The organism is Deinococcus metalli, assembly GCF_014201805.1.
Classification (GTDB): domain Bacteria; phylum Deinococcota; class Deinococci; order Deinococcales; family Deinococcaceae; genus Deinococcus; species Deinococcus metalli.
Genome location: NZ_JACHFK010000005.1, coordinates 1 through 45000, shown reverse-complemented (window position 1 = coordinate 45000; position 45000 = coordinate 1). Strand labels below are relative to the sequence as shown.

Below are 45000 nucleotides of genomic sequence, written 5' to 3'. Positions count from 1 at the left end.
GCTGCCCACGTGTGGATGCTGGGCCGGGAAGCGGGCCGGGTGGCCAGCCAGCTCGCCCTGGGGGCCCTGGTGCTGGCACTGCTGGTGGCGGGCGCGCTCCACCCCGCGCTGATCACCTCGGCGACGGGCAACGTGGTCCTGCAGGTGCTGCTGGCGGCTGTGGTGGCCCTCGGCGGGCAGCGTTCGGGCCTGCTGCGGCTGCGCCGTGAGGCACGCGAGCAGCGGCTGGGCGCCAACCTGACCGGGCTGGGCGACAGCCTGACCGGCCTGCCGGACGGGCGCGCCACCCGGCGCTGGCTGCGGCAGGCCACGCCGCGCCGCCTGGAGGGCCTGGCGGTGGCCGTGATCACGGTGGATCAGCACCGGCAGCTGGAGACCACGCACGGCGAGGCCTTCGCCACCTGCGTGATGGCGCACGTGGCCCGCGCGCTGGAGGGCGCCCTGCGCGACGAGGACGCCCTGACCCGCCTGGGTCCCACAGAGTTTGTGGCGCTGCTCCGCGTCTCGGATGACCGGGCCGCGCGCGCCGCGTGCGAGAGGCTACGCCTGCGCGTGGCGTCCCGGCCGCTGGAAGGCGTGAACGTGACCGTCAGCGTGGGGGTCGCCCTGCATGCGGGCGAGGGGGACGGTCTGGCGCTGCTGGCGAGCGCGCAGGACGCCCTGGACGACGTGCGGACGGAGGGCGGCAACCGCGCCCGTCTGGCCGGTGCCCGCCGCACCCTCATCGAGCGCCCGGAGACGGACCAGCACCCGGTCTGAACGCCACGTCGGGGACACCACCCGGCCGCCGGGACCCGGGCACTTCGGCGGCGCCGCGCGGTCCGGCCGTTCAGTCCGCCAGGAGCTGCACGCCCTTCCAGAAGGCCACACGCCCGGCGATCTGCTGCGCGGCGTCCTTAGGGTGCGGGTAATACCACGCGGCGTCGCGGTTTTCCTGGCCGTCCACGCTGAGGGTGTGGTAACTGGCCACGCCCTTCCACGGGCAGGTGGTGTGCGTGGCGCTGGGGCTCAGGTACTCGGCCTTCACGCTGTCTGCGGGAAAGTAGTGGTTGCCCTCGACCACCACGGTGTCGTCGGACTGGGCGATGATCTGGCCGTTCCAGATGGCTTTCATGCCGCAGGCTAGGGCGCATGGGCAGGGCAGACCGTCGGCGGGCGTACACGCGGCGGCGCAGCGTGCATACTGGGAGCGCCCGACAATTCGACCGGCCCCACGGCCCCTGAAGGAGTCCCCAGGAATGAAGCGTTTCCATATAGCTGCCCGCAGCGTCCTGCTGCCCGCCCTGACCCTCTCCCTGGCCGCGTGCAGCCTGGTCAAGCCGCCGGCCACGACCGCCCACGACTGGCGCGACGACACCATCTACTTCGCCCTGACCGACCGCTTCGCCAACGGCAACACGGCGAACGACAACGGCCCGAACCGGAACGCTGGGGACGTAGCGGACAGAACCAACCCGCTCGCGTGGCACGGCGGGGACTTCGCGGGCCTGAAGGCGAAGATCGACGAGGGCTACTTCAAACGCATGGGCTTCACGGCCATCTGGATCAGCCCGGTGGTGCTTCAGGTGCCGGCCATCGCGGGACCGACCAGCGGGCCGAACGCAGGCAAGCTGTTCGCCGGCTACCACGGCTACTGGGCCGAGGACTTCTTCCAGGTCGATCCGCACTTCGGCACGCTGGCCGAGTACAAGGCCCTGATCCAGGACGCCCACAGGAACGGCATCCGGATTCTTCAGGACGTGGTGGTGAACCATGCCGGATACGGCGCGACCCTGACGAAGACGCATCCGAGCTGGTTCCACACCGACGCCGAGTGCGCCGCAAGCACCAACCAGACCACCGACTGTCCGCTGGCCGGACTACCGGACTTCAAGCAGGACATTCCGGAGGTCACCACTTACCTGAACGACTTCATCAAATACTGGCGCGACACGACCGGCATCGACGGTCTGCGCATCGACACCATGAAGCACGTGCCGGACGCGTACTGGAAACAGTTCTTCGCGGCGGGCGGCGCGGGCGATCCCAGCAGGCTGTGGTCAGTCGGTGAGGTGTTCGACACGAATCCCGCGTACACGGCGCGGTTCATGAACGATCTGGGCGCGCCCAGCGTGTTCGACTTCGCGCTGTACTCCGCCTTCAGGGACCAGATGAGCAGTGCGGGCGGCAACCTTGACCGCATGGCGGACGTGTTCGCGCAGGACGGCGTGTACAAGGACGCCACGCGGCTCACGACCTTCGTGGACAACCACGACGTGCGCCGCTTCGTGAACGAGGTGACCTCGCGCGGCGGCACCTCCGCGCAGGCGGCCGAGCGGCTGGACCTGGCGCTGTCCACCCAGTATTTCTCGCGCGGCACGCCCAGCGTGTACCAGGGCACCGAATATGCCCAGGTGGGTGAGGGCGATCCGTACACCTATCCCACCGGCCAGGGCAACCGCGAGGACATGGACTTCAGCAAGCTTGCCACGGGCACGCTGGACGAGCGGCTGGGCACGCTGGCGCAGGCCCGGCGCAGCTACACGGCCCTGACGCGCGGCGCCCAGCAGGAACTGTGGCGACCGAACGGCGGCGCGCCCGTGTTGTCGTACCGCCGGGTGATCAGCGGCGTGAAGGGCACGGCCGGGCAGCCGGTGGTGTTCGTGGTGAACAACGGCGACACCGCCGTGGATCTGTCCACCCTGAGCGGCGGCGGCATTCCGCTGCTGGGCACCTTCACCAGCAGCGCGCTGACCGAGATCACCGGGCGCAGCAGCGACCTGAGCGTCAGCGGCGGCAAGCTGGTCGGGACCGTTCCAGCCCGCACCGCGCTGGCCGTGACCGCTCCGGCCGGCAGCGGCGCGAGCGGCACCGTCAACCCCGCCCTGCCGGAGGTCACGAATCTCGCGGCGACGCCCGGTGACAGCGCCGTAAACCTCACGTGGACGCCCAGCGCCGACGCGGCCGTGAGCGGTTACCGCATCTACGCCAAGACCGGCACGGGCGCCGAGCGGCTGCTGAACTTCGCGCCGCTGCCGGCCACCCAGAGCGCGTACCTCGCGCGCGGCGTCACGAACGACGTCGCCACGACTTTCCGCGTGGTCACGGTGGACGCCAGCGGTGCCGAGAGCAGGGGCGCGTCCGTCACGGCCACGCCCAGCGCCTCGAACACGGCGAAGGTGACGTTCACGGTGGACGCGCGCAGCCAGGGCAACGGCCCCATCGAACTGCGGCGCTTCGACACGGGCAGTCAGGTCGTGTACCCCATGACCCAGGGTGCGCGCGGCATCTGGAAGACCCAGATCGACCTGCCGCTGTTCCGCGAGGTGAAATTCAAGTTCGGCAGCAAAGGCAATGGGGCAAAAAACAGCGGCTACGAGGGCGACGGCCAGGGCGACCGCGCCTACGTGGTCGGCACGAACGGCAACGCGTACAGCGGCACCTACGACTTCATCGACGTGCCCGCCCCGAGCACCGTCATCGAGGGCAAGGTGACGGGCGGCGGCAACCCGCTCGCGGGCGCGCTGGTCGAGGCGACGACCGCCAACCCCAAGCAGAACTACGCCCTGACCTTCAGCGACGGCACATACACCCTGTTCGCGCCGGCCGGCGCGCAGACGCTCCGGGCCAGCGCGGACGGCCACGACGCCGCCACCCGCAGCGCGACCTCGCCGCAGACGGGCGCGGACTTCGCCCTGAGCGCCCAGACGGGCACCGTGGTCGGCAAGTACCGCATCGACGGCCAGCTGGGCGACTGGACAGCCCCCAAGGTGAACGTGCAGAGCCCGGCCGCGGGCGGCTTCGGTGCCGACAACAACTGGCTGACCCTCCAGGCCGACAGCGACGCGCAGTACCTGTATCTGGCGTACACGTACCGCGTGGGCGGCAACTCGGCCATCGTGTACCTGGATACCAGGGCGGGCGGGGCGACCAAAACGGACGGCCTGGACGCGTGGGCGAAACTGGCGACCTTCAGCGGCGGAATGGGCGGCGTGGACGCCTTCGTCGCCCGTTACGACAACCAGAATCCAGAACTGCGACTGGTCACGAGTGACACTGTCACGTCGCTCGTCAGCAGCGGCGCGTACACCGCGGTCAGCACCGGCACCCTGCCTGACCAGACGGTCGAGATGGCGATTCCGTGGACGGAGCTGGGCCTGACCGGCGCGCCCACGAATGGCATCAACCTCGTGGCCGGCATCTTCGGGGGCGACGGCTATGGCGCAGGCGACATCATCCCCGACGCCGGCAGCACCCCGAGCGGCGCGAACTCGCGGGACTGCAACGACAAGTGCCGCGCCCTGTTCACCGCGCCGCTGAACGTGAAGTAGGCCCGGCGCAGCGTTTACACTGAGTTTGCACGCGGGAGGTTCGGTTCCGGGCCTCCCGCGACGTTCTGCCCACCCCACATGACGTTTCCATGACGTTTGGGCGGAATATCAGGAGGACTGTCATGGTGCTGTCAAAATTCATGCCCAGCAACCCGAAATTCGCCGCCAAGTTCGCGGAGGCGGCCCGCAATGCTCACGTGACCGCCCAGGCCCTGGTCGAGTTGCTTGAGAACTACACCGACGTGGAGGCCAAGGTGCGGCGCGTGCGTGACCTGGAACACGAGGGCGACCGCATCTCGCGCGAGGTCACGAACCTGCTGGCCGAGTCGTTCATCGTGCCCTTTGACCGCGAGGACATCATCGCGCTGAACGACGAGTTGGACGACCTCGTGGACGACATGGAGGACGCCGCACGCAAGCTGAGCCTCTACGGCGTGGAGACCCCCCTGCCGCAGATGGCGCAGCTCGCCCGCGTGGTCGAGCAGCAGTGCGCGCTGCTGGCGCGCGGCATGCCCATGATCGAGGACGCCGGGAAGGTGCGCGAACTGGCCGAGATCGCCGTGCAGATCCGCGCGCTGGAAGACGAGGGCGACACCATCAGCGACGAGGTGCAGCGCACCCTGTACCACGGCGTGAGTGACGTGCCGGGCATGATCCGTGCCATGCGCGGCGGCGAGATCGCCAACCTGATCGAGGACGCCAGCGACCAGGCGCAGCGCGTCGCCAAGACCGTCGAGAGCATCCTGCTCAAGAACGCGTAGGGCCAGCATGGACACTGCGCTGATCGCCCTCATCGTCATCGTCGCGCTGGCGCTGACCTTCGACTTCATCAACGGCTTTCACGACACCGCCAACGCCATTGCCACGTCGGTCGCCACGCGGGTGCTCACGCCCGCACAGGCCATCGCCATGAGCGCGGTGCTGAACGTGGTGGGCGCCCTGACCGGCACGGCCGTCGCCAAGACCATCTCCAAGGACATCCTGCCGCAGGAGTACGCGACCCTGGAGGTCGTGGGGGCCACGCTGGTCAGCGCCATCGCGTGGAACCTGTTCACGTGGTGGCGCGGCCTGCCCAGCAGCAGCAGCCACGCGCTGGTGTTCAGCCTGGTCGGGTCGGGGGTGGCGGCCGGCGGCTGGGGCATCATCATCCCCAAGGGCGTGCAGAAGACCCTGATGGGTCTGGTGTACTCGCCGGTCCTGGGCTTCCTGATTCCCATCTTGCTGATGTTCCTGCTGTCGTGGCTGGTGCTGCGCCGCATGCGGCCCCGGCTGGTCACGCGCAACTTCCGCGCGTTGCAGATCTTCAGCGCCGCCTTCATGGCCTTTTCGCACGGCGGGAACGACGCGCAGAAGACCATGGGCATCATCACCTTCGCGCTGGCCGGCTACCTGGGCACCAAGATCGACACCGTGCCCCTGTGGGTGATCCTGTCGGCGGCGGGCGCGATGGGCCTGGGCACCGCCGTGGGCGGGTGGCGGATCATCAAGACCATGGGCTTCAAGGTGGTGGACCTGAAACCCGTGGACGGCTTCGTGGCCGAGACCAGCGCCGCCCTGATCATCGAGGGCGCGAGCCGTCTGGGCATCCCGGTCAGCACCACGCACACGATCTCCACGGCGATCATGGGCGTGGGCACCACCAAGGGCTTCCGCAAGGTCAAGTGGCAGGTCGCCGGGCGCATCGTGCAGGCGTGGATCTTCACCATCCCCACGTGCATCGCGCTGGGATGGCTGATGTACCGAGTGGTCATGCTGCTGGGGCTGTAGGCGCACGAGAACGCGCAGGCGGGACGGGTCGGGAGGCCTGCCCGCCTGTTGGCGTTGCCGCGCTCCATCTCCCCTATCCTGGGCGGCATGCGAATCATGGCGGTGTTTGCCCATCCGGACGACGAGATCGGTTGCATTGGCACGCTGGCGAAGCACGCGGCGCGCGGGGACGAGGTGATGCTGGTGTGGACGACGCTGGGCGAACTCGCCAGCCAGTTCGGCGACGCCTCGCACGAGGAGGTCACGCGCGTGCGCCGCGAGCACGGCGCGTGGGTGGCCCAGACAATCGGCGCGCAGTACCACTTCTTCGACATGGGCGACAGCCGCATGACCGGCGGCCGCGCCGAGGCGCTGCAACTCGCGCGGCTGTACGCCACCTTCCGCCCGAATGCGGTTATCACGTGGAGTGACGACCACCCGCACCCGGACCACCGCATGACCGCGAAGATCGCCTTCGACGCGATCACGCTGGCGCGCATTCCCAAGATCGTGAACGAGCAGGGCGGCGGCCAGGCCATGCCGCCCGCGCCGGACCTGGGCAGCGCCGAGGGCATCGAGAGCGGCGAGGACGTGCGCCGGCTGGACGCGCTGCGCGAGCCGGTGCGCTTCTACCAGTACTACGCCCCGGCCAGCCCCTACCCGGAGGTGATCGTGGACGTGTCGGAGACCATCGAGGCGGGCGCGGAGGTCATGGGGTACTACCACGACTTCTACAAGTGGACGTGGACGAAAGACCAGTACCGCGAGGGCCGCGCGGCGATCGGCCGGATGGCCGGGCCGGGCGTGAAGTACGCCGAGCACTTCACGCTGCGTGTGTCTCACCTGCCCGCGCGGGCGTACCTGGACTGAGGCGGCGGTGAGCGCGCGCTAGATTGAGCGCAGGATGTCCGAGTCGATACAGCTCAAGCAGAACATCGTGGTTCGTGCCCGCCCGGACGTGCTGTACCGCCTGGCACTGGAGCCCAGGCGCCGCGTGAAGTGGGACAAGAACTTCGTGTCTGCCGAGTACGAGGGCGGGGACGGGCGGCTGGCGAACAACGTCCTGGTGCGCTTCAAGTTCCCGCGCCGGCTGCTGGGCCTGGCCTTCACCGCCAAGTACGGCCAGCTCCAGGCCCCGCAGCGCGGCGGGTGGGAAAGCGTGCGGCACGTCGGACCGCTGGAGAAACTCACGCAGGCGTGGTCGTTCAAGCCCATGCCCGGCGGCACCGAGGTCACGCTGAGCATGAACGCCCGCGTGCGCTACAAGTGGATCCGGGCGCCCATCGAGCGGGTGCTGAACAACATGCTGGTCAGCACCCTGATCGAACTCCAGCGCACCGTGGACGCCCAGGGCGCGCAGCTCATGGAGGACATGGGCAAGGAGATCGCCGAGAAGCAGAAGGCGGAACAGAAGGCCGCCAAGGAAGCCGCCCGGGCCGCGAAGAAAAAGCGCTGACCTATAGCCTCAACGCTTCCAGCGCGGCCCGTAAGGCGTCGGGCAGGGCCGTGGGGCGCCGGGTCGCACGGTCCACGTACACGTGCACGAAATATCCCTGCGCGCAGGCCGCCTCGTCTGCGCCACGGAATACAGCCAGTTCGTAGCGCACGGAACTCGTGCCCACGCGCGCCACGCGCACGCCCACACTGAGCGCGTCCGGGAACGCGGCGGGCGCGAAGTACGCACAGCCCGTCTCCACCACCAGCCCGATCACGCTCCCCGCGTGGAGGTCCAGGGCGCCGCGCGCCGCCAGATAGGCGTTCACGGCCGTGTCGAAGTACGCGTAGTACGTCACGTTGTTCACGTGCCCGTACACGTCGTTGTCCGCCCAGCGGGTCGGTGTGGGGTGGTGGTACGGGTAGTCAGCGCGGACATGCGGCGTGGGCCGGGTCATGCAGGCACTGTAGCGGTAGGGCAGGGCCACGCCGCAGCGGGTCTCAGGACTCGTCTGCCACCAGCATCAGCACCGTCCCCTCGCGCGTGTCGAAGGGAATCCACGCTTCACCAGCCTTCACGCGGTATCCCTCACCGGGCCGCAGGCGCACGAAGTTGCTGAGCGGCAGGTCGATCACGGCCTCGCCGCTTAGGCACACCACCCAGCCGTCCACACCGGGTTGCGGGGCCTTGCCGTTCAGGTGCAGCACGCGCACGTCGCCGCCGGGGAGCCTCACCCACTCGCCGGGCGTGCCCTGCGCCAGCCGGGTCAGGTGGAGGGCCTGGGGGACGTCGGGGCGGGCCCTGGACACGCCCTTACTCTCCGCGCGCCGCCTGATTCAGCTTCTTGCTGGCCTGGAGGGCCATGCCCTTGGCCTTCTTGATGTCGAGGCCGAGCGCCGGGGCAACGTCCTCGACCTTGCGGCCCTGTTCGCGGGTGGCGGTCACGAGCTGGCGCTCCTCGCTGCTCAGGATCCCCAGGTGCGGCTGGAGCTGCGCCCACGTCAGCGGAGTCTTGGCGGGCGACTTGGCCGGAGCCTTCGCCTTGGCAGGCGCCTTGCGCGTGGTCCCGGGCTTGGCGGCGGCGCGGGCCGGGGCCTTGCGGGTTCCGGTGCTGGCCTTCGCCGCGCCGGTCTTCGCTCCACCCGCCTTTTTCGTGGCCGGACTTGCGGCGGCCTTGCGGGGCGCCTTGCCGGGTTTCTTCTTGGGCTCCTTGCCGCGCTCCTCCAGGATTTCCAGGGCGCGTTCGGCGCTCAGTGTGCCCTCGTCCTCGCCCTTGCGCAGGGTGGCGTTGCGCTCGCCGTCGGTGAGATACGGGCCGAAGCGGCCGGACTTCAGGACGATGGGCGCTCGGCCCTCGTACTCGAAGGAGCGCAGGGGGGGCGCAGCGGCGGCGCGGCCCTTGCCGAAGCGGGGCTGCATGAACAGCGCCTCGGCCTCATGGATGCCGACCTCGAACAGCTGCTCGTGGGTGGTCAGGGAACGGCTGTCGCTGCCGCGCTTGAGGTACGGGCCGTACTTGCCGTTCAGCGCCCACACCTCCTCGCCCTCGCTGGTGCCCACCAGACGCGGCAGGCTCAGGAGTTTCAGGGCGCGCGGCAGGGTCAGGGTGGTCAGGTCGTCACTCGGGAACAGGCTCGCGGAGCGCACGGGTGGGTTGGTGTCGCCCAGCGTCACGTAGGGGCCGTAGCGGCCGGCGCGGGCGACCACCGGCAGGCCGGTCGCGTCGTCGGTGCCGAGCACGCGGTCGCCGCTGGGCCGCGCCAGCAGTTCCTCGGCCTTCTCGGTCGTCAGTTCGTCGGGGCTCAGGTCCTCGGGGAGGTTCGCCTTCTGCTCGCCGCGCTCCATGTACGGGCCGTAGCGGCCGACCCGCACCTCGATGCCGCTGCCCTCCAGCTTGGGCACGGCGATGGTGGCGATCCCGCGCGCGTCGATCTCGCCCATCTTCGAGTCGATGAGGGGCCGCAGGGCCATGCCCTGTCCGCGGTCGCCCAGGTAGAAGCGCCGCAGGTACGGCACGCGCTGGGCACGGCCCCCGGCGATGTCGTCCAGGTCCTCTTCCATCTTGGCGGTGAAATCGTAGTCCACCAGCGACCCGAAATGCCCCTCCAGCAGCGCGGAGGTGGCGAAGGCCGTCCACGACGGCACCAGCGCCTGCCCCTTCTTGGCGGCGTACCCACGGTCCTGAATGGTGCCGAGGATGCTCGCATAGGTGCTGGGACGCCCGATGCCCGCAGATTCCAGCGCCTGCACCAGCGACGCCTCGGTGTAGCGGGCGGGCGGCTGCGTCTCGTGGCCCTCGGGCTTCACGCTCTCGGCGGTGACGCGCTCGCCCTCCTTCAGCGGCGGCAGAGGCGTCTCGCGGTCTTCCAGGGCGGCGCTGGGGTCATCGCTGCCCTCGACGTAGGCGCGCAGGAAACCGGGAAAGTCGATGGTGCGGCCCGACGCGCTGAGCTGCACGTCTTCCCCACTCCTGGCTTTTCCGGCCAGCCGCACGCGCAGGCTGCGGCCGCGCGCGTCGGCCATCTGGCACGCCACAGTGCGTTTCCAGATCAGGTCGTACAGGCGCCACTCGTCGCCCGAGAGTTCGCTCCGCAGCGAGTCCGGCGTGCGGAAACTGCTCCCGGCGGGGCGGATCGCCTCGTGCGCTTCCTGGGCATTCTTGGCCTTCTTGGCGTACACGCGCGGCTGCGGCGACAGGTAGGCCTGCCCGTACATCTGCGCGACCTGCGTGCGGGCGGCGGTCACGGCCTCGGTGCTCAGGTTGGTGGAGTCCGTGCGCATGTACGTGATGTACCCCTGCTCGTACAGGCGCTGCGCGGCGCGCATGGTGCGGGTGGCCGCGAAGCCCAGCTTGCGGCTGCCCTCCTGTTGCAGGGTGGACGTGATGAAGGGCGGGTACGGGCGCTGCGTGAAGGGCTTTTCCTCGGCGCTCGTGACCGTCAGGGGCTGGCCGGTCAGGGCCTCGGCCAGCGACCGCGCCTCGGCCTCGGACAACAGCCGCACGTTGGCATCCGGCTTGAGCTTCCCGGTCAGCGGATCGAAGTCCCGGCCCAGCGCGAGTTTGTGCCCGCCCACGTCGGTCAGGCGGGCAGGAAACCTCTGGGCGTCGGCCGTAGTGGCACTCACCAGCAGGTCCCACCACGTGGCGCTGACAAAGCGCATGCGCTCGCGCTCGCGCTCGACCAGCATGCGGGTTGCCACGCTCTGCACGCGGCCCGCCGAGAGCTTGGGCGCGACCTTCTTCCACAGCACCGGGCTGACCTCGTAGCCGTACAGGCGGTCGAGCGCGCGCCGGGCTTCCTGCGCCTCGACCAGGTTCGTGTCGATCTGCCGGGGGCTGGCGATGGCCGCCTGGATGGCCTCCTTGGTGATCTCGTGGAACACCATGCGCTTGACCGGCACGCGGGGCCGCAGTTCCTGGTACAGGTGCCACGCGATGCTCTCGCCCTCGCGGTCGTCGTCGGTCGCCAGGATGATCTCGTCGGCGTCCTGTGCCATCTTGCGCAGCTTGGCGACGTGCTGGCGTTTTTCCGGGGCCACCACGTACAGCGGGCTGAAGTCGTGCTCGATGTCCAGGCCCAGGCGAGCCCACGCCTGACCCTTGTATTTCTCGGGGATGTCGGCAGCGCTTTTAGGCAGATCGCGGATGTGCCCGATGCTGGACTCCACCGTGTACCCCTTGCCGAGGTACTTCTCGATGGTGCGGGCCTTCGCGGGCGATTCGACGATCACAAGGGTGTTGGGCATAAGGACTTCAGCTCCCGGCTGGACGAGTACGGGTGAGCGTAGCACGCGCCTACAGCAGCATCCGGAACATGATCGCCACTCACGGCGTGCGGCCTTACCGTGTGAAGAAACCGTCAGGGACGACAAGAACCCTCAGAATTATGGTTTTCTTTATGTTACGCTCGTGTCATGCGCGCGCGCGGCTCCACGCCCACCCTGCTGCCCCTGGCCGTCGTGGCCCTGCTGGCGGCCGGGTTCCTGGCGCTGCCGAACCTGCGGGTGCCGAACACCCCCACGCCGCACGCCACGCTGCTGGTCCTGGGCGCCGCGCAGTACGCCGGGCGGCCCAGCCCCGCGTTCCAGCGCCGCCTGGATCACGCCCTGAACCTGTACCGGCACGGCGGCGTCCGCACCATCGTGGTGACCGGCGGCCGCCGCCAGGGCGATCCCTACACCGAGGGCGGCGTGGGCACGGCGTACCTCGCGCGCCATGGCGTGCCGCAGGCCACGCTGATCGCGGAGACGCGCAGCCGCACCACCATCGAGAACCTCACGGGCGCCCGCGTGGTCCTGCGGCCCGGCACGCCCGTCACGCTGGTCACGGACGAGGCGCATGCGCCTCGCGCCCTGGCCCTGGCCCGCGCACTGGGCATGGACGCGGACGTGAGCGCCAGCCCGCTCGCCGTGGGCACCAGCCGCAGCTACCTGCTGCGCGAGAAGCTGGCGCTGCTGGGCTACGCCCTGATCGGCATCCGCCTGTAGCCGGCCTCTGTAAGACGCGTGTAGGCGCGCTCTTCCTACCCTGAGGGCATGACCCCGGCTGCCCCGCGCCTGAGCCTGCGTCCCGGCCAGCCCGGCGACCTGCCCTTCCTGCAGTCGCTCGCGCCGCGGCTGGTGGCGTCGGCCCCCGCGTGGCGCGACCGGGCGGCCATGCTCGCGGAGTATGACGAGCTGTTCACGGCGGCGCTCACCGACCCGGAGCCGGGAAGCGCCGTGCTGGTCGCGCTGCTGGACGGCCAGAGCGCCGGCTTCACGCTGCTGTACTGGCACCCGCACGACCAGGGCGTGTTCATCAAGGACCTCGCCGTGAGCGCGGACGCCGAGGGCCAGGGCGTGGGCCGCTTCCTGCTGACGGCCATCGAGGAGTGGGGCCGGCAGCAGGGCGCGCAGGAGATCATGCTCAAGACCTCGTGGTTCAACGCGCGTGCCCGTGAGTTCTACGCGGCTGTGGGCTTCCGCGAGGACCACGTGGCGCTGGTGCTGCGCCTCGACGGGTAGGCCTCCGGTGGCCGGGGACACGGCCGGGACCGGGCGCTCTACCCTGCGGCATGGGTTTCCATCCCGCCTACCGCCGCGCCGCCCTGGACCCGGACTACGCCTACGCGCGGGCGCACCTGCAGCCCCTCTTCCTGGACGCGCTGCGGGCCCACGCCCTGGACCTGGAGATGAGCGGCACGCCGCACGCCGGGCAGGCCCTCGCCGCCCTGCGGACCCTGCGGGACTACTCGCCGGGCGACGTCGATCCGGCCGTCCCCGATCTGTTCTTCACCCTCGACCGCGAGATCGCGCGCCTGAGTCCCGAGGGCGCGGGAGCGCTGCGCACCGCCCTGTCGCGCAACGACCTGGACATGACCGTGTACCGCCTGTCTGCGCGGGCCGAGCTGATGAAGGCCATGCACGCCGTGCTGGCGCTGCGGACCACCCTGCTGGCGCTGGCCGGGCGCGAGCGGGACACCGTGATCACCGCGTTCACGCACCACCAGCCCGCGCAGCCCACCACCCTTGGGCACTACCTGGCCGCGGTGGAGAACGCCGTGGCCCGCGACAGCGCGCGGCTGGAAGGCGCGCTGGGCCGCGTGAACCGCAGTCCGCTGGGCGCGGTGGCGCTGGCCGGCAGCAGCCACCCCCTGAACCGCGAGGAGACGGCCACGCTGCTGGGCTTCGACGGACCGGTCGAGAACACCCTGGACGCCGTCGCGGCCGGCGACTGGCAGGTCGAGATCGCGGGCGCGCTCAGCACCTGCGCTGCCACACTGTCGCGGGTGGTGTATGACCTGCTGGACTGGGCCGCACGCGGCCTGATCACCCTGCAGGGCGGCCTGGTGCAGGGCAGCAGCGTGATGCCCCAGAAACGCAACCCGGTCACGCTGGAACACGCCCGCACCCGCCTGAGCCGCACGCTGGGCGCCGCGCAGACGCTGGTGTACGCCGCCCACAACATTCCCTTCGGCGACGTGAACGACGTCGGCACCGACATGCAGGAACCGCTGTGGACGCTGTGGCACACCTTCGGGCAGGCGCTGGAGCTGCTGGACGCCTCGCTGGACGGCCTGGACGTGAACCGCGCGGCGTGGCGCGCGCAGGCCGACGCCAGCGAGAGCACCCTGACCGAGCTGGCCGACGTGCTCGCGCGGCGCACCGGGGACTTCCGCGAGGCGCACCGGATCGCCAGGGCCCTGCTGGACGCCGTGCACGCGCAGGGCCGCGCGCTGCACCACGCCACCGACGCCGACCTGCGCGCCCTGGCTCCGGCGCTGGAGATTCCCGATGGGCTGGTCGCGGCAGCGCTGGACACGGCGGCCTTCGTGGCCCGCCGCACCACCCTGGGCGGCCCCGCCCCCGCGCCCATGGCCGAGTATCTGGGCATGGCGCAGGCCCGGCTGGAGGCCGACCGGGCCACGCTGGCGGCGCGGCACGCGCAGTTCGCGGCGGCCCGCGACACGCTGTGGGCGCAGGAGTGACCGCGGTGTTCCGTTCCGCCTGCGGGCCAACGGCACGCCCTCACCTCCACGTCCAACCGCTGTCTTGTTCCGCCCGGTACAGAGTCACCGAGGAATCCCCTCAACGACTCCGACTTCTGCTCTGAGCATCAACAAAAACCCCCGGCATCGCTGCTGGGGGTTCTGTGGTGCCGAGGATGGGATTTGAACCCACACACCTCGCGGCGCTAGTCCCTGAAACTAGTGCGTCTACCAATTCCGCCACCTCGGCACGCTTGTCTGGTGGGGCCGCCCCGTGGGGGGCGCGTTTCAGGCTCGCTTACTTTAACGGCGAAGTTGGGGGCTGTCAACCGGTGTGCGCCCCGGACAGCCGCGCTTCCAGAAACGCCCAGATGTCCGCCGCCTCCGCGATCACCAGCGACGTGGGTTTGCCCGCGCCGTGCCCGCCGCGCGTCTCGATGCGGATCAGCGCGGGCGCGTTCCCGGCCTGCACGCGTTGCAGTTCGGCCGCGAACTTGTACGAGTGGGCGGGCACCACGCGGTCGTCGTGGTCGCCGGTGGTGACCAGCGTGGCGGGGTAGGCCACGCCCTCCCGGAGGCGGTGCAGCGGCGAGTAGCCCAGCAGCGTGCGGAACATGGCCGGGTCGTCGCTGCGGCCGTAGTCGCTGGCCCATGCCCAGCCGATGGTGAAGTGCTGGTAGCGCAGCATGTCCATCACGCCCACCTGGGCGATCACCGCGCCCACCAGCTCCGGGCGCTGGGTCATGACCGCGCCGACCAGCAGGCCGCCGTTGCTGCCGCCCTGGATGCCCAGGTGCGCGCTGGACGTGACGCCCGTGGCGATCACATGCTCGGCGCACGCGATGAAGTCGTCGAAGACGTTCTGCTTGCGGGTCAGTGTGCCGGCCAGGTGCCACTCCTCGCCGTATTCGGCGCCGCCGCGCAGGTTCGCCATGACATACACGCCGCCCCGCTCCAGCCACGCCAGCCGCCCGACGCTGAACGACGGCGTGAGGCTGATGCTGAAGCCTCCGTAGCCGTACAGCAGGGTGGGGTTCGTGCCGTCCCGCACGAGGCCCCGGCGCGCCACGATGAACATGGGCACGCGCGTACCGTCCTTGCTGGTGGCGAACTCCTGCGTGACCTCGTAGGCGCTGGCGTCGAAGTCCACGGCCGGCGCTGCGAGCGCCTCCAATCGACCGTCCGGCCGCAGCTGGTACGGCGTGCCCGGCGTCAGGAAGGACGTGAAGCCGAAATAGACCTGCGGGTCGTCCTGACGGGTGTTCAGGTCCGTGACCGTGCCCAGGCCCGGCAGCGCGATGTCATGCACCGGCCCGCCCGCGCGGCCGTGCCGCGTCAGGCGGTGGTTGGCGTCGTGCAGCGTCACCGTGAGGATGCCGTCCGGCACCAGCGCCGCCTGCTCCAGCGCATCTGGACCTTCAGGGATCACTTCCTGGCGTTCGCCGGTCTCCACGTTCCACGCGAGCACCCGCCCGCGCGGGGCGTCCTCGTCGGTGCGGATGTACAGCAGCGGGCCGTCGTTGCCGATCACGTCGTACGCCGCGCGGAACTCCGGCACAACTTCCGTGAACGGCCCGTCCGAGCCCAGCGGCCGCACCCACAGCAGGTTCTTGGGCTCGGTGCCGCGCATCACGACCACCAGCAGGTACGCGCCGTCCTCGGTGACGCCCGCCGAGTAGCGCCAGTGCGGCTCGTCCGGCCGGACGATGACGACGTGATCCTGCGACTGCGGCGTGCCCACGCGGTGGAACATCAGCCGGGAGTCGCGGTTCGTACCGGTCAGGGCCGCGCCCTCCTGCGGAGCGTCGTACGCGCCGTAGTAGAAGCCCTGGCCGTCCGGCGTCCACGCCGCGCCGCTGAACTTGCTCCACCGTGCGGCGTGCGGGTCGTCCTCGCCGGAGGTCACGTCCCGCACGTGCCACGTGATCCAGTCGCTGCCGCCCTGCTGCACGCCGTACGCGACCCGCCCGCCATCCCGGCTGACCGACGCGCTCAGCAGCGACGCCGTGCCGTCCTCGCTCAGCGTGTTCGGATCGAGCAGGGTGCGCCACGGGCCGCGCGCCGAATCCGCGACCTCCAGCACCGGCTGGTTCAGCAGGCCCGGATTGAAGAAGCGGAAAAAGTGCCCGCCGCGCGTCCACGGCACGCCCTCACGCGGGTAGTCCCACAGGGCGCTCAGGCGCTCGCGGTACGCCGCCCGGGCCGGCAGGGTGTCCAGGAAGGCGTCCGTCACGGCGTTCTGCGCCCGCACCCACGCGCGCGTCTGCGGTGAATCCGGCTCCTCCAGCCAGCGGTACGGATCGGGCACCGCCACTCGCTGGCCGTGCTCATCGGTGTAGTGGTCCACGTGATCCCCACGCGGCGACTCCGGGTACCGGCTCCTTACTCCTTCTGGGCTCACCCGCCCACTCTGCCACGCGCGCCCACGCGGCGGCCCGCTGGGCGGGACACGGCAAGGGGGCGGCGCCCGCAGGCCCGCCCCCAGGATCACACCCGCGGTTACTTCACCAGGCCGAGCTTGCGAACCTCGTCGCGCTCCTCAATGAGTTCCTGCGCGGTGGCGCCCATCTTGCCCCGGCTGAAATCCGACACCGGCAGGTTCTGCACGATGGAGTACGTCCCGTCCTTCACCGTCACGGGGAAGCCGTAGATCAGACCCTCCGGCACGCCATAGCTGCCGTCCGACGGAATGCCCATGCTGACCCACTCGCCCTCCGGCGTGCCCAGCGCCCAGTCGCGCATGTGGTCGATGGCCGCGCTCGCCGCGCTGGCGGCCGAGCTGGACCCCCGCGCCTCGATGATCGCCGCGCCGCGCTTGGCGACCGTCGAGATGTACGAGTTCTCGTACCACTCGCGGTCCACCTGGTCCAGCGCCGGCTGGCCGTCCACCGTCGCCTGGCTCAGGTCCGGGTACTGCGTGCTGGAGTGGTTGCCCCAGATCGTCACGTTCTTGATGCTGCTCACGGGCTTGCCGGTCTTCTCGGCCAGCTGCGAGATCGCGCGGTTGTGGTCCAGGCGCACCATCGCCGTGAACTGCTGCGGCTTCAGGTCCGGCGCGTTCTGCTGGGCGATGAGCGCGTTCGTGTTCGCGGGATTGCCCACCACGAGCACCTTCACGTCCCGGCTCGCCACCGCGTTCAGCGCCTCGCCCTGCGGCTTGAAGATGCCGCCGTTGGCGCCCAGCAGGTCGCCGCGTTCCATGCCCGCCTTGCGCGGCATCGCTCCGACCAGCAGGGCGTACTCCGCGTCCTTGAACGCCACCATCGGATCATCGCTGGTGATCACGTCTACCAGCAGCGGGAACGCGCCGTCACGCAGCTCCATCACCACGCCGTTCAGCGCCTTGAGGGCCGGAGTGACTTCCAGCAGTTGCAGGATCACCGGCTGATCCTTGCCGAGCATGTCGCCGGCGGCGATGCGGAAGAGCAGGCTGTAACCGATCTGGCCGGCAGCGCCGGTCACGGCGACACGGACGGGTTGCTTCATGGTCATGGGTCGTCCTCCTAGAGTTTGACGGCTCACAATAACGCGCAGCGTGTGGGCAGGGACGGGCGTTCCCCGAGAGGGGACAGGCTCAGTCCATCACCTAAACACCCGTGAGTTAACAGCTGAACTGTTCAATCAGCGCCGATTGCATCCGCTCAGACCACTGTCGATCCTCATCCGAACGTGCCTTTTCCGGTCGCAGATATTCTAGGTCGAAGTCGGCTGGATCGAGGTGAAACTGCGGCATTAACCAAGCTCCATCCGTAGACACCACGACTCCCCGCGTCAGTTCTGCCAGTGCCGAGCCCAGAAAGCCGTAAAGCGCCACCACGACTGCTGGCTGCCCAGCGGAGCGACGAACGTACCAGTGCGTTCCCAGCGTGATTGTCGGAAGCAGAACGCGTGTGCGAGTTTTCATGCCAAGCTCTTCCAAATTCTCTGCCAGCTCAGCCGGTTCCCAATTCTCGCAGTAAACGCCCGTGCCACCCTCGACGCCATCAACAGTGAACCAGAGGTAGCCATCGTGCCAGATAAATTTCGCGTCAGGATCAACTGGCGTCGGCTCTTGAGTCAGGATATTCCAGAAAGTGACCGACACAGCAGGAAGCGAATCTAGACCCAAACTCGCCAGGTAGGAGTGCAGTTTTCCAACGCCCAGCCGCCTGACCTGCTGAATCGTCGGAGGCTGGCTGATTCCTGGAAAAACATCGAAGGTCGTGGCCATTTCGTCACCTCGTCACTGACTGTCGTTCGTTATGCTTCACTACCGCTCAGATCGGCGCGTCCTCCTCGAACTGCGGCTCGCGTTTCTCGCGCAGGCTGGCGAGGCCTTCTTTGACGTCGGGGCCGGTAAAGCCGAGGAATTCCAGCGCCAGGGACGTGTCGAAGATGGGGCCGGCCTGCCGCAGCCAGTTGTTCAGGGCGTATTTCGTCCAGCGGATCGCGGTGGGGCTGCCCTGGGCGAGTTTGCGCGCCACCGTCCACGCCCGGTCCAGCAGTTCAGCGTCCGGCACGCTGAGGCTGACGAGGCCGATGCGTTCGGCCTCCTCGCCGGACACGCTTTCGCCGGTCAGCAGGTGGTACTTGGCGCGGTTCAGGCCGCACAGCAGGGGCCAGATGATGGCGGCGTGGTCGCCCGCCGCCACGCCCAGGCGGACGTGCCCGTCGAGCAGGCGGGCACTTTTCGCGGCGATACTCACGTCGGCGAGCAGGGCGACGGCGAGCCCGGCACCCACGCAGGGGCCGTGGATGGCGCTGACGATGGGTTTGCCGCAGTTCACGACGTTGTACACGAGGTCGCGGGCTTCCTTCCACACGCGGGCGAGGGCGGTGAAGTCTCCGGCCATCTCCTCGATCAGCGTGTAGTCCCCCCCGGAGGAAAAGCCGCGTCCCTCGCCGCGGATCAGGACGCAGCGGATGCCGGGCGTGTCATCAATGTCGCGCCACACGCGGGTCAGGGCGCGGTGGGCGTCGGCGTTCACGGCATTCAGTGTCTTCTCGCTGCGGATGACAATTTCGAGGATGCCGCCATCGTGCAGCGTGAGCTGGAGGCCGGGGTACGCGCCCCCGTCGGTGAGGTGGGAGGTCATGCCCGAGGCTAACACTGCCTCCGTCTACGTCCGCTTCCACCCGAGGACGCCCACGACGCCCGCCAGCGCCATGCTCAGCACGACCAGCGGCACGACGCCGGGCCAGCCGCCCGCCTCGAAGACGTGGCCGGCGACCACGCTGGCGACGGCCGCGCCGCCGTAGTACGAGGCGTGGTACAGGCCCGAGGCGAGGCTGCGGGCCTGCGTGACGGCGCGCTGCACGGCGGCCAGGGCGGCGGACTGCGCCAGGAACACGCCGCATGCCCCGGCGGCGACGCCCGCGACGATCAGCGGCAGGGCCGGCGTGAGCGTGAGCAGCAGACCGGTCACGCTGGCGCCCACGGCGGTCAGCAGGGCGAAGCGGGGGCCGCGCGTGGCGAGGAGCGGCCCGGCGACGGGCGTGATGACCACGCCGAGCAGGTACACCGCGAAGATGGCGCCGGTCTGCGCGGAGTTCAGGTCGTAGGGCGGGGCGGCCAGGCGCAGGGTGAGGGTGTTGAAGGTGCCGACCAGCGTGAACAGGATCAGGCAGCCGACCGCGCAGGTGGCGAGCAGCGCGGGGGTGTGCAGGTGCGTGACGAGACCGGCCAGGACGGCGCGCGGGTCGCGGCTGGGCCGGAACGCGCGCTCCCGCGGCAGGCCCGTGAGGGCCAGGAGAAAGCCCACCACCGCGCAGCCCGCCAGGCCCCAGAAGGCGGCGTGCCACCCGAAGCGGGCGTCGATCACGCCGGCCAGGAAGCGGCCCAGGAAACCGCCCAGTACGGTGCCGGTCACGTACATGGTCATGGCGCGGGCGCGCGCGGCGGCGGGGATCTCCTCGCCGATGTACGCGGTCAGGGCGACCATCACGCCGGGGATCAGCAGGCCCTGCGCGAAGCGGGCGGCGTTCAGGGCGTCCAGGGTGGGGGCGTGCGCGGCCAGCAGCGCGGGCACGGCCAGCAGCGCGAAGGCGCCCACGACCGTGCGCCGCCGGCCCAGCGCGTCCGCGAGCACCCCCACCAGCGGCGAGGCGAGCGCCATGGCGAGCATGGTGGCCCCCACGACCACGCCTACCTGCGCGGCGCCCGCGTGGAATTCGCGGGCCAGCACGGGCAGCAGGCTCTGCGGGGCGTAGACGTTCAGGAACACCAGGGTGCCGAGCGCGCCCAGCAGCCACCCGGACGGCGGGCGGGGAGCGGCGCTCAAGGCAGGCCGACCAGACCGAGCGGACTGACCAGCGCGACCTCCACGCCGAGCACCGCGGCGCGTTCCGCGTCCGGCCAGCCGGGCGGGCCGGGGATGATCAGGGTGGGCCGGGCCTCCAGCGCCACGCTGCCGGTGTCGTCCAGGCGCGACAGGACGGCGTCGAAGGCCCAGTCCTGCGCCCATAGGCGTTTCACGGCGTGCAGGGCAGTGGTGCCGGGCGGAATGACCAGGGCGGATTCGGCGCTCAGGGTCCCGGGGCGCCGGACGTGCAACTCGCCCCGGTCGAGCCCGGCGGCAGCCAGCGCGCGGTAGAAGACCTGCACAGCGTCGTCGAGCAGGTACGTGGTGCGGATCAGGGCCTGCGCCCGCGCCACGAGGGGCTCCAGGGCGTCCTCGTCGATGCGGGCGGGATTGACGGCGGCAAACACGCGGCGCAGCTGCTCGGGCAGGTTGCCGTCGCGGTAGAAGGCCTCCTCGAAGGCGGGCGGGACGACCACGCCAGGCACGCCCCGCGCGGCGAGACGCTGCGTCTCGGGGCCGGTCTCGGCGGCGCTCCGTGCGGCGGCCTCGGCGATCGTGAACATGCGTGCAGGGTAGAGCACCCGCGCGGGCCGGTGGTCAGTGCGCGGCCGGGCGTGGCGCGGCGTCGGCCCAGCGCTGCCGCACCCAGCCCTTCACGCCGCTCGCGGCGGGCGTGTCGCGCACCAGCACCGCCAGCAGTTCGCCCGGCCGGAAGCACGCGACCAGCACCCGGTCACCGAACTCCAGCTGCGCGGCGCGCACGTCCGCCTGCGCGTCCACGTGCGTGCCCAGCGTCTGCGCGGTGGTCGCCAGGAACCGCAGGTACGCCCCCACCTGGAAGCCCATGCCGCCGTGCACGCCCAGCAGCGTGCCGTCCTCCGCGAACAGCGCGGCGCTGATCACGCCGGGCATCAGCGCCAGGGGCCGCAGCAGCGCCTGGGCGGCCACGCCGGGATCGGCCGGCGCGGCGCGCCCGGTGGAGGCTCCCAGCACCGGCCGGACCGGGCCGCTGGTCACGCTGCCGGGCGCCACGGTCAGGTCCAGGTCTGGGTACTGGGGCGCCAGCCAGTCCTTCAGGGCGGGCAGCAGCGTGTCGGGCCGCAGGGGTTTGCGTAGCACGTCCAGCGCGCCCAGTTCGCGGCCGCGGCTGCGCAGGCCGTCCTCGACCACGCCGGTCATCAGCACCACCGGCAGGCTGGGCCGGCCCTGGTGCAGCGCGCGGGCGAGTTCCAGGCCGTCCATGCCGGGCATACGGATGTCCGCGAGCACCAGCGCGGTGTCGGGCGTGATGGCGCGCAGCGCGGCGGTGGCGCTGTCGGCCACCTGCACCGGCAGGTGCGGCGAGAGCAGCCGCTCCATGGCGGTCAGCACACCGGGGCTGTCGTCCACGATCAGGACGGCGGGTCGCCGGGGCAGGGAGCCGGTCATGACTCCACGGTAGGCGCGGCGTGCTCACCCCTGCCTTACGGCCCCGCGCCACTTCGTGAGGTTTCCGGCCCGCCGGCCCCCGACCGGCTGCCCCCGGCTGGCATACTCCGGGCATGACCGGCTCCGCGACCACGTTCCCGATCGGCGGCATCGCGCCCCTGCCCACCCGTGACCGCGCCGCGCTGCGGGACGTGAGCGAGCGCATGACCATGGCGGGCGCGCAGTGGCGCACGCTGCTCGCCTCCCTGGACGCTCCCGGCCTCGCCCGGCGGTCCCGGCCGGGCGCGTGGAGCGTGGCGCAGCTCGCACACCACACGGCCGACGCGCACCTGCACGGCCTGAACCGCCTGCGCTCCGCCCTGACCACCCCGGGCTACGTGATCCAGCCCTTCGATCAGGACGCGTGGCTGACCCTGCCCGACGCGACCCTGCCCGTGGACGTGGCGCTGACCCTGATGGGCGCCGCGACCGCCCACTGGACCGCGCTGCTGCTGGGCGTGGACGTGGAGGCCTTCGACACGCGCATCCTGCATCCGCAGGAGGATGAGCAGGATCTGTGGCAGCTGGTCGCCAAGCACGACTGGCACCTGCGCCACCACCTCGCCCAGGCCCGGCAGGCGCTGGAGGCGGGGGCGTGACCCTGGAGGAACTCCTGGCCCAGGACCCGCGGCTGCCCGCCGTGTGGGCGTGGGTGCACGCGCACATGCAGGGCGACGCCGCCCACGACGACGCGCACCTGCTGCGGGTGGCCCGCTGGACGCGCCGCTGCGCGCCGGACCTGCCCGCCGGGGTCGCCATCGCCGCGGCGTTCACGCACGACGTGGTGAACCTCCCGAAGAACCACCCGCAGCGCGCGCAGGCCAGCGAACTCAGCGCGCAGGCGGTCCTGGACACCCTGCCCGGCCTGGGCTTCACGCCGGCCGAGGCGCAGGGGGTGGCGCTGGCCGTGCGCGACCACTCGTACTCGCGCGGCGCGGTGCCGGCCACCGAACTCGGCGCGGCCCTACAGGACGCCGACCGGCTGGACGCTCTGGGGGCGCTGGGCGTGCTGCGGGTGGCCGGCGTGGGCGGGCAGCTGGGCCGCGCGCTGCTGCACCCGACCGATCCGTGGGCACAGGACCGGGAGCCGGACGACCTCGCGTACACCGTGGATCACTTCTTCACGAAGCTGCTGCGGCTCGACGGCACGTTCCACACACCCACCGGGCAGGCCGAGGCGCGCCGGCGCACGCTGACCATGCGCGCCTTCCTGGCGGAACTCGCCAGCGAACTGGACGTCGCGCCGCCCGACTGACGCCCGGGCAGAGGTCACAGCGGTTGGAGTGAAGTTGAGGGGCGCTGTTGGCCCCTCGACGGAACGGAACACCGCTGTCAGTCCTCCAGGTGGGCGTGGTCGTTGTACGTGACCAGCGTCCAGCGGCCGTCGCGGCGCTCCAGGCGGGTCAGGCTGGTGTGGGCCAGCACGTACGGAAACGGCAGGACGTAGCCGGGCACCGGCAGCGTCGGCCAGCCGAACAGCACGCACAGCAGCGCCCGGATGGCCGCTCCGTGCGAGAACGCGATCACCCGGCCGTCCGGCAGCTCCTGCGCCCACGTGTGCAGGCGGGCGCCGACCTCGGCCATGCTCTCCCCGCCGCCGGGCGCGGGCAGGTTCCACGGATCGCGCTGCCAGTCGTGGTACTCCGGGTCGTGCAGGACATCATTCGTCCCGGCGCCCTCGTACTTGCCGAAGCGCAGTTCCCGCAGGCGGGCGTCGGTCGTGATCGGCGCGCCCGGCACGCTCAGCTCCGCCGTCCGCACCGCGCGGATCAGGTCGCTGCTGACCACACGGTCGTAGGACCAGGACGCCAGCCGGGCGGCCAGCCGCCGCGCCTGTTCCTCGCCGTGCGCGCCCAGCGGCGTGTCGGTCCAGCCCTGCCAGCGCCCCGCGCCGTTCCAGTCGGTGGCGCCGTGGCGCACCAGGGTGAGGTGCAGGGTCACGGCTGCGCTCCGGGCGCAGTGCCCTCCGGCAGCGGCGGCACGGGCCGGGGCGCGCCGTGCTCGTCCAGCGCCACGAACACGAAGGTGCCGCTGGTCGCGAGTTCCTGCTCGCCGGATGCCATGTGCTCGCGGTACACGTCCACCCGGATGGTCATGCTGGTGCGGCCCACCCGCACCACCTGCGCGTCCAGCGCCACCGCGTCGCCCACCCGGATCGGCACGTGGAAATCGATGCCGTCCATGCGCGCCGTGACGACGTTCCCGCCGGCACGGCGCACGGCGGCAATGCTGGCCGCCTTGTCCATCAGCGACAGCACCCACCCGCCGAAGGCCGTGCCGTGGTAATTGGTGTCCTTCGGAAACACCAGCTCGAGCATCTTCGCGCCCTGCTGGCGCACGGTCTTCTTGCCTTCGCTCATCATTCGCACGCCTCGCTGACACCTACGGGGTCGTTCAGGCCCTGGAATCAGGTCCGGCAACGCTCCCGCGTGAGGGCGACTTCGCGCACCTCGGCACGGCCGTGAGTGTACAGGGGCAGCGTCAGGCGACCCGCAGGGAGCAGGCGTGTTGTCCACCATGGGCCGGTGACTGGCCCATGAGGGAGCGGGGCCAGCGGTCCCGGTGAGACTATTCCTGGCCCGCATCTGGACGGGCCGGCATTGAGCGTCTTCTCACCTAGGACTCCGTGCCAGACACCATTCGCTCATATGGATTCACCCGGCATTGAGCGTCGTCCCGGCTGTGGCATTTCTACCGAAACCCGAGCGGTCGGTCCGTCATAACTGGGGTATGACCTCCCCCGTCGTGACTGCAACAGCCCTGGAGATCATCCACGACCTGCCGAGCGGCACGGAGCTGTCTGCGTCTGACCTTCAGCGGGAGACGGCGCTGCGGCTGTTCGGCACGGCCCCTGTGGGCCACACCATGCCCTTCCGCGTCCTCGCGCGCCAGCTTGCCCGGCTGGGCCGTCTGGTCGTGGTGCAGGAAGGCCCAACGCTGTACCGCGTGCCCTGAGTTCCATCTCAACCCGCATGCGCCCTGGACACATCGGGGCGCATGTTCACTGTCGAGACAGCGGCGCTCTGGAGCGATCGGAACTGGATCTTCATGGATGAACGGCCCTTAAAGCGTCGTTCAGCAGTTTTTTAAGGCCACCTTCAAGTCGGCCAAGACATGCATGGAAACTCTCTGGCTACGGTCCGGATGAAGGCTGCTTCACTGGTCTCATGACGCCGATCAGCATGAACCCGCTCGCCCTGTGCATCGCCGGGTTCTGGCAGGGCGAGCCGAGCCAGCCCCGTCGGCGGTTCCAGGGCGAGGTGCTCACGTCCAGCCATACGCGCATCCGGGCGGGCGAAGTGGTCTCCGTGACCTTCTGCTGCCCACAGCAGCGGGTCATGCCCTGCTCGGAACACGGCGCCTACATCCTGAAGGTGCAGCGGACCTCGTTTCCGCTGATCAGCTTCCTGTGCGCAGACATCACCTCTCCAGGCCCGGCCTGCCGCCAGGACACGGCGCTGGCCACGTGGTTCGCGCTGACGACTCCTGAGCCCGCGACCACACGGACCGGCCGCAGGGCGTCCAGTCGGCCGCGAGAGCAGCGCTAGACCATACCCGGGCCAGGACGAAGCAGGAACCAGTGGGGGTCGGGCTCGACGCGCGCGTCGCCAGTCGGCCGGTCCCGGGGCCCAGGCATGGCGGTGGGTGCCGAATCCCCACAGCAGCGGCTGCCTCCTGAACGGCCCGCCCGACGGGACCGCCATCACACCTGCCCCGCGTGAACCCCGCCAGTTCTCCTGGCCCCGGCACGGAAACGCGGCGCGGCGAGTTCCGTTCCCACCCGCCGGGTGAAGGGCAGTGATTGACACCCCCGCATGCCCATGAGACCATGCGCAGTACCCACAACTTGTACCCCGTTCAAGGAGCCGTCTGCGCGAGCCCGGCCCCTGGACGCCGGAGGTTCACTATGAAACGACTCCACCGGATCACCGCACTGGCCCTGCTGAGCGCCTCGACCGCCCTGGCGGACAAGGTCGTGAACATCGGCTACAGCGGCCCCCTCTCGGGCGCGGCAGCGTTCTACGGCAAGGACGTGCAGAGCGGCCTGGACATGGCGATTGCCGAGCTGAACAAGACCGGCGTGACGGTCGGCAGCGAGAAGGTGACCTTCAAGCTGGTGGCCCTCGACGACCGCTACCTGCCCAACGAGACCGCCACCAACGTCAAGCGGCTGACCAGCCAGGGCATCGACGTGATCGTGGTGCCGCACGCCGGCGGCATCCTGACCGTGCAGCCCATGACGACCGGCGATCCCAAGTTCCTGCTGGTGGCGTATTCCAGCGAGCCGAAGATCCTGGCGGGCAACAACCCGCTGACCTTCATGCTGCCGCCGCGCTACGACAACTACGTGCAGCCCTTCGTGGCCACGCAGATGAAGGCCTTTGGCAAGAAGCTGGGGCTGATCGGCACCACCAGCGCGTACGGCAAGCAGTGGACGGAGGCGATCAGCGCCGAGTGGACCAAGCAGGGCGGCACGGTCGGCGGGAACAACGGCGTGGACTACAACACCACCGTGGACTACTCCAGCGCCGTGACCAAGGCCCTGGCCGAGAAGCCGGACGTGCTGTTCATCGGCGGGCCCAGCCAGCCGACCGCGCTGGTCGTGAAGGCCGCGCGCGAGCAGGGCTTCAAGGGCGGCTTCATCGTGATGGACCAGGCGAAGTTCGAGCAGATGGACCAGGTCGTGCCGCGCTCGTACCTGGACGGCAGCGTGGGCGTGCTGCCGGTCAAGGAGTTCGCGGGCACGCAGGTGTTCGTGGCGCAGTACCAGAAGCTGTACAAGAAGATTCCCACCAGCGAGGCCGCGCTGAACTACATGGGCATGAACGTGATCGCCAAGGCGATGGAACTCGCCGGCACCACCGACGACCCGGCGGCGATCCGCGCCAAGCTGGACGCCGCCGCCAAGGCCCTCCCCCAGAGCAAGACGGTGTTCAAGCTCAGCGGCGTGACGGCCGGCGGGCACGCCGACGCGGCCTTCGTGGTCGCGAGCGTCAAGGGCGGCCAGTACACCCGCCTGCGGCTGACGACCACCTTCAAATAAGCGCGCCCTGCCGCGCCCCGTGAGCACGCGGGGCGCGTTGTCCTACCGGCCTCACCCCTGGAGTCCCCCTTGACGACGTTTCTGCAACAACTCTTCAACGCGCTGGCGCTGGGCGGCGTGTACGCCCTGGTGGCGCTGGGCCTGACGCTGGTGTACGGCGTGATGCGCGTGCCGAACTTCGCGCACGGCGGCCTGTACATGCTGGGCGCGTACGTGGCCTACGCCGCGCTCGACCGCCTGGGCGTGGGCTACGTGCCCGCGTTGCTGCTCGCGGGCGCCGCGGTGGCGCTGCTGGCGGCGCTGCTCGAGCGGGTGATCTTCTCGCCGCTGCGCAGCGCTCCGCACGTGCACCCCATGATCGCGGCCATCGGCGTGCTGTTCTTCCTGGAGGCGGCCGTGCAGCTCATCTGGGGACCGGACTTCAAGCGCATCCCCGAGCCCATTCCCGGCATCGTGAACCTGGGCGGCGTGACCCTCACGTGGCAGCGCCTGATCGTGATCGCGGCGAGCGTGGTCGCCATGCTGGGGCTGAACTTCTTCCTCAAGCGCACCCTGACCGGCGCGACCATCGAGGCCATGAGCCAGAACCGCGAGGGCGCGCGGCTGGTCGGGATCGACACCGGCCGGGTGGGCATGCTGACCTTCGCGATCTCCGGCGGGCTGGCGGCGGTCGCGGCGGCCCTGATCGCGCCGATCAACTCGGTGGCGCCCAGCATGGGCGAGGTCATGAACCTCAAGGTGTTCGCGATCATCATCCTGGGCGGCATGGGCAGCGTGCCGGGCGCCATCGTGGGCGCGTTCCTGCTGGCCCTGGCAGAGGTGTTCGGGGGCTTTTACATCAACCTGGACTTCGCGGACGTGATCGGCTTCGCGATGCTGGTCGTGGTGCTCGCCGTGCGGCCCCAGGGCCTGTTCCGGAGGAGCACGTGACGCGCGGCGGGTGGATCTGGGCCGCGCTGTTCGTGGTGGCGGCCGCCGTGCCGTTCCTGGGGCCGAGCGGCTACCTGCTGGACGTGGCCGTGAACGTCATGATCTGGGCGATGGTCGCGTACGGCCTGAACGTCATGCTGGGCTACGCGGGCCTGCTGCCGCTGGCGCACGCGGGCTTCTTCGGCATCGGGGCGTACACGGTCGGGATTCTGACCCTGAAGGCCGGGTGGAGCTTCTGGGTGGCGTGGCCGGCGGGCGTGCTGCTGTGCGCTGTGGGCGGCCTGCTGCTGGGTCTGGTGGCGTTCCGCACGCGCGGGGACGCGTTTTCCATCTTTACACTGGGCGTGGGCGTGATCATCGCCCTGATCATCAACAAGTGGGACGCCCTGACCGGCGGCAACGACGGCCTGAACGGCGTGGCCGCGCCGGCGGGTCTGTCGGCCATGTCGCAGGCCGCCGGCCTGAAGCTCGCGGGGGGGTACTACCTGCTCGCGCTGCTCGCGCTGGCCGTCACGGTGGTCGTGGTGGCCCGCACGCGCGCCAGCGTGTTCGGCCGCTCGCTGCTCGCCATCCGGGGCGGCGAGGATCTGGCCCGCAGCGCCGGCATCGACGTCGTCGCGCACAAGCTGCGCGCCATGATGCTCTCGACCGCCATCGCGGGCTTCGCCGGCGGGCTGTACGCCGTGTACGTGGGCTTTCTGGGCTCCGCGATCACCGGGCCGGTCACGACCTTCACGGTGCTGCTGTACGTGCTGGTGGGCGGCCTGGGCACCCTGGCGGGGCCGCTCGTGGGCACCGGCCTGATGTACGGGCTGTCGCAGGGCCTCAAGGGACTCCAGGACTACCAGTACATCGTGTTCGGGCCGCTGCTGGTGCTGCTGGTGATGTTCGCGCCGCACGGCCTGGTGGGCGTGTGGGAACGGCTGCGGGCGCGGCGCACCGGTACGGCCCCCGAGACCGGCCCGGAAAGCCGCGCCGAGGCGGGCCGCGAGGTGGGGGATCAGCATGCCTGAGGCACCCATGCAGGGACTGCTGGACGTCCAGGGGCTGGGCATCCGCTTCGGCGGGCTGGACGCCGTGAAGGACGTGACCGCCAGCATTCCGGCCGGACAGATCACCGCGATCATCGGGCCAAACGGAGCGGGCAAGAGCACCTTCTTCAACCTGATCTCGGGCTTCTATGTGCCCACGGCCGGCACCATCCGCTTCCGGGGCGAGGACGTCACGCGCCTGAAAACGCATCAGGTCGTGGCGCGCGGCGTCGCGCGCACCTTCCAGACCACGACGATCTACAGGGAACTCAGCGTGCTCGAGGGCGTCATGATCGGCCACCGCGTCCGCACGCGGGCCGGGCTGCTGGACGCCCTGCTGCGCACCGGTCGTGAAAAGCGCGACGAGGACGCCAGCCGCGCCGGCGCCATGCGCGCCCTGGAACGCGTGGGGCTGGCCCCGCAGGCGCACCGGCCTGCCGGAGCCCTCACGCAGGAGGGGCAGAAGCGCGTGGGCATCGCCATGGCGCTCGCCAGCGATCCCGCGCTGCTGCTGCTGGACGAACCGGCCGCCGGCATGAACCCCGACGAAACGGTGCGCCTGATGGCCCTGATCCGCGAGCTGGTGCAGGGCGGCCTGTCCGTGGCCCTGGTCGAGCACAAGATGAGCCTGGTGATGGGCCTGGCCGACCGGATTCTGGTGCTGCACCACGGGCAACTGATCGCGCAGGGCACGCCGGCCGAGGTCAGCCGCGACCCGGCCGTGATCACGGCGTACCTGGGCAGCCACGCGCACGGCGGCCAGATGGGCCAGGGCGTGGGGGCCGGCCATGCTTGAGATCCAGAACCTGCGCGTGAACTACGGAACGTTCACCGCCCTGCACGACGTGACCCTGAGCGTGAACCCCGGCGAGATCGTGGTGCTGCTCGGCGCGAATGGCGCGGGCAAGAGCACGCTGTTCCGCACGCTCTCGGGCCTCCAGCGGCCGGCCGGGGGCGCGGCCCGCTGGAACGGCACGTCCCTGACCGGCGGCCGGCCCGAATTCAATGTCGCGCACGGCGTGGCCCAGTGCCCGGAGGGCCGCCTGCTGTTCCCGGACCTGAGCGTGGAGAAGAACCTGCGCCTGGGCGCGTACGTGCACCGGCGCGATCCGGCGGGCACGGCGCGCGAACTGGCGCGCGTCATGGACCTCTTCCCGATCCTAGTCGAGAAACGCCACGATCCCGCCGGCAGCCTGTCGGGCGGGCAGCAGCAGATGGTCGCCATCGCCCGCGCGCTGATGGCGCGGCCCTCGCTGCTGCTGCTGGACGAGCCGTCGCTCGGCCTGGCGCCGCTGGTGGTGGAACAGGTGTTCCAGACCGTGCAGCGCGTGAACGAGGCCGGCGTCAGCGTCCTGCTGGCCGAGCAGAACGCCTTCGCGGCGCTGGGCATCGCGCACCGGGGCTACGTGCTGGAGAGCGGCAGGATCTCGCTCCAGGGCACGTCCGCCGAGCTCATGACCGACGACCGTGTGCGCAGCGCGTACCTGGGCGTGTAGGGCCGGTTGTGGAGCAGACGCGCCGGAGGCACAGGGTCCGGCGCGTCGCCGTGTTGAGGAGCCTTGCCTACCCGGCGGCGGACAGCCGGAGGCGCAGGGCGGCCACCACCGCGATCAGGGCGGCCAGCAGGGCCACGCCGAAGGCGAGCGTGAACGCGCCCTGCAGGGGCTCGACGCGCGCGATCAGCGCTCCGCCGATGCCGGCGGCCAGGGCGACCATCAGGGTCTCGATGTTCGCCAGCTGGCCCGACGAGCGCCCGGCCTCGGCGGCGGGCACGCTGGCCAGCGCGTTCAGGCTGATGCCGTTGTAGCCGATGCCCATGCCCAGGCTGCCCAGCACCTGCCCCGCGTACACGCACCACAGCGGCAGGGCGCCCAGGGTGGTCAGGGCCGTGAGGCCCAGGCCCAGCACCACGCACACCATGGCCGCGCGGGTGGTCAGGGTGCGGTACGCGCCGTTCCAGCGCCGCTCGATGCGCGCCTGGAGCCACGACCCGGCGGTCCACGTGACGCCGCCGACGCTGAGCACCACGCCCGCGCCGCTCAGGCTCAGGCCGCGCAGGTCGTGCAGGGCCAGCGGCAGGAACGTGCCGGAGCCCATGAACGCGAACGCCAGCAGGCCACGCAGCGCCAGCAGCCGGGGCAGGCCCGGTGCGAGCCGTCCCATGCCCACCGGGAACAGCGGCCGGGCCGCGACCAGCAGGCCCACCAGCCCCACGCCGGCCACTGCCAGGGCAAGAGGGTCCGGGCGGCGCAGGCCCTCGATCAGGGCGCCGGCCGAGGCGAGCAGGCCCAGCGCCGGCCACAGCTGCCGCTTGGGCGCCGGCGGCCCAGACCGCTCAGCTCCAGCTCCTCCATGCCGGGCCAGCAGGGGCAGGACGCACAGCGGCGCGGCCAGCAGCAACAGCGGCACCAGGCCCCAGAACACCGGTCGCCACGACCACTGGTCCGCGATCACGCTGGCGATCAGGGGGCCGACCAGCACCGGCAGCAGCCACGCGCTGGACATGGCCGCCAGCATGCGGGGCCGCGACGCCTCCGGGTAACGCGTCGTGATGACCGCCCACGGCAGCGCGCCCAGGCCGCCGGCGCCCAGCCCCTGGATCACGCGGCCCAGCACGAACGCCGGCATCGAGGCGGCCGTGCCGCCCACCAGCAGGCCCAGCGCGAACAGCGCCAGCGACACCACGGTGCCCGGCGCCAGCCCGCACCGGTCGGCCAGCGTGCCGCTCGCCACTGCGCCGAACAGGCTGGAGAGCAAGAAGGCGCTGGACGCCCAGCCGAACAGCGCCAGCCCGTTCAGGTCGGACGCCACGCGCGGCATGACGGTGCCAACCGCCATGGCCTCGAACGCGACGATCATGACGACCAGGATCAGCCCCACCCCCAGGGTGCGGGGGACCAGGGGCGGCGCCGGGTGCTGCGCCGTGGGCGAGGGGCTCAGGGCGCGGCTCATGACCGCCATGCTCGCACAGGGCGCCCGGCGGCTGGCCGGAGCAGCGGGACGGCGGGAGCGCGGGGCAGCGGCCCTCCACCGGAGCACGCAGAGCGGTGTGTATCCTCAGCGGCACAGAGCCACCCAAGGAGCGCCCATGACCATGACCGCTGGCATCTCGACTGACCGCCTGCACGCCTGGGAAGATCACCTCAGGGCCACGTACCTCGATACCGGCGTCCTCCCGAACGCCCTGACGCTGGTGTACCGCCGCGGCGAGATCGTGCACCAGCACGCGCAGGGCTTCGCGGACGTGGAGGCGGGGGTGGCGCTGCGGGACGACCACATCTTCCGCATCTACTCCATGACCAAGCCGATCACGAGTCTGGCGTTCATGATGCTGGTCGAGGACGGCAAGGTGGCGCTGGGCGATCCGGTCAGCCGCGTGATTCCCGAGTGGGCGAACCTGGGCGTGTGGACCGGCGGAGAACTGGGCCGCTTCACGTCCGAGCCGCCGCGCCGGCCCATGCTGATGGTCGATCTGCTGCGGCACACGGCGGGCCTGAGCTACCACATCCAGCAGGGTGGGCGGCTGGACGGGGCGTACCGCGCCCTGGGCCTGGGCACGACCACCACGCTGGAGGGCATGATCACGGCGCTGGCCGACCTGCCGCTGGAGTACGCGCCCGGCGAGGCGTGGCACTACTCCTTCGCCACCGACGTCCTGGGCGCCGTGGTGGGCCGGATCGCGGAGCAGCCCTTCGAGGAGTTCGTGCGCCAGCGCATCCTGGGGCCGCTGGGTATGGTGGACACCGACTTCTCCGTGGCGCCGGACAAGGCCGGGCGCTTCATGCCGTGCTACGCGCTGACCCCGCAGGGACGCGTGCTCTACGACGCGCGGGCCACCAGTCCGTACCTGGCTGCGCCGCACTTCGTCTCGGGGGGCGGAGGCCTGGTATCCACGGCAGCCGATTACCTGCGCTTTTGCCGCATGCTGCTGCGCGGCGGCGAACTGGACGGCGCGCGGCTGATCGGCCCCAAGACGCTGGAACTCATGACCCGCAACCACCTGCCGGGCGGCGCGGACATCGCCACCCTGATGCGCTCCGCCATCGCCGCGTCCGAGACCGGCTCGGCGGGCGTGGGCTTCGGACTGGGCTTCGCGGTGACCCTCGATCCGGCGCGCAGCCTGCGCATCGGCAACGCCGGCGACTTTTACTGGGGCGGCGCGGCCGGCACGTACTTCTGGATCGACCCGACCGAGGACCTGGCCGTGATCTTCATGACGCAGCTGCTGCTGTCGCCGGACCGCGTGCGGGACGACCTGCGCACCTTCGTGTACTCCGCCATCACCGACAGCCCCACCCGGCCGCGCACGCTGGCGTAGGCGTTTCTCCGCCTTTCGACCGACGCCATGCTCCTCTGAGCACCTTACTCTGCCGAGTATGCTCAGCGAGGAGGAACGCCGCCGCATCGAGGCGGAGGAGGTGGCGGCTGCTCAGGCCCGCGCCGCCGCGCAGGACGCCGCCCGCCACCGGCTGGCGGCGCTGGCGTACCGCCGCGAGGTGCGTGCTGCGCTGGGCCCCCGCCCGCGCTGGTGGGCCGTGCGCTGGGCGCTGCCCTTCGTGCCGGTCGTGGCGCTCGTCGCGTGGCTGGCCGTGCGGCCCGCGGCGGCCCCGGCCATGCCGAACGACGCGCCGGGCGGCACCGGCGCCGCGGATCTGGTGGCCCGCTGCCAGACGAGTGTGTCGGCCGCGCTGCTGCTGCCCGTGGCCGACCTGCGCTTCCCGGCCGTGGCGGACGCCGCCCAGGGAATCAGCGAGGGCGCCGACGGAACGCGCTGGAATGCCGCGGTCACCCGCCCGGACGGCCGGATGCTGGACTTCACGTGCGTCTACTCGCCCGCCGACGACCGCATCCGCGTGGACGTGCTGGACGACCCCTGATCCGTGGTCCGCTGCGGCAGGGGTTCACCCGTGTCCTGTACGACCTTCAACGTTGCCGCTCACGTCTACCGACGGAACGGCACCGGAGTGTAGGCACGCCTTGACACCCTGCTTACCCGGCCCAGCCGCCTGGATGGCACACTGCTCCCGTGGCCCCAGGCCGCCCGGACGAGAGTTCCGCCGTACCCGGTCACGACAAGACGGCGAGACACCAAGGAGGTGTCACGTCATGGCGTGGATCTTGCTCGTTGTCGCGGGACTGCTGGAAGTCGGCTGGGCCATCGGCCTGAAATACACCGAGGGGTTCACCCGGCCCCTGCCCACGGTGCTCACGGTGCTGAGCATGATCGCCAGCATGGGCCTGCTCGGCGTGGCCGCCCGGACCCTGCCCATCGGCACGGCGTACGGCGTGTGGGTCGGTATCGGCGCGGTGGGCGCGGCCATTCTCGGCATCGCGCTGTTCCACGAGCCGGCCGGCGCCGCCCGCGTGGCCTTCATGGTCCTGATGGTCGTGGCCATCGTCGGCCTGAAGGTCACCAGCGGGCAATAGACCGCCGGCGAGGGGCGCCGGTGGCACCGAACTGTCAGGCCCTCAGCGGTTCAGGTCGAAGATCTCCAGATCGGCGTCCGTCCGGCCCTGCACATACGCGGTGAGGAGGCGGGCGGCCTGCGCGGAGTACGTGATGCCGTTGCCGCCGTACCCGAGCGCGAACAGCAGGCGCGAGCCCGCTTCCTTCGGGCCGATGTACGCGAGGCCGTCCTTCGTCTCGCCGAAGGTGCCGGCCCACGCAAAGGCGACCTCCAGCTCCAGGTCCGGCAGCAGCTTCTCGAGCTTGCGCTCCAGGCGCCGCTGTTTGCCCGCCAGCGCCTTCTCGCGCCGAAGGGGACTGTTGAAGGAGTCGTCCTCGCCGCCCATCACGATCCGGCCGTCAGCGGTGGTGCGGGCGTAGAGGTACGGGCGGGCCGTTTCCCAGATCAGGCAGCCGGTCGGCCAGGGCTCGCGGCCGACCGGCTCGGTCGCCAGCGCGTAGGAGTTCTTCAGCTGCGCCAGCCGCCGGCCCAGGAAGGTCTCGGCTTCGTAGCCGGTGGCGACGATCACGTACCGGGCCGTGACGGTCAGCCCGCGGTCGGTGTGCGCCGTGAACTCCGTGCGGTGCTCGTCCAGCCGCGTGACGGTGGTGCGGTCGTACACACGGGCGCCCCGGTCGCGGGCGCGCCACAGCAGGTGCTGCGCGAGGCGGTACGGATCGACCTCCGCGCCGTCCGGGCTGTACAGGGCGTTGGGCGCGCCGATCCCGAAACGGTCGCGCAGCTCGCGGTGGTCGAGCAGTTCGACCGTCAGGCCGGCGGCCTCGCGGGCAGTGTGTTCGCGTGCCAGCATGCGGGCGTCGCGGCGGGTGCTGGCGTAGTACAGGCTGCCGCGCTCCTTGAAGCCGCAGTCGTCCGGCAGCGTGGCCGTCACGTGCCGGATCATGTCGATGGACTCGCGGCACAGCTGGTACGCGCGCTCCGCGTGGCGCTGGCCGATCATGGGAATCAGGTCGACGAGGTTCGTGTCGATCTCGTATTGCAGCAGGGCCGTGCTGGCGCTGGTGCTGCCGGTGGCGACGTCGCGCCGGTCGAGCACCACCGTGTCCAGCCCGGCCGCGCTCAGGGCGTCGGCCAGCAGCGCCCCGGTGATGCCGGCTCCGATCACCAGCACGTCCGCTCGCTCACCCTGCGTCAGCGGCGGGTAGGTGTGCATGAGGCCGCTTTGCAGGGGCCAGAAGGCCTGCCCGGAGCGCAAATCCATGCTCCCGAATCTAGGGGCGCCGCGAGCGAACGGATGCGGGGGATGCTACAGGGTCGAGCTGCTGGACGTGGTCAGTCCCCGCTGCCGGGCAGCTGGGGCTTGGTGCCGCGGAAGGCGTCCTTCTTCTTCACACCCTTGAGCTTCACCACCTCGCCGCTGCGGGCGCTCTCGTACAGGGCGTCCATGATCACGTGGTCCTGCACGGCCTCCTCGCCCGGCGTCCACGGCGCCCGGCCGTCGCGGACACGCTGCGCGAAGTGGTCGAACTCCAGGCCGAACTGGTTGTAGTCGGGGAAGCTCGGCACGGTGGTGCCCGCGCTGTCCTCGATGGAGAGTTTCAGGCCCCGGTACGTGAACGCGGGGTCCATCAGCAGGCTGCCGCGGTCGCCCATCACGCGCAGGGTGTCGGTCTTGAACGCACCGTAACTGGTGTGCACGGTGGCAGTCACGCCGTCCGGGAAGCCCAGCAGGAAGCTGACGGACTCCTCGACCTCGCGGAAGCGCTTGTCCTTTTTGGGCTGGTGCAGGGTGGCAAAGACCCACTCGGGTTCCTGGCCGGTCACGAAGCGCAGCGTGTTCACGCTGTAGATGCCCACGTCCGGCAACGGGCCGCCCCCCGCGAGGTCCTTCTGGAGCCGCCACGCCGTGGGATCGTCCTCGACCTGCACGTGGATGGAATCGAGCAGCTTGACGGTGCCCAGGCGCCCGCCCTGCACGGCGTCGCGGGCCGCCCAGTGGTGCGGGGTGTACTGGCAGCGGTACGCGGTCATCAGCTGCACGCCGGCCTTCTTGCACGTGTCCACGATCTTCTGCGCGTCCTTGGCATTCATGCCGAGCGGCTTCTCGCTCAGGATGTGCTTGCCCATCTTGGCGGCGCGCGTGATGAACTCGCGGTGCAGGCTGTTCGGCAGCACGATGTACACCGCCTGCACGTCCTCCCGCTGCGCGAGGGCCTCGAAGTCGTCATAGGCGTACACGTCGCTGTCTTTCAGGTCGAGGGCGCGGGCGAACTCACGGCCCTTGTCCAGTTCGCTGGTGACCAGCGCGGCCACGTAGCCCTCCTGGCTGGTGCGCACGGCCGGAATCAGCTCCTCCACGCTGAGCTTGCCCAGACCGACGATGGCGTACCCGACCCGGCGGGATTCCGGGGTGGGCGGCTTGATGTGTGGTTTACGCGGCATGGACCCACGCTAGACGCGCGCCGCCCCGGCCGGGGTCAGCGCGCTTAAGGGGTTCTTGGGCGTTCAGAACCAGCGCTGCTTGCGGCCTTTGCCGCCCACCGCGCGGGAGGCGTGGCCCAGCAGGCCGTCGATGATCCGGTCACGTTTACGCGCCTTGACGTACTTGCCGCGCTTGGCCGCCTGGCTGCGGCGCACGAGGTTCAGCACCTCGAGCACGATGGGGGCGTACACCAGAACCTTGCCGAAGGTGCCGCTGCGCGCGGCGCTGCGTGGGGTCTTCATGTGCCGGAATACGAGGGGCTGTGCCTCCGGGTTCCCGTCACTCCGCCAGCGGCGCCGGGTGGCTGTGCGCCGCGTGCGCCACGGCCAGGGCGTCCAGCGTGGCGCCCGCAGTCAGCAGGTGCCCGCGCCCGGCCAGCAGGTGAGCGGCGTAGCGGGGCACCTCGCCGGCCCGCAGGTGGGCGGCGGCGGTGCGCAGGTGCCGGGCGGCGACCTCCAGTTCCTGCGCGGCACGGATGGCGTCGACGGCGGCCTGCGCTCTGGGGTCAGTCATGGGCGGAGTGTGGCACGTCGGCACGCGCCCGGTACCCTCACCCGTCCGTCCGGGCGCTCCGGTCCGGTTCATAGATCAGGAGCATCACGCCGGAACCGAGGTCGCGGGCGCTGCTCAGGGCCAGGCGCAGGGGGTCGCCCTCACCGAACAGGCGCTTGCCGCGTCCGAGCACCAGCGGGTAGACCATCAGCCGGAGTTCGTCCACGAGGTCATGGCGCAGCAGCGTCTGCACCAGGGTGCCGCTGCCATACACCAGGAGAGCTCCTCCCTCCTGCGCCTTGAGGTCGCGCACGGCGGCGACCACGTCCCCGCCCAGCGGCGTGGCGTTCCAGTCGAGGCTTGTCCGGGTGGTCGTGGCGACGTACTTCGGCAGGCGGTTCATGCGCTCAGCAAACGCTCCGGTGGCTGTCGGCCAGTACGCGGCGAAACCGTCGTAGGTCACGCGGCCCAGCAGCAGCGCGTCCGCCCCGAACAGTTCGTCGCGCTTGAAGGGGCCGTCGTCGGGGGCGTAGTCGCGCTGCCACGGGGTGGCTTCCTCGTACACACCGTCGAGCGTCAGGAACTCGGTCACGATCAGCTTGCGCATGGGGGCTCCTTGCGACCACTGTACCGCCGGGCCGGCACGTCCGGCGTATGCGGACTGGAGCGTGCGGGCCCGCCCGGCGCGGCCGCGTCACGCTACGCTGGAGGCATGACCGCAACCCAGGACAGGGTCAGCAGCCTGCGCGAGCAGCTGGTGGCATGGCGTCGGCACCTGCACATGAACCCCGAGGTGGGCTTCCACGAGCACAACACGGCGGCCTTCATCGAGGCCGAGCTGAGGGCGATGCCGGGCCTGACGGTCACGCGGCCCACCGAGACCAGCGTGCTGGCCGTGCTGCGGGGCGGCAAGCCGGGCCGCACGCTGCTGCTGCGCGCCGACATCGACGCGCTGCCCATCCAGGAGGAGAACACCTTCGAGTTCGCGTCGAAGAACGCGGGCGTCATGCACGCGTGTGGGCACGACGGGCACACCGCGATCCTGCTGGGCACCGCCAAGCTGCTGTCCGAGCACCCGCAGGACGTGCCGGGCGAGGTGCGCATGATCTTCCAGCACGCCGAGGAGATCGGGCCGGGCGGCGCCGAGGAACTCGTGATGAACACGCCCCTGATGGACGGCGTGGACGTGGTCACGGGCCTGCACCTGAACAGCCAGCTGCCGGCCGGGATGGTGACGGTCAAGCCGGGCGCGTTCATGGCCGCGCCGGACATGCTGGAACTCACCATCCAGGGCCGCGGCGGTCACGGCGCCCACCCCGAGGAAGCGGTCGATCCGATCGCGGTGGGCGCGCAGGTGGTCACGAACCTGCAGCACATCGTGAGCCGCCACGTGGGCGCACAGGACGCCCTGGTGATCAGCATCACGTACTTCCGCAGCGGCACCACGCACAACGTCATCCCGGACAGCGCGCAGCTAATGGGCACGGTGCGGACCTTCGACCCGGTCCTGCGTGACAAGGCCCCGAAACTGATCGAGCGGGTCGTGAAGGGCGTGTGCGACGCGCACGGTGCGACCTATGACCTGCGCTACGAGTTCGGCTACCGCCCGCTGATCAACACCGACTGGGTGGCGGCGCAGCTCAAGCAGATCGCGCTGGACACCGTGGGCGAGGAGCATTTCCAGGACGCCCGGCCCACCATGGGCGGCGAGGACTTCAGCGCGTACCTGGAAAAGGCGCCGGGCGCGTACTTCAACGTGGGCGCCGGCAGCGACGCGGCGGACAGCCGCTGGCCGCACCACCACCCGCGCTTCACGCTGGACGAGGCCAGCCTAGAGACCGGCGTGCGGATGCTGCACGCCGCGGCCCTGAAGCTGACCGGCCCGCAGACCTGAGCCTGGGCGCTGTCAGCGGGCGCCGCCCGGCCCGGCCGTGCTGCCGCGCACGACCAGCCGGGTGGGGAGGGTCACGTTCTCGGCCGGCGCGCCGCCCAGCAGGCTCAGCAGCGTCTCGCCCACGTGGCGGCCCTTGTCGGCGGTGGGCTGCCACACGGTCGTGAGGCCCAGCGCGCTGGAACTGGGCAGGTCGTCGTAGCCGATGATGCTCAGGTCGCCCGGCACGCTGCGCCCCAGACCCTGCGCGGCGCGCAGCGCGCCCTGGGCCAGCACGTCGCTCATGCACAGCACGGCGGTGATCTGCGGGTGCGCGGCCAGCAGGTCGAGCGTGCGCAGTTCTCCCTCCTGCGGGGTGTTCTGCTCGGTCTCGACGGGATACAGGGCCGCGCCCTGCGCGCCGGTGCGGTAGCCCAGCAGGCGCTCGGCGGTCGTGCGGTACGACGTGGCGCGCTCTCGTTCTGGCGTAACGGGGCCGCTGTGGCGCTCCGGTCCGAGTTCCAGGCACACCACGCCGATGTGCGCGTGCCCCAGGTCGCGCAGGTGCCGGGCGGCCTCGCGGGCGCCGCCGGCGTCGTCGATGCCGATCTGCACGGCCTGTGGATGGGCGTACTGGTCGACCAGCACGGTGGGCAGCCCGCGGTCCAGCACGGCGCTCAGCAGGTCGCTGTCCTCCGCGGCGCAGTACACGATGAAGGCGTCCACGCTGGCGCTGCGGACCGGCAGGGCGTCGCCCGGGCTGGCGAGCAGCAGCAGGTTCAGCGCCTGCTCCTGGATGGCGTGCGCGACGCTCCCGAGGAACATCGCGGCGGCCGGGTCCGCGAAGGCGTACTCCAGCGGCGCGTCGTAGACCACGCCGACCACGCCGGTGCGGCCGCGGCGCAGGCTGCGCGCGAGCGGATCGGGACCGCGGTACCCGAGGCGCTGGGCGGTCTCCAGGATGCGTTCCCGCAGGTCCTGCGACAGCTGGTCGGGGCGGTTGTAGGCGTTGCTGACGGTGGCGACCGACACCCCGAGGGCGCGGGCGACCTCGCGCAGCGTGATCCGGCCCCCCCGGGGCGGGGCCTTGGCAGACGGCTTGGCGGGGGGCATACCGGAATGCTAGCGTATGGACAGCCGATCTGAATCGTTTCAGATTGTCCCCTGCTCCCCCGCCCCGAGGTGTCCATGACGACCGCGCTGTCCGTTTCTTCCCCCTCCCCGGTGCAGGCCGAGGCCGCCCGCCGCGCGGTGGGGGCCATCTTCCTGGTCAACGGCATGGTCTTCGCCACGTGGGCCGTGAACATCCCCACCGTGCGCGACACGCTGCATCTGGACGCCGCGCAGATCGGCCTGGGCCTGCTCGCCAGCGGCATCGGCGGCGTCCTGAGCATGAGCCTGGTCGGCCGCTGGACCGCCCGCTGGGGCAGCGACCGGGTCACGCGCGTCGCCACCGTGCTGTTCCTGCTGTCGCTGCTGCTGCCCCTGCTGGCCGCGAACCTGTGGACACTGGTCCTGGGTCTGGCGGTGCTGGGCGCTGCGAACGGCGTGATGGACGTTGCCATGAACGCCCAGGGCGTCACGGTCGAGCGCGCCCTGGGCCGGCCGATCATGAGCCGGCTGCACGCCTACTTCAGTCTGGGGGGCCTGCTGGGCGCCGCCCTCGGCACCCTGCTGATCGGCCGCGTGCCGCTGCTCACGCACGCCCTGATCGTGGTGGTCGCCACGGTGGCCGCCGGCCTGTATGCGCTGCGCTTCCTGATCCCCGACCCGCCCGCCCCCACCACGCACGAGGACGGCACGCCCGCCGCGTCCGTGCCGCTGTTCGGCGTGGCCGTGCTGCTGCTGGGCGCCATGTGCTTCCTGGGCATGCTGGCCGAGGCCGCGAACTACGACTGGACCGCGCTGTACTTCCGGGACGTGCTGGGACTGGCGGGCGGCGCGGCCGGTATCGGCTACACGGCCTTCGTGACCACCATGACCCTCGGCCGCTGGTTCGGGGACATGGGCCGCGCGCGCCTGAGCGACGAGCGCATCGTGCGGATCGGCGCGCTGACCACCGCCGTCGGGCTGGCCCTGGCCCTGCTGTGGCGCGAGCCGGTGCCGGCCACGCTGGGCTTCGCGCTGTCCGGCCTGGGCCTGAGCAACGTGGTGCCCGTGATGTACGGCACCGCCGGGCACGCCCTGGCCGGGCGCGGCATTGCGCTGGTCGCCGCCATCGGGTACGGCGGTTTCCTGCTCGGCCCGCCCGTGATCGGCTTCGTGGCCCGGCAGGTCGGCCTCCCGGCGGCGCTGGGGATCGCCCTCGCCAGCGCCGCGCTGATCGTGGTGCTCGGTGGCCGCGCCTTCGCGCTGGTGCGTGGCGGGTCCAGCCCCACCCCGGCCAGCACGTCCTGAAACGGGGCACAGACGTGCAATTCCACGTCCGGGGAGGGTCAGCGCCTTCCCCGGACGTAGTTTTCCCCCAGGCTCAGCGGCCTATGTACCGCGCGCGGGGCCGCAGCATCCGGCCGCTGCCCAGCGCCTCCAGCGCGTGTGCCAACCAGCCCACCGCGCGGGCGAGGGCGAATACCACCACCGCCGCCTCGGGCGGCTGATCCAGCGCCAGCACCAGCGCGCCCAGCGCCAGGTCGACGTTCGCGGCCTCGCCGGTCTCCCCGGCCATCACGGCCCGCAGCTCCTGCGCGCTCCGGACGGCAGCCGAGTGACCGAGCTGGAGGGCCAGGGCGTCCAGCAGCGCCGCGCCGCGCGGATCGCCCGCCGGGTACAGGCGGTGCCCGAAGCCCGGCGGGTGCCCGTGGCGCCGCGTGGCGCTACGCAGGGCTGCCCGGGCACCGTCCCGCGCCGCGTGGTTCAGCAGCTCCGCCGCGTCGAGGGCCGCCAGACCGTGGCGAGGGCCCTGAAGCGCCGCCAGCGCTGCCAGGGTGGCGTGCGGCAGGCCCGCACCGCCGCTGGCCGCCACGCGGGCCGTGAAGGTGCTGACGTTGAGTTCGTGGTCCGCCAGCAGCACCAGTGCGCGGCGCAGCAGCTCCGCGTGGGCGGGCACGCCCCACACGCGGGCCAGCCGGGCATGCAGGCGCAGGTCCGGGGCGGGTGGCACGCCGTGGTGGCGCTCCAGGGCCGCGTACAGCAGGTTCAGCACGCGCGCCGCGTGAACCGGGCCGGCCTGCGGCCGGGCGTCGTGGGCGGTCAGGTCGTGTGCCCCGGCGTGCGTCAGGGCGTACGCGAAGGCCTCCAGCGGCGTTCCGGCGGGCGGAAGCGCGCCCGGGTGCAGGCGGGCCCGCAGGGGCAGGGCCGCCCACGCGTCCGGGTTGTCAGCCCACAGCAGCGCCGCGACGGCCTCGACGCTGCTGGTCTCGGCCAGGGTCAGGACATCGTGGCCGCGGTAGGTCACGCGTCCGTCCGCGATGCGCGTCAGGGCGCTGTCGAGCACCGGCCCGCCCCAGTCCAGCGCGCTCCCCACCGCGTCCTGCACGGCGCCGTCCGGGTCGCGGCGCAGGCCCTGGCGGGCCAGCAGGGCCTGCACGTCCCCCGCGTGGTAGCGCCGCGAGCGTGTGCCGTCCGGCGCGGCCTCGCTGCGGATCAGGCCGCGCGACACGTAGGCGTACAGCGTCGCGGCCTTTACGCCCAGCCGCGCGGTCGCCTCGCCCGCCGTCAGGTACGTCACGTCGGTCATCCTCCGACGCTAACATTGATTGGCCGATCAAGATTGACGACCTGTACAGCCGGGCGCAGGATGCGGCCATGACCATGTCCACCCCCACACCGGTGCCTGACGTCCCTCAGCCCGACCTCTTCCCCGGCACTTTTCCGCCGGACGCCTTTCCCCGGGTGGTCTGGGAGGAGCGGCCCGGCACGCTGCCCGCCCGCGCGTGGACGACCGAGACCACGCACCGCGACGGCCAGCAGGGCGGCCTGCCGCTGACCACCGAGGACGGCCTCGCCATTTACGAGCGCATGGGCGAGTTCACCGGCACGACCGGCGCGATCCGGCAGGCGGAGTTCTTCGTGTACCGACCGGCCGACCGCGCCATGCTGGAGGGCGCGCTGGAGCGCTGGCGCGGCGGGCACCCGGTCGAGCCGACCACGTGGATCCGCGCCACCCGCCGCGACGCCGAACTCGTGGCCGGGCTGGGCGTGCGCGAGACGGGCATGCTCGCCAGTGCCAGCGACTACCACACCTTCCACAAGTTCACGCCCGGTGGCCGCGCCCAGGCCGCCCGCACCTACCTGGACGCCGTGCAGGCCGTACTGGACGCGGGCCTGCGCCCGAGACTTCACCTGGAGGACGCCACCCGCGCGCCCCGCGAATTCATCCTGCCCTTCGTTGACGCCGTGCAGCGCGTGGCCAGCGCGTACCCGGACACGCAGGCGCCCAAGTTCCGCATCTGCGACACGCTGGGGCTGGGCCTGCCGTGGGACGGCGTGGCGTGGCCGCGCAGCGTGCCCGGCCACGTCCGCGCCCTGATCGCCGCGGGCATCCCCGGCGAGCGGCTGGAGTTCCACCCGCACAACGACACGCACCTTGTCGTCGCCAATGCCCTGGCGGCCGTGTTGGCCGGGTGCGCCGCCATCAACGGCACGCTGCTCGGCAAGGGCGAACGCACCGGCAACGTGCCCCTCGAGGGCGTGCTGCTCCACCTGAGCGGCCTGGGTCTGGTGGACGCCCCGGACTTCACCGCCCTGAACGCCCTGGCCGACCTCTACGCCGCGCTGGGGCAGGGCGTGCCGCCCCAGTACCCCCTGTACGGCCGCGACGCCCACCGCACCCGCGCCGGCATCCATGCCGACGGCCTCAACAAGTTCTGGCCGATGTACGCGCCCTTCGATGTTCCCACCCTGCTCGGCCGGCCCCTGAGCCTGTCCCTGACCAAGGACAGCGGCGTGGCGGGCCTGATCTTCCTGATCCGGCAGCACACCGGCCGAAGCTGCGACAAGACCGACCCTGGCCTGCTGGCCCTGCACGCCCAGCTGAACGCCGAGTTCGATGCGGGCCGGCAGACCGCCGTGGAGTGGGAGGAGATCGAAGAGCGCGCCCGCAGCGTCGTGGCGGGAATGGTAGCCTCCGTGGAATGAAAACCGACGCGTACCGCGTGAAGGAAGGCAAGAAGGTCAAGCTCGCCGAGTGGAAAACCGATGAGGACGGCGGCCTGGAACAGCACGACGCCAAGGTGCTCACCAAGGAACTGCAGGAGCAGCTCGCCGAATGGCAGGAACGCCTGTACGCCGAGCGGAAACAGGCGCTCCTGATCGTCCTGCAGGCCCGCGACGCCGGCGGCAAGGACGGTGTCGTGAAGCACGTGGTCGGTTCATTCAACCCGAACGGCCTGACGATCGCGCCCTTCAAGGTACCCACCGAGGAAGAACTTGCCCACGACTTCCTTTGGCGCATCCACGCGCAGGTACCCGGCAAGGGCATGATCGGCGTCTTCAACCGCAGCCACTACGAGGACGTCCTCGTCACGCGCGTGTACGACATGATCGACGACAAGACCGCCAAGGCGCGGCTGCGGCACATCCGGCACTTCGAGGAGCTGCTGGCAGACAGCGGCACCCGCATCCTGAAGTTCTACCTGCACATCAGCCGCGACGAGCAGAAGCGCCGCCTCCAGGACCGTCTGGACGAGCCCGGCAAGCACTGGAAGTTCAACCCCGGCGACCTGAAGGACCGCGAGCACTGGACCCAGTTCACGGCCGCGTACCAGGACGCCCTGGGCACCAGCACGGCCGACGCACCGTGGTACGTGATTCCCGCCGACCACAAGTGGTACCGCGACCTGCTGATCAGCCAGATCCTGCTCGACACACTGAAAGACATGGACCCGAAGTACCCGAAGACGTCGTTCGACCCGGCAGAGATCCGGATCGAGTAAGGGAGGTTATACAGCTCAGGCCCGGTCGCCTATGCCACCAGGCCTGAGTTTCGTCATATACAACAAGAACCCCCCTCGTGTGAGGGGGGGTCCTGAATTCTGGAGCGGGAGACGAGATTCGAACTCGCGACATCTACCTTGGCAAGGTAGTGCTCTACCAGCTG

Annotated in this window: 46 protein-coding genes, 1 tRNA gene and 1 riboswitch (1 of these 48 only partly in view); of the genes, 25 read left to right on the top strand and 22 right to left on the bottom strand. The window is 70.9% G+C overall.

Annotated elements, in window-relative coordinates; genetic code table 11:
• Nucleotides 1-759, top strand: the 3' portion of a protein-coding gene (locus HNQ07_RS10935; RefSeq protein WP_184111693.1) for a GGDEF domain-containing protein. 384 nt of this gene lie to the left of the window's left edge; 759 of the gene's 1143 nt are visible here — the last part of the coding sequence; its start codon lies off the left edge, out of view; its stop codon occupies nucleotides 757-759.
• Between the two features lie 70 nt (nucleotides 760-829).
• Here HNQ07_RS10935 and HNQ07_RS10930 read toward each other — a convergent pair whose 3' ends face one another.
• Nucleotides 830-1114 carry a DUF427 domain-containing protein gene (locus tag HNQ07_RS10930; RefSeq protein WP_184111691.1) on the bottom strand — a complete coding sequence of 95 codons (285 nt, stop codon included), beginning with the start codon at nucleotides 1112-1114 and terminating at the stop codon, nucleotides 830-832.
• A 124-nt stretch (nucleotides 1115-1238) separates the two neighbouring features.
• On the opposite strand from HNQ07_RS10930, the gene HNQ07_RS10925 reads away from it, so the two are divergent.
• The 5 genes from HNQ07_RS10925 to HNQ07_RS10905 all read left to right on the top strand — a co-directional run bounded on the left by HNQ07_RS10925 (nucleotide 1239) and on the right by HNQ07_RS10905 (nucleotide 7512).
• Complete coding sequence (locus HNQ07_RS10925) at nucleotides 1239-4310, top strand: alpha-amylase family glycosyl hydrolase (protein WP_184111689.1); 3072 nt, start codon at nucleotides 1239-1241, stop codon at nucleotides 4308-4310.
• 122 nt (nucleotides 4311-4432) lie between these two features.
• Complete coding sequence (locus tag HNQ07_RS10920; RefSeq protein ID WP_184111687.1) at nucleotides 4433-5071, top strand: DUF47 domain-containing protein; 639 nt, start codon at nucleotides 4433-4435, stop codon at nucleotides 5069-5071.
• A 7-nt stretch (nucleotides 5072-5078) separates the two neighbouring features.
• On the top strand, nucleotides 5079-6077 hold the full coding sequence (locus tag HNQ07_RS10915) for an inorganic phosphate transporter (RefSeq protein ID WP_184111685.1): 999 nt from the start codon (nucleotides 5079-5081) through the stop codon (nucleotides 6075-6077).
• A gap of 87 nt (nucleotides 6078-6164) precedes the next feature.
• On the top strand, nucleotides 6165-6926 hold the full coding sequence (locus HNQ07_RS10910) for a PIG-L deacetylase family protein (protein WP_184111683.1): 762 nt from the start codon (nucleotides 6165-6167) through the stop codon (nucleotides 6924-6926).
• 34 nt (nucleotides 6927-6960) lie between these two features.
• Nucleotides 6961-7512: an SRPBCC family protein gene (locus HNQ07_RS10905; RefSeq protein WP_184111681.1), complete on the top strand. Its 552-nt coding sequence runs from the start codon at nucleotides 6961-6963 to the stop codon at nucleotides 7510-7512.
• A gap of 1 nt (nucleotide 7513) precedes the next feature.
• Here HNQ07_RS10905 and HNQ07_RS10900 read toward each other — a convergent pair whose 3' ends face one another.
• The 3 genes from HNQ07_RS10900 to topA are packed head-to-tail and all read right to left on the bottom strand — an operon-like array spanning nucleotide 7514 to nucleotide 11238.
• The gene (locus HNQ07_RS10900; RefSeq protein WP_184111679.1) at nucleotides 7514-7948 is read right to left on the bottom strand and encodes an acyl-CoA thioesterase; all 435 of its coding nucleotides are present in this window, start codon (nucleotides 7946-7948) and stop codon (nucleotides 7514-7516) included.
• Between the two features lie 43 nt (nucleotides 7949-7991).
• Entirely contained in the window at nucleotides 7992-8300 is a 309-nt protein-coding gene (locus HNQ07_RS10895) for a hypothetical protein (RefSeq protein WP_184111677.1), read from the bottom strand.
• A 4-nt stretch (nucleotides 8301-8304) separates the two neighbouring features.
• Nucleotides 8305-11238, bottom strand: a complete 2934-nt coding sequence (gene topA / locus HNQ07_RS10890; protein WP_184111674.1) for a type I DNA topoisomerase — start codon at nucleotides 11236-11238, stop codon at nucleotides 8305-8307.
• Nucleotides 11239-11406: 168 nt separating this feature from the next.
• On the opposite strand from topA, the gene HNQ07_RS10885 reads away from it, so the two are divergent.
• Genes HNQ07_RS10885 through HNQ07_RS10875 form a run of 3 tightly spaced genes read left to right on the top strand, consistent with a single transcriptional unit; the run spans nucleotide 11407 to nucleotide 13958 of the window.
• On the top strand, nucleotides 11407-11979 hold the full coding sequence (locus HNQ07_RS10885; RefSeq protein WP_184111672.1) for a YdcF family protein: 573 nt from the start codon (nucleotides 11407-11409) through the stop codon (nucleotides 11977-11979).
• Between the two features lie 48 nt (nucleotides 11980-12027).
• The gene (locus HNQ07_RS10880) at nucleotides 12028-12495 is read left to right on the top strand and encodes a GNAT family N-acetyltransferase (RefSeq protein WP_184111670.1); all 468 of its coding nucleotides are present in this window, start codon (nucleotides 12028-12030) and stop codon (nucleotides 12493-12495) included.
• Between the two features lie 50 nt (nucleotides 12496-12545).
• Nucleotides 12546-13958, top strand: a complete 1413-nt coding sequence (locus HNQ07_RS10875) for an argininosuccinate lyase (protein ID WP_184111668.1) — start codon at nucleotides 12546-12548, stop codon at nucleotides 13956-13958.
• A gap of 165 nt (nucleotides 13959-14123) precedes the next feature.
• Here HNQ07_RS10875 and HNQ07_RS10870 read toward each other — a convergent pair.
• The 8 genes from HNQ07_RS10870 to HNQ07_RS10835 all read right to left on the bottom strand — a co-directional run bounded on the left by HNQ07_RS10870 (nucleotide 14124) and on the right by HNQ07_RS10835 (nucleotide 21667).
• A tRNA-Leu gene (locus tag HNQ07_RS10870) sits at nucleotides 14124-14208 on the bottom strand.
• A 75-nt stretch (nucleotides 14209-14283) separates the two neighbouring features.
• Nucleotides 14284-16359, bottom strand: a complete 2076-nt coding sequence (locus HNQ07_RS10865) for a prolyl oligopeptidase family serine peptidase (RefSeq protein ID WP_184111666.1) — start codon at nucleotides 16357-16359, stop codon at nucleotides 14284-14286.
• A 98-nt stretch (nucleotides 16360-16457) separates the two neighbouring features.
• Entirely contained in the window at nucleotides 16458-17450 is a 993-nt protein-coding gene (locus tag HNQ07_RS10860) for a malate dehydrogenase (protein WP_184111664.1), read from the bottom strand.
• A gap of 109 nt (nucleotides 17451-17559) precedes the next feature.
• On the bottom strand, nucleotides 17560-18168 hold the full coding sequence (locus HNQ07_RS10855; protein ID WP_184111661.1) for a hypothetical protein: 609 nt from the start codon (nucleotides 18166-18168) through the stop codon (nucleotides 17560-17562).
• Nucleotides 18169-18214: 46 nt separating this feature from the next.
• Entirely contained in the window at nucleotides 18215-19033 is an 819-nt protein-coding gene (locus HNQ07_RS10850; RefSeq protein WP_184111659.1) for an enoyl-CoA hydratase/isomerase family protein, read from the bottom strand.
• 24 nt (nucleotides 19034-19057) lie between these two features.
• Nucleotides 19058-20218 carry an MFS transporter gene (locus HNQ07_RS10845; RefSeq protein WP_229831950.1) on the bottom strand — a complete coding sequence of 387 codons (1161 nt, stop codon included), beginning with the start codon at nucleotides 20216-20218 and terminating at the stop codon, nucleotides 19058-19060.
• Complete coding sequence (locus HNQ07_RS10840; RefSeq protein ID WP_184111657.1) at nucleotides 20215-20802, bottom strand: hypothetical protein; 588 nt, start codon at nucleotides 20800-20802, stop codon at nucleotides 20215-20217. The genes HNQ07_RS10845 and HNQ07_RS10840 overlap by 4 nt, the downstream gene beginning before the upstream one ends.
• A gap of 34 nt (nucleotides 20803-20836) precedes the next feature.
• Nucleotides 20837-21667: a response regulator gene (locus tag HNQ07_RS10835; protein WP_184111655.1), complete on the bottom strand. Its 831-nt coding sequence runs from the start codon at nucleotides 21665-21667 to the stop codon at nucleotides 20837-20839.
• 113 nt (nucleotides 21668-21780) lie between these two features.
• Between HNQ07_RS10835 and HNQ07_RS10830 the strand changes: the two genes are divergently transcribed.
• Together HNQ07_RS10830 and HNQ07_RS10825 are read left to right on the top strand one after the other, a co-directional pair.
• Entirely contained in the window at nucleotides 21781-22305 is a 525-nt protein-coding gene (locus HNQ07_RS10830) for a DinB family protein (RefSeq protein ID WP_184111653.1), read from the top strand.
• Complete coding sequence (locus HNQ07_RS10825; RefSeq protein ID WP_229831949.1) at nucleotides 22302-22961, top strand: HD domain-containing protein; 660 nt, start codon at nucleotides 22302-22304, stop codon at nucleotides 22959-22961. Before HNQ07_RS10830 ends, HNQ07_RS10825 begins: the two co-directional genes overlap by 4 nt.
• Before the next feature lie 77 nt (nucleotides 22962-23038).
• Here the strand turns inward: HNQ07_RS10825 and HNQ07_RS10820 are convergent, their stop codons facing one another.
• Nucleotides 23039-23647 (bottom strand): histidine phosphatase family protein, encoded by a 609-nt coding sequence (locus HNQ07_RS10820; protein WP_229831948.1) that lies wholly within the window; start codon nucleotides 23645-23647, stop codon nucleotides 23039-23041.
• A complete protein-coding gene (locus HNQ07_RS10815) occupies nucleotides 23644-24066 on the bottom strand; it encodes an acyl-CoA thioesterase (RefSeq protein WP_184111651.1) in 423 nt (140 codons plus the stop codon). The genes HNQ07_RS10820 and HNQ07_RS10815 overlap by 4 nt, the downstream gene beginning before the upstream one ends.
• Before the next feature lie 370 nt (nucleotides 24067-24436).
• Between HNQ07_RS10815 and HNQ07_RS10810 the strand changes: the two genes are divergently transcribed.
• The 7 genes from HNQ07_RS10810 to HNQ07_RS10780 all read left to right on the top strand — a co-directional run bounded on the left by HNQ07_RS10810 (nucleotide 24437) and on the right by HNQ07_RS10780 (nucleotide 30207).
• A complete protein-coding gene (locus tag HNQ07_RS10810) occupies nucleotides 24437-24661 on the top strand; it encodes a hypothetical protein (RefSeq protein WP_184111649.1) in 225 nt (74 codons plus the stop codon).
• A gap of 212 nt (nucleotides 24662-24873) precedes the next feature.
• A complete protein-coding gene (locus HNQ07_RS10805) occupies nucleotides 24874-25254 on the top strand; it encodes a hypothetical protein (protein ID WP_184111647.1) in 381 nt (126 codons plus the stop codon).
• Between the two features lie 359 nt (nucleotides 25255-25613).
• The gene (locus tag HNQ07_RS10800) at nucleotides 25614-26750 is read left to right on the top strand and encodes an ABC transporter substrate-binding protein (RefSeq protein WP_184111645.1); all 1137 of its coding nucleotides are present in this window, start codon (nucleotides 25614-25616) and stop codon (nucleotides 26748-26750) included.
• A 69-nt stretch (nucleotides 26751-26819) separates the two neighbouring features.
• Complete coding sequence (locus tag HNQ07_RS10795) at nucleotides 26820-27680, top strand: branched-chain amino acid ABC transporter permease (RefSeq protein ID WP_184111643.1); 861 nt, start codon at nucleotides 26820-26822, stop codon at nucleotides 27678-27680.
• Nucleotides 27677-28693, top strand: coding sequence for a branched-chain amino acid ABC transporter permease (locus tag HNQ07_RS10790; RefSeq protein WP_184111641.1), 1017 nt, complete (start codon nucleotides 27677-27679; stop codon nucleotides 28691-28693). Before HNQ07_RS10795 ends, HNQ07_RS10790 begins: the two co-directional genes overlap by 4 nt.
• Nucleotides 28686-29507, top strand: coding sequence for an ABC transporter ATP-binding protein (locus HNQ07_RS10785; protein ID WP_184111639.1), 822 nt, complete (start codon nucleotides 28686-28688; stop codon nucleotides 29505-29507). Before HNQ07_RS10790 ends, HNQ07_RS10785 begins: the two co-directional genes overlap by 8 nt.
• Nucleotides 29500-30207 (top strand): ABC transporter ATP-binding protein, encoded by a 708-nt coding sequence (locus HNQ07_RS10780; protein ID WP_184111637.1) that lies wholly within the window; start codon nucleotides 29500-29502, stop codon nucleotides 30205-30207. Before HNQ07_RS10785 ends, HNQ07_RS10780 begins: the two co-directional genes overlap by 8 nt.
• 67 nt (nucleotides 30208-30274) lie before the next feature.
• Here HNQ07_RS10780 and HNQ07_RS10775 read toward each other — a convergent pair whose 3' ends face one another.
• A complete protein-coding gene (locus tag HNQ07_RS10775) occupies nucleotides 30275-31663 on the bottom strand; it encodes an MFS transporter (RefSeq protein WP_229831947.1) in 1389 nt (462 codons plus the stop codon).
• A gap of 136 nt (nucleotides 31664-31799) precedes the next feature.
• Between HNQ07_RS10775 and HNQ07_RS10770 the strand changes: the two genes are divergently transcribed.
• The 3 genes from HNQ07_RS10770 to HNQ07_RS10760 all read left to right on the top strand — a co-directional run bounded on the left by HNQ07_RS10770 (nucleotide 31800) and on the right by HNQ07_RS10760 (nucleotide 34138).
• Nucleotides 31800-33029 (top strand): serine hydrolase domain-containing protein, encoded by a 1230-nt coding sequence (locus tag HNQ07_RS10770; protein ID WP_184111633.1) that lies wholly within the window; start codon nucleotides 31800-31802, stop codon nucleotides 33027-33029.
• A 58-nt stretch (nucleotides 33030-33087) separates the two neighbouring features.
• Nucleotides 33088-33588, top strand: a complete 501-nt coding sequence (locus HNQ07_RS10765; RefSeq protein WP_184111631.1) for a hypothetical protein — start codon at nucleotides 33088-33090, stop codon at nucleotides 33586-33588.
• A 146-nt stretch (nucleotides 33589-33734) separates the two neighbouring features.
• A riboswitch (guanidine-III (ykkC-III) riboswitch) is annotated at nucleotides 33735-33798 on the top strand.
• A 19-nt stretch (nucleotides 33799-33817) separates the two neighbouring features.
• Nucleotides 33818-34138, top strand: coding sequence for a DMT family transporter (locus tag HNQ07_RS10760; RefSeq protein ID WP_184111629.1), 321 nt, complete (start codon nucleotides 33818-33820; stop codon nucleotides 34136-34138).
• 42 nt (nucleotides 34139-34180) lie between these two features.
• On the opposite strand, the gene HNQ07_RS10755 is transcribed toward HNQ07_RS10760, so the two are convergent.
• From HNQ07_RS10755 to HNQ07_RS10735, 5 genes are all read right to left on the bottom strand, one after another.
• Nucleotides 34181-35380 (bottom strand): NAD(P)/FAD-dependent oxidoreductase, encoded by a 1200-nt coding sequence (locus HNQ07_RS10755; RefSeq protein WP_184111627.1) that lies wholly within the window; start codon nucleotides 35378-35380, stop codon nucleotides 34181-34183.
• 71 nt (nucleotides 35381-35451) lie between these two features.
• Nucleotides 35452-36561, bottom strand: coding sequence for a Gfo/Idh/MocA family protein (locus HNQ07_RS10750; protein ID WP_184111625.1), 1110 nt, complete (start codon nucleotides 36559-36561; stop codon nucleotides 35452-35454).
• 63 nt (nucleotides 36562-36624) lie between these two features.
• Nucleotides 36625-36843 (bottom strand): hypothetical protein, encoded by a 219-nt coding sequence (locus HNQ07_RS10745; protein WP_184111623.1) that lies wholly within the window; start codon nucleotides 36841-36843, stop codon nucleotides 36625-36627.
• 37 nt (nucleotides 36844-36880) lie between these two features.
• The gene (locus tag HNQ07_RS10740; protein ID WP_184111621.1) at nucleotides 36881-37114 is read right to left on the bottom strand and encodes a hypothetical protein; all 234 of its coding nucleotides are present in this window, start codon (nucleotides 37112-37114) and stop codon (nucleotides 36881-36883) included.
• Nucleotides 37115-37151: 37 nt separating this feature from the next.
• Nucleotides 37152-37700 (bottom strand): dihydrofolate reductase family protein, encoded by a 549-nt coding sequence (locus HNQ07_RS10735; protein WP_184111620.1) that lies wholly within the window; start codon nucleotides 37698-37700, stop codon nucleotides 37152-37154.
• A gap of 105 nt (nucleotides 37701-37805) precedes the next feature.
• On the opposite strand from HNQ07_RS10735, the gene HNQ07_RS10730 reads away from it, so the two are divergent.
• On the top strand, nucleotides 37806-38987 hold the full coding sequence (locus HNQ07_RS10730) for a M20 family metallopeptidase (RefSeq protein WP_184111618.1): 1182 nt from the start codon (nucleotides 37806-37808) through the stop codon (nucleotides 38985-38987).
• Nucleotides 38988-38999: 12 nt separating this feature from the next.
• Here the strand turns inward: HNQ07_RS10730 and HNQ07_RS10725 are convergent, their stop codons facing one another.
• Entirely contained in the window at nucleotides 39000-40076 is a 1077-nt protein-coding gene (locus HNQ07_RS10725; RefSeq protein ID WP_184111616.1) for a LacI family DNA-binding transcriptional regulator, read from the bottom strand.
• A 75-nt stretch (nucleotides 40077-40151) separates the two neighbouring features.
• Between HNQ07_RS10725 and HNQ07_RS10720 the strand changes: the two genes are divergently transcribed.
• The gene (locus HNQ07_RS10720) at nucleotides 40152-41360 is read left to right on the top strand and encodes an MFS transporter (protein ID WP_184111614.1); all 1209 of its coding nucleotides are present in this window, start codon (nucleotides 40152-40154) and stop codon (nucleotides 41358-41360) included.
• A gap of 73 nt (nucleotides 41361-41433) precedes the next feature.
• Here the strand turns inward: HNQ07_RS10720 and HNQ07_RS10715 are convergent, their stop codons facing one another.
• The gene (locus HNQ07_RS10715) at nucleotides 41434-42639 is read right to left on the bottom strand and encodes a citrate synthase (protein WP_184111612.1); all 1206 of its coding nucleotides are present in this window, start codon (nucleotides 42637-42639) and stop codon (nucleotides 41434-41436) included.
• A gap of 68 nt (nucleotides 42640-42707) precedes the next feature.
• Between HNQ07_RS10715 and HNQ07_RS10710 the strand changes: the two genes are divergently transcribed.
• The gene (locus HNQ07_RS10710) at nucleotides 42708-44039 is read left to right on the top strand and encodes a hydroxymethylglutaryl-CoA lyase-like TIM-barrel protein (RefSeq protein WP_229831946.1); all 1332 of its coding nucleotides are present in this window, start codon (nucleotides 42708-42710) and stop codon (nucleotides 44037-44039) included.
• Nucleotides 44036-44836 (top strand): polyphosphate kinase 2 family protein, encoded by an 801-nt coding sequence (locus tag HNQ07_RS10705; protein ID WP_184111610.1) that lies wholly within the window; start codon nucleotides 44036-44038, stop codon nucleotides 44834-44836. Before HNQ07_RS10710 ends, HNQ07_RS10705 begins: the two co-directional genes overlap by 4 nt.
• Nucleotides 44837-45000: the final 164 nt, after the last annotated feature.

What these genes read in the sequence shown, in the direction of transcription:
- HNQ07_RS10930 (WP_184111691.1), bottom strand. Translation starts at nt 1,114, where the DNA reads ATGAAAGCCATCTGGAACGGCCAGATCATCGCCCAGTCCGACGACACC.
- HNQ07_RS10925 (WP_184111689.1), top strand. Translation starts at nt 1,239, where the DNA reads ATGAAGCGTTTCCATATAGCTGCCCGCAGCGTCCTGCTGCCCGCCCTG.
- HNQ07_RS10920 (WP_184111687.1), top strand. Translation starts at nt 4,433, where the DNA reads ATGGTGCTGTCAAAATTCATGCCCAGCAACCCGAAATTCGCCGCCAAG.
- HNQ07_RS10915 (WP_184111685.1), top strand. Translation starts at nt 5,079, where the DNA reads ATGGACACTGCGCTGATCGCCCTCATCGTCATCGTCGCGCTGGCGCTG.
- HNQ07_RS10910 (WP_184111683.1), top strand. Translation starts at nt 6,165, where the DNA reads ATGCGAATCATGGCGGTGTTTGCCCATCCGGACGACGAGATCGGTTGC.
- HNQ07_RS10905 (WP_184111681.1), top strand. Translation starts at nt 6,961, where the DNA reads ATGTCCGAGTCGATACAGCTCAAGCAGAACATCGTGGTTCGTGCCCGC.
- HNQ07_RS10900 (WP_184111679.1), bottom strand. Translation starts at nt 7,948, where the DNA reads ATGACCCGGCCCACGCCGCATGTCCGCGCTGACTACCCGTACCACCAC.
- topA (WP_184111674.1), bottom strand. Translation starts at nt 11,238, where the DNA reads ATGCCCAACACCCTTGTGATCGTCGAATCGCCCGCGAAGGCCCGCACC.
- HNQ07_RS10885 (WP_184111672.1), top strand. Translation starts at nt 11,407, where the DNA reads ATGCGCGCGCGCGGCTCCACGCCCACCCTGCTGCCCCTGGCCGTCGTG.
- HNQ07_RS10880 (WP_184111670.1), top strand. Translation starts at nt 12,028, where the DNA reads ATGACCCCGGCTGCCCCGCGCCTGAGCCTGCGTCCCGGCCAGCCCGGC.
- HNQ07_RS10875 (WP_184111668.1), top strand. Translation starts at nt 12,546, where the DNA reads ATGGGTTTCCATCCCGCCTACCGCCGCGCCGCCCTGGACCCGGACTAC.
- HNQ07_RS10860 (WP_184111664.1), bottom strand. Translation starts at nt 17,450, where the DNA reads ATGACCATGAAGCAACCCGTCCGTGTCGCCGTGACCGGCGCTGCCGGC.
- HNQ07_RS10855 (WP_184111661.1), bottom strand. Translation starts at nt 18,168, where the DNA reads ATGGCCACGACCTTCGATGTTTTTCCAGGAATCAGCCAGCCTCCGACG.
- HNQ07_RS10850 (WP_184111659.1), bottom strand. Translation starts at nt 19,033, where the DNA reads ATGACCTCCCACCTCACCGACGGGGGCGCGTACCCCGGCCTCCAGCTC.
- HNQ07_RS10840 (WP_184111657.1), bottom strand. Translation starts at nt 20,802, where the DNA reads ATGTTCACGATCGCCGAGGCCGCCGCACGGAGCGCCGCCGAGACCGGC.
- HNQ07_RS10835 (WP_184111655.1), bottom strand. Translation starts at nt 21,667, where the DNA reads ATGACCGGCTCCCTGCCCCGGCGACCCGCCGTCCTGATCGTGGACGAC.
- HNQ07_RS10830 (WP_184111653.1), top strand. Translation starts at nt 21,781, where the DNA reads ATGACCGGCTCCGCGACCACGTTCCCGATCGGCGGCATCGCGCCCCTG.
- HNQ07_RS10815 (WP_184111651.1), bottom strand. Translation starts at nt 24,066, where the DNA reads ATGAGCGAAGGCAAGAAGACCGTGCGCCAGCAGGGCGCGAAGATGCTC.
- HNQ07_RS10810 (WP_184111649.1), top strand. Translation starts at nt 24,437, where the DNA reads ATGACCTCCCCCGTCGTGACTGCAACAGCCCTGGAGATCATCCACGAC.
- HNQ07_RS10805 (WP_184111647.1), top strand. Translation starts at nt 24,874, where the DNA reads ATGACGCCGATCAGCATGAACCCGCTCGCCCTGTGCATCGCCGGGTTC.
- HNQ07_RS10800 (WP_184111645.1), top strand. Translation starts at nt 25,614, where the DNA reads ATGAAACGACTCCACCGGATCACCGCACTGGCCCTGCTGAGCGCCTCG.
- HNQ07_RS10785 (WP_184111639.1), top strand. Translation starts at nt 28,686, where the DNA reads ATGCCTGAGGCACCCATGCAGGGACTGCTGGACGTCCAGGGGCTGGGC.
- HNQ07_RS10780 (WP_184111637.1), top strand. Translation starts at nt 29,500, where the DNA reads ATGCTTGAGATCCAGAACCTGCGCGTGAACTACGGAACGTTCACCGCC.
- HNQ07_RS10775 (WP_229831947.1), bottom strand. Translation starts at nt 31,663, where the DNA reads ATGAGCCGCGCCCTGAGCCCCTCGCCCACGGCGCAGCACCCGGCGCCG.
- HNQ07_RS10770 (WP_184111633.1), top strand. Translation starts at nt 31,800, where the DNA reads ATGACCATGACCGCTGGCATCTCGACTGACCGCCTGCACGCCTGGGAA.
- HNQ07_RS10765 (WP_184111631.1), top strand. Translation starts at nt 33,088, where the DNA reads ATGCTCAGCGAGGAGGAACGCCGCCGCATCGAGGCGGAGGAGGTGGCG.
- HNQ07_RS10760 (WP_184111629.1), top strand. Translation starts at nt 33,818, where the DNA reads ATGGCGTGGATCTTGCTCGTTGTCGCGGGACTGCTGGAAGTCGGCTGG.
- HNQ07_RS10755 (WP_184111627.1), bottom strand. Translation starts at nt 35,380, where the DNA reads ATGGATTTGCGCTCCGGGCAGGCCTTCTGGCCCCTGCAAAGCGGCCTC.
- HNQ07_RS10750 (WP_184111625.1), bottom strand. Translation starts at nt 36,561, where the DNA reads ATGCCGCGTAAACCACACATCAAGCCGCCCACCCCGGAATCCCGCCGG.
- HNQ07_RS10745 (WP_184111623.1), bottom strand. Translation starts at nt 36,843, where the DNA reads ATGAAGACCCCACGCAGCGCCGCGCGCAGCGGCACCTTCGGCAAGGTT.
- HNQ07_RS10740 (WP_184111621.1), bottom strand. Translation starts at nt 37,114, where the DNA reads ATGACTGACCCCAGAGCGCAGGCCGCCGTCGACGCCATCCGTGCCGCG.
- HNQ07_RS10735 (WP_184111620.1), bottom strand. Translation starts at nt 37,700, where the DNA reads ATGCGCAAGCTGATCGTGACCGAGTTCCTGACGCTCGACGGTGTGTAC.
- HNQ07_RS10730 (WP_184111618.1), top strand. Translation starts at nt 37,806, where the DNA reads ATGACCGCAACCCAGGACAGGGTCAGCAGCCTGCGCGAGCAGCTGGTG.
- HNQ07_RS10725 (WP_184111616.1), bottom strand. Translation starts at nt 40,076, where the DNA reads ATGCCCCCCGCCAAGCCGTCTGCCAAGGCCCCGCCCCGGGGGGGCCGG.
- HNQ07_RS10720 (WP_184111614.1), top strand. Translation starts at nt 40,152, where the DNA reads ATGACGACCGCGCTGTCCGTTTCTTCCCCCTCCCCGGTGCAGGCCGAG.
- HNQ07_RS10715 (WP_184111612.1), bottom strand. Translation starts at nt 42,639, where the DNA reads ATGACCGACGTGACGTACCTGACGGCGGGCGAGGCGACCGCGCGGCTG.
- HNQ07_RS10710 (WP_229831946.1), top strand. Translation starts at nt 42,708, where the DNA reads ATGACCATGTCCACCCCCACACCGGTGCCTGACGTCCCTCAGCCCGAC.
- HNQ07_RS10705 (WP_184111610.1), top strand. Translation starts at nt 44,036, where the DNA reads ATGAAAACCGACGCGTACCGCGTGAAGGAAGGCAAGAAGGTCAAGCTC.